Annotated in this window: 44 protein-coding genes and 1 tRNA gene (2 of these 45 cut by a window edge); 28 read left to right on the top strand and 17 right to left on the bottom strand. The window is 72.2% G+C overall.

Annotated features, from left to right (window positions below; translation table 11 throughout):
- Both WMF19_RS24430 and WMF19_RS24425 read left to right on the top strand, forming a co-directional pair.
- Positions 1-2,018: the 3' portion of a hypothetical protein gene (locus tag WMF19_RS24430; RefSeq protein ID WP_437901334.1), read on the top strand. 787 nt of this gene lie to the left of the window's left edge; 2,018 of the gene's 2,805 nt are visible here — the last part of the coding sequence; its start codon lies beyond the left edge, outside the window; it ends in the stop codon at positions 2,016-2,018.
- Between the two features lie 302 nt (positions 2,019-2,320).
- On the top strand, positions 2,321-4,666 hold the full coding sequence (locus tag WMF19_RS24425; protein WP_437901333.1) for a PEGA domain-containing protein: 2,346 nt from the start codon (positions 2,321-2,323) through the stop codon (positions 4,664-4,666).
- Positions 4,667-5,120: 454 nt separating this feature from the next.
- Here the strand turns inward: WMF19_RS24425 and WMF19_RS24420 are convergent, their stop codons facing one another.
- From WMF19_RS24420 to WMF19_RS24380, 9 genes are all read right to left on the bottom strand, one after another.
- Positions 5,121-6,110 (bottom strand): hypothetical protein, encoded by a 990-nt coding sequence (locus WMF19_RS24420; protein WP_437901332.1) that lies wholly within the window; start codon positions 6,108-6,110, stop codon positions 5,121-5,123.
- On the bottom strand, positions 6,107-6,604 hold the full coding sequence (locus WMF19_RS24415) for a hypothetical protein (protein WP_437901331.1): 498 nt from the start codon (positions 6,602-6,604) through the stop codon (positions 6,107-6,109). Before WMF19_RS24415 ends, WMF19_RS24420 begins: the two co-directional genes overlap by 4 nt.
- Positions 6,605-6,664: 60 nt before the next feature.
- Entirely contained in the window at positions 6,665-7,267 is a 603-nt protein-coding gene (locus tag WMF19_RS24410) for a type IV pilin protein (RefSeq protein WP_437901330.1), read from the bottom strand.
- A 78-nt stretch (positions 7,268-7,345) separates the two neighbouring features.
- Positions 7,346-7,960 carry a type IV pilin protein gene (locus WMF19_RS24405; protein WP_437901329.1) on the bottom strand — a complete coding sequence of 205 codons (615 nt, stop codon included), beginning with the start codon at positions 7,958-7,960 and terminating at the stop codon, positions 7,346-7,348.
- A 156-nt stretch (positions 7,961-8,116) separates the two neighbouring features.
- Positions 8,117-8,701: a type IV pilin protein gene (locus WMF19_RS24400; RefSeq protein ID WP_437901328.1), complete on the bottom strand. Its 585-nt coding sequence runs from the start codon at positions 8,699-8,701 to the stop codon at positions 8,117-8,119.
- Between the two features lie 163 nt (positions 8,702-8,864).
- Positions 8,865-10,346 carry a sigma-54-dependent transcriptional regulator gene (locus WMF19_RS24395; RefSeq protein WP_437901669.1) on the bottom strand — a complete coding sequence of 494 codons (1,482 nt, stop codon included), beginning with the start codon at positions 10,344-10,346 and terminating at the stop codon, positions 8,865-8,867.
- A gap of 142 nt (positions 10,347-10,488) precedes the next feature.
- Positions 10,489-10,881, bottom strand: coding sequence for a hypothetical protein (locus tag WMF19_RS24390; RefSeq protein WP_437331159.1), 393 nt, complete (start codon positions 10,879-10,881; stop codon positions 10,489-10,491).
- Positions 10,882-10,990: 109 nt separating this feature from the next.
- Positions 10,991-12,457, bottom strand: a complete 1,467-nt coding sequence (gene rimO, locus WMF19_RS24385; RefSeq protein ID WP_437803933.1) for a 30S ribosomal protein S12 methylthiotransferase RimO — start codon at positions 12,455-12,457, stop codon at positions 10,991-10,993.
- On the bottom strand, positions 12,454-13,785 hold the full coding sequence (locus WMF19_RS24380) for a dihydroorotase (protein WP_437901668.1): 1,332 nt from the start codon (positions 13,783-13,785) through the stop codon (positions 12,454-12,456). Before WMF19_RS24380 ends, rimO begins: the two co-directional genes overlap by 4 nt.
- A gap of 334 nt (positions 13,786-14,119) precedes the next feature.
- Between WMF19_RS24380 and WMF19_RS24375 the strand changes: the two genes are divergently transcribed.
- The 9 genes from WMF19_RS24375 (at position 14,120) to WMF19_RS24335 (ending at position 27,494) form a co-directional block, all read left to right on the top strand.
- Positions 14,120-14,206, top strand: a tRNA-Leu gene (locus WMF19_RS24375).
- Positions 14,207-14,406: 200 nt separating this feature from the next.
- Positions 14,407-15,585: a hypothetical protein gene (locus WMF19_RS24370; RefSeq protein ID WP_437803931.1), complete on the top strand. Its 1,179-nt coding sequence runs from the start codon at positions 14,407-14,409 to the stop codon at positions 15,583-15,585.
- Between the two features lie 66 nt (positions 15,586-15,651).
- A complete protein-coding gene (locus WMF19_RS24365; protein ID WP_437901327.1) occupies positions 15,652-16,722 on the top strand; it encodes a DUF4190 domain-containing protein in 1,071 nt (356 codons plus the stop codon).
- Positions 16,723-16,778: 56 nt separating this feature from the next.
- Entirely contained in the window at positions 16,779-17,087 is a 309-nt protein-coding gene (locus WMF19_RS24360) for a hypothetical protein (RefSeq protein ID WP_437901326.1), read from the top strand.
- 78 nt (positions 17,088-17,165) lie between these two features.
- On the top strand, positions 17,166-18,227 hold the full coding sequence (locus tag WMF19_RS24355; RefSeq protein ID WP_437901325.1) for a tetratricopeptide repeat protein: 1,062 nt from the start codon (positions 17,166-17,168) through the stop codon (positions 18,225-18,227).
- Positions 18,227-19,243, top strand: a complete 1,017-nt coding sequence (locus WMF19_RS24350) for a hypothetical protein (protein ID WP_437901324.1) — start codon at positions 18,227-18,229, stop codon at positions 19,241-19,243. Before WMF19_RS24355 ends, WMF19_RS24350 begins: the two co-directional genes overlap by 1 nt.
- A 92-nt stretch (positions 19,244-19,335) precedes the next feature.
- Positions 19,336-21,048 (top strand): serine/threonine-protein kinase, encoded by a 1,713-nt coding sequence (locus WMF19_RS24345; protein ID WP_437901323.1) that lies wholly within the window; start codon positions 19,336-19,338, stop codon positions 21,046-21,048.
- A 178-nt stretch (positions 21,049-21,226) separates the two neighbouring features.
- Entirely contained in the window at positions 21,227-26,518 is a 5,292-nt protein-coding gene (locus tag WMF19_RS24340) for a hypothetical protein (protein WP_437901322.1), read from the top strand.
- Positions 26,508-27,494 carry a S66 peptidase family protein gene (locus WMF19_RS24335; RefSeq protein ID WP_437901321.1) on the top strand — a complete coding sequence of 329 codons (987 nt, stop codon included), beginning with the start codon at positions 26,508-26,510 and terminating at the stop codon, positions 27,492-27,494. The genes WMF19_RS24340 and WMF19_RS24335 overlap by 11 nt, the downstream gene beginning before the upstream one ends.
- Positions 27,495-27,570: 76 nt before the next feature.
- Here WMF19_RS24335 and WMF19_RS24330 read toward each other — a convergent pair whose 3' ends face one another.
- The gene (locus WMF19_RS24330; RefSeq protein WP_437901320.1) at positions 27,571-28,497 is read right to left on the bottom strand and encodes a lysophospholipid acyltransferase family protein; all 927 of its coding nucleotides are present in this window, start codon (positions 28,495-28,497) and stop codon (positions 27,571-27,573) included.
- Positions 28,498-28,596: 99 nt separating this feature from the next.
- Here WMF19_RS24330 and WMF19_RS24325 point away from each other — a divergent pair, with 99 nt between their 5' ends.
- The 3 genes from WMF19_RS24325 (at position 28,597) to WMF19_RS24315 (ending at position 31,615) form a co-directional block, all read left to right on the top strand.
- Positions 28,597-29,562 carry an NAD-dependent epimerase/dehydratase family protein gene (locus tag WMF19_RS24325; RefSeq protein WP_272093067.1) on the top strand — a complete coding sequence of 322 codons (966 nt, stop codon included), beginning with the start codon at positions 28,597-28,599 and terminating at the stop codon, positions 29,560-29,562.
- An 8-nt stretch (positions 29,563-29,570) separates the two neighbouring features.
- Positions 29,571-30,236 (top strand): class I SAM-dependent methyltransferase, encoded by a 666-nt coding sequence (locus tag WMF19_RS24320; RefSeq protein WP_272093065.1) that lies wholly within the window; start codon positions 29,571-29,573, stop codon positions 30,234-30,236.
- 77 nt (positions 30,237-30,313) lie between these two features.
- Positions 30,314-31,615: a hypothetical protein gene (locus WMF19_RS24315; protein ID WP_437901319.1), complete on the top strand. Its 1,302-nt coding sequence runs from the start codon at positions 30,314-30,316 to the stop codon at positions 31,613-31,615.
- A 160-nt stretch (positions 31,616-31,775) separates the two neighbouring features.
- Here WMF19_RS24315 and WMF19_RS24310 read toward each other — a convergent pair whose 3' ends face one another.
- Complete coding sequence (locus WMF19_RS24310) at positions 31,776-32,744, bottom strand: hypothetical protein (protein ID WP_437901318.1); 969 nt, start codon at positions 32,742-32,744, stop codon at positions 31,776-31,778.
- A gap of 30 nt (positions 32,745-32,774) precedes the next feature.
- The gene (locus WMF19_RS24305) at positions 32,775-35,945 is read right to left on the bottom strand and encodes a TonB-dependent receptor (protein WP_437901317.1); all 3,171 of its coding nucleotides are present in this window, start codon (positions 35,943-35,945) and stop codon (positions 32,775-32,777) included.
- Between the two features lie 266 nt (positions 35,946-36,211).
- On the opposite strand from WMF19_RS24305, the gene WMF19_RS24300 reads away from it, so the two are divergent.
- The 8 genes from WMF19_RS24300 to bioB all read left to right on the top strand — a co-directional run bounded on the left by WMF19_RS24300 (position 36,212) and on the right by bioB (position 43,535).
- Complete coding sequence (locus tag WMF19_RS24300) at positions 36,212-37,000, top strand: energy transducer TonB (RefSeq protein ID WP_437901316.1); 789 nt, start codon at positions 36,212-36,214, stop codon at positions 36,998-37,000.
- A gap of 251 nt (positions 37,001-37,251) precedes the next feature.
- Positions 37,252-37,968: a MotA/TolQ/ExbB proton channel family protein gene (locus WMF19_RS24295; protein WP_437901315.1), complete on the top strand. Its 717-nt coding sequence runs from the start codon at positions 37,252-37,254 to the stop codon at positions 37,966-37,968.
- Between the two features lie 111 nt (positions 37,969-38,079).
- Positions 38,080-38,496 (top strand): ExbD/TolR family protein, encoded by a 417-nt coding sequence (locus WMF19_RS24290; protein WP_437330912.1) that lies wholly within the window; start codon positions 38,080-38,082, stop codon positions 38,494-38,496.
- Between the two features lie 5 nt (positions 38,497-38,501).
- Positions 38,502-38,948: an ExbD/TolR family protein gene (locus tag WMF19_RS24285; RefSeq protein ID WP_437803910.1), complete on the top strand. Its 447-nt coding sequence runs from the start codon at positions 38,502-38,504 to the stop codon at positions 38,946-38,948.
- Positions 38,949-39,098: 150 nt separating this feature from the next.
- Positions 39,099-40,484, top strand: a complete 1,386-nt coding sequence (thiC, locus tag WMF19_RS24280) for a phosphomethylpyrimidine synthase ThiC (protein WP_437331157.1) — start codon at positions 39,099-39,101, stop codon at positions 40,482-40,484.
- Entirely contained in the window at positions 40,481-41,179 is a 699-nt protein-coding gene (locus WMF19_RS24275) for a thiamine biosynthesis protein (protein ID WP_437901314.1), read from the top strand. The genes thiC and WMF19_RS24275 overlap by 4 nt, the downstream gene beginning before the upstream one ends.
- A 123-nt stretch (positions 41,180-41,302) precedes the next feature.
- On the top strand, positions 41,303-42,355 hold the full coding sequence (locus WMF19_RS24270) for a type IV pilus twitching motility protein PilT (protein ID WP_437901313.1): 1,053 nt from the start codon (positions 41,303-41,305) through the stop codon (positions 42,353-42,355).
- Between the two features lie 130 nt (positions 42,356-42,485).
- Positions 42,486-43,535, top strand: coding sequence for a biotin synthase BioB (gene bioB, locus WMF19_RS24265; RefSeq protein WP_437901312.1), 1,050 nt, complete (start codon positions 42,486-42,488; stop codon positions 43,533-43,535).
- On the opposite strand, the gene WMF19_RS24260 is transcribed toward bioB, so the two are convergent.
- From WMF19_RS24260 to WMF19_RS24245, 4 genes are all read right to left on the bottom strand, one after another.
- On the bottom strand, positions 43,477-45,237 hold the full coding sequence (locus WMF19_RS24260) for a mechanosensitive ion channel family protein (protein WP_437901311.1): 1,761 nt from the start codon (positions 45,235-45,237) through the stop codon (positions 43,477-43,479). The genes bioB and WMF19_RS24260 overlap by 59 nt on opposite strands.
- 182 nt (positions 45,238-45,419) lie before the next feature.
- Positions 45,420-46,610 carry an HRDC domain-containing protein gene (locus WMF19_RS24255; RefSeq protein WP_437901667.1) on the bottom strand — a complete coding sequence of 397 codons (1,191 nt, stop codon included), beginning with the start codon at positions 46,608-46,610 and terminating at the stop codon, positions 45,420-45,422.
- Positions 46,611-46,627: 17 nt separating this feature from the next.
- Complete coding sequence (locus WMF19_RS24250; RefSeq protein ID WP_437901310.1) at positions 46,628-47,617, bottom strand: matrixin family metalloprotease; 990 nt, start codon at positions 47,615-47,617, stop codon at positions 46,628-46,630.
- Entirely contained in the window at positions 47,604-48,302 is a 699-nt protein-coding gene (locus WMF19_RS24245; RefSeq protein WP_437901309.1) for a hypothetical protein, read from the bottom strand. The genes WMF19_RS24250 and WMF19_RS24245 overlap by 14 nt, the downstream gene beginning before the upstream one ends.
- A gap of 123 nt (positions 48,303-48,425) precedes the next feature.
- Here WMF19_RS24245 and WMF19_RS24240 point away from each other — a divergent pair, with 123 nt between their 5' ends.
- From WMF19_RS24240 to WMF19_RS24220, 5 genes are all read left to right on the top strand, one after another.
- Positions 48,426-49,208 carry a thiazole synthase gene (locus WMF19_RS24240; RefSeq protein ID WP_437901308.1) on the top strand — a complete coding sequence of 261 codons (783 nt, stop codon included), beginning with the start codon at positions 48,426-48,428 and terminating at the stop codon, positions 49,206-49,208.
- A 299-nt stretch (positions 49,209-49,507) separates the two neighbouring features.
- Positions 49,508-50,773: a glycosyltransferase gene (locus tag WMF19_RS24235; protein WP_437901307.1), complete on the top strand. Its 1,266-nt coding sequence runs from the start codon at positions 49,508-49,510 to the stop codon at positions 50,771-50,773.
- A gap of 281 nt (positions 50,774-51,054) precedes the next feature.
- On the top strand, positions 51,055-52,326 hold the full coding sequence (locus WMF19_RS24230) for a glycosyltransferase family 4 protein (protein WP_437901306.1): 1,272 nt from the start codon (positions 51,055-51,057) through the stop codon (positions 52,324-52,326).
- Positions 52,327-52,432: 106 nt separating this feature from the next.
- Positions 52,433-52,750, top strand: a complete 318-nt coding sequence (locus tag WMF19_RS24225) for a tetratricopeptide repeat protein (RefSeq protein ID WP_437901305.1) — start codon at positions 52,433-52,435, stop codon at positions 52,748-52,750.
- 31 nt (positions 52,751-52,781) lie between these two features.
- On the top strand, positions 52,782-53,399 hold the full coding sequence (locus WMF19_RS24220) for a thiamine phosphate synthase (RefSeq protein ID WP_437901304.1): 618 nt from the start codon (positions 52,782-52,784) through the stop codon (positions 53,397-53,399).
- 37 nt (positions 53,400-53,436) lie between these two features.
- Here WMF19_RS24220 and WMF19_RS24215 read toward each other — a convergent pair whose 3' ends face one another.
- Positions 53,437-54,027: a Uma2 family endonuclease gene (locus tag WMF19_RS24215; protein ID WP_437901303.1), complete on the bottom strand. Its 591-nt coding sequence runs from the start codon at positions 54,025-54,027 to the stop codon at positions 53,437-53,439.
- Positions 54,028-54,125: 98 nt separating this feature from the next.
- Here WMF19_RS24215 and WMF19_RS24210 point away from each other — a divergent pair, with 98 nt between their 5' ends.
- Positions 54,126-57,671, top strand: partial view of a class I tRNA ligase family protein gene (locus WMF19_RS24210; RefSeq protein ID WP_437901302.1) — the 5' portion only. Its footprint extends 366 nt past the window's final position; the window shows 3,546 of its 3,912 coding nt (coding positions 1-3,546); the start codon lies at positions 54,126-54,128; its stop codon lies off the right edge, out of view.

Raw genomic sequence — 57,671 nt, 5'->3', positions numbered from 1 at the left:
CCGCCTGGATCCGCGCCGAGGCGTCCGAGGTCGCGCGGCCGGGGAACCTCGTCACCTGGGCGGTCGACCGGGTGCGCCTCGTGATCGGCGACGCCGCGATGCAGACGGTCAAGGCCGTGGCGTTCACGGCGCTCGATTTCGTCCTCCGCAACAAGGAGGCGGTGACGGGCGACACCGGCGCGGAGGACATCGCCTCGGACCTCGGCCAGAGCGAGCTGGATCCGCCTGTCCGCCAGATCCCGATCGATCCCGAGATCGGCTGGCCGCCGGCGCCGCTCGAGCCCTGGGTGACGCCGCCGCTGCCGGGCGAGGGGCAGTGGAACCCGCAGGGCGGCGACGCCTTCGTGCGCCAGCTCGACGGGCTCCCGCCGGCGTTCATGACCACGTTCCTCCGGACGGATCGCTCGCGCAAGGCGACGCGCGTCTACATCGCGCTCTGGGACCCGCGCCAGGTGGAGCTCCACATGATGGCGGGCACGGTGGAGCCCAAGGGCGCGACGGGCGAGGCCGGGCCGGGGCTCATCCCGCGCACGCCCGAGGTCATGAAGCGCGTGGTCGCCGCGTCGAACGCCGGCTTCCAGGCGATGCACGGCGAGTTCGGCATGATGGCCGACGGGGTGATGTACCTGCCGCCGAAGCCCTACGCCGCGACGGTGGCCGTCCGGCGCGACGGCAGCACCGTCTTCGGGAGCTGGTCGGAGGACGAGACCGTCCCCGAATGGATGCTGTCGTTCCGCCAGAACATGACGGTCATGGTCGAGGACGAGAAATTCAATCCCTTCGGCCGGACGTGGTGGGGCGGCACGCCGCCCGGGTGGGCCGACAAGACGCACACGGTCAGGACCGGCATCTGCCTGACCCGCGAGCGCTTCGTCGCCTATTTCTACGGCGCCGACGTCAGCCCCGAGGCCCTGGCCCAGGCGATGATCCAGGCCCGTTGCTCCTACGGGATCGCGCTCGACATGAACGCTGGCCACAGCGGGCTCGAGTTCTATCGTGTGGCGCCGAACGGCGAGCTGCCGCCGCTCGGGCGCCCTCTCCAGGGGGAATGGGAGACCGAGGGCGACGTCTCGGGGCTCTCGGGTTACCGGTTCCGCGGCCGCCGGCTCATCCGCGGCATGGGCCTGATGAACTTTCCCCGCTATATCCGGCGGGAGGCGCGCGACTTCTTCTACATGACCCTGCGCCACCTGTTGCCGGGGCCGCCCTTGGCACCCCGCGCGACACCGGCCGTGGCGGGGGAGGGCGCCTGGCGCACCCAGGGGCTCCCGCAGCACGGCTTCCCCTACGCGCTCGCGCTCACCGAGATCCGCCCCGATCCCGCGCGGCCCGACGTCCGGTTGCGGGTGCTCAAGGTGGATCCGCGGACCGTCACGGCCGCGCCGGTGGGCGAGCCCGGGGCGCCCGCGCCGGCCGGGGCGGGCGCGACCGTGGCGGTCTTCAGCGACGGCGCCGCGACGCACGGCGCGGGGCAGGGCGAGGGATCGAGCATCTGGCACTCGGCCGGGTCCTTCTCCGCCTCGCCGACAGCCCCGGTGCGCGGCGCGGTCCGGGTCGCGACGGGGGCGCTCGGCAGCGCGAGGGCCGTGGCCGCGCTGGGCGTCAACGACGAGGACGGGATGCTGATCTACGTCGAGCGGGCCGCGGCCGGGCCGTCCAGCGCGCCGGACGCCGCGTTGGCGCCGGACGCATCGGCGCCGCCCCCGGCGCTCGTCGACCCACGCGACGCCAAGCTGCTCCAGGATTTCCTGGCGGGGCTCGGCTGCTCCTCGCGCATCTACCTTCCCCGGCCGCTCTCGGTGGCCCTCGGCGGCGATACCGATCTCTCCGGCGCCGCCGTCCACCCGCCGTCAGGCCCGCGCGCCGTCCGGCTCACGCGCGCCGAGGCGCCTGGCGCTGGCCGGATGTTCGAATCCACACCGATCGTTCCGCACAGCGTCTGGTACCCGCTGCAGCAGAAGCGCGTGCGGTACTTCAAAAAGCCGAAGAAAGAGGAAACGCCAGACGGCGATCACTGAGCGTGGCGGCGCCCCGGCCCTTCCCTGACGTGCAGTAGGCGCTTGTGCGCTGACGGCCCGACGGACTAATACACGGCGGTCGGTGCATCGATTGCGATCCTTCGGAGCTTGCGACATCTCGGCGCGGATCTGCGTGGGCTCGCCGGGCGGGGGCGCGCGCGCGATTCGCGGGTGGTGGATCGCGCGCAGCGTCGCATTGCGGCGCGCAGCGGACGTCGCGCGCCGCATCGCCGGCGGTGGAGCGCTGGATCCGCGCGAGATCGCGGCGCGCGCGGCGCCTCGCAGCCGCCGAGCTCCTCCCGATGGCGCTCGCGAAGTCACCGGACCGGCGGTACGCTGCAGCGGATCAGGCGATTGCAGCGCGCTCCGAGCTCGCCCGCGACGAGCGCTTGTACATCGGGTTCACGCTCGTCGCGCGGAGCAGGCGCGATCGTTTCCGGGACGCCGTGGCGAACGGCGCCGCATATCCTGAGGAGTTCTCGAACATGGCGGACAACAAGGGCGGCAGCGATCTGGACGTATTCGAGGGGCTCGCGAAGAAGAAGTCGCCCGCCACGAGCCCCGCCCTCGTGCCTCCCTCGCCGCCTGCGCGGTCGCGCACCCTCGTCGGCGCGGCGGTGCCGCCGCCTCCGAACCATGCGGCCACGCTCCCGAGCGGCGTGCCGTCTCCGCTTCCTCCGCCCGTGACGCAGAAGGGGGCCGGCCCGTCGTCGCTCCCGCCGCCCGTGCCGTCGAAGGGGTCGCTCCCGCCGCCCGTGCCGCCGAAGGGGACCGGTCCGGCGTCGCTCCCTCCGCCCCTGTCGGCGAAGGGGGCCGGTCCGGCGTCGCTCCCGCCGGCGTCGCTCCCGCCGCCGTCGCTCCCGCCGCCGGCCGTGACGCAGAAGGGGGCCGGTCCGGCGTCGCTTCCGCCGCCCGTGACGACGAAGGGGACGAGCCCGGGGTCGCTTCCGCCGCCGATGCCTCCGTCGGTCAAGACGGGCTCCCTGCCGCCCGTGGTGGCGCCTCGGTCGCGCCAGCCGTCCCTGCCCGCGATCAGCGCCCCGGCCCTGCCGTCGAAGAGCCCGCTGCCGCCGGCGCCCGTCAGCGGGGCTCCGAGCTCGCTGCCTCCGGTGGTCCCTCCGCCCGTGCGCCTTCCGTCGGTGAAGCCGCCGCAGAAGGCGGGTGACGACGCGAAGCCTCGCTCGGCCAAGGGCACCGCGGTCGACATGAACTGGGACGACGACGAGGAGTCGACCCACGTCTACGACAAGCAGGGGAACGACTACAATCATGGGCGCTCGAGCGCGCTGCCCGCGGCGGGCTCACCGTCGATCCCGAAGGCGGCCGCGGCGCTGGTCGCGAGCTCCGGCGGCGCGGCGTCGGCCTCGCGGGTGCGCACCCCCGTCCCGGCGCCGCCGCCGATCCCGAGCGCCCCGCCCGCGCCGGCGATGCCGCCGGACCTCGGGCTCCGCGCGCTGTCGCGCAAGGACGAGCCGACGGAGATCCGCCCGCGCCACGTGGTGCAGCAGGGCGCCGGCAAGGCGGGCGTGCTCCTCGGCGGGCTCGCGCTTGTCGCCGTGCTCATCCTGGCGGTGGTCCTGCTGGTGCCGAAGAAGGGCGCGCTCACGATCGACCTGAAGACCCCGGGCGGCAGCTCCGTCGACCGGGCCGAGATCTTCCTCGACGGCCAGAAGCGCTGCGACACCGTGCCGTGCGTCGTGCGCGATCTCGAGCCCGGCTCGAAGGTGGTCAAGATCCTCGCCCCCGACTTCCCGCCGCGCGACGCCGTCGAGATCGTCGAGGGCGGCAAGGAGAAGGTCGTCGTGATCACGCTCGACGCGGCCAGCGCGGAGCGGTCGTCCACCAGCGCGTCGACAACGACCGGCGTGAAGGCGTCGGGCGCGCCCGGCGTGAAGGTCTCCATCGACGGCGAGGAGAAGGGCGCGCTGCCCGTCGAGGTCAGCGTCCCGCCGGGAGAGCACAAGATCCGCTTCGACGGCGGCGAGCGCTTCGAGCCCCTGGAGCAGACGGTGGACGTCGGCCAGGGTCAGATGAAGGACCTCGGCGCGGTCGCGCTCAAGGTGCTGAAGGGGCAGGTGACGCTGGAGCTCGCCACGTCGGGCGCCTCGGTCAAGCTGGTGAGCGCCAAGGGCACGGAGAAGAAGCTGCCCGATTCGGCCTGGAAGAAGCCGCCGGTCAAGGTGGATGTCGCCGCGTCCGAGCGCTGGAAGATCGTGGCGACGAAGAAGGGATACAACGACTTCTCTCAGCCGATCTCGTTCGAGGACGGGCAGGCCGAGAAGACGATCCGGATCGCGCTCGACGAGGCGCGCAAGTCCGAGCCGGCCGCCGCCTCGCCTGCGCCCGCGCCTGCACCGGAGCCGGCCGCGCCGAAGTCGGAGGCCGTGGCCGCGCCGAAGGCGGAAGCGCCGGCGGAAGCGCCGGAGCCCGCGGCTGCTGCCGGCGGTGCGACGCTGAACATCAACTCCATCCCGGTCTCGAAGGTGGTCCTCGACGGGCGGCCGCTGGGGAGCACGCCCAAGGTGGGCGTCAGCGTCCCTGCGGGGTCGCACACGGTGATGTTCATCCATCCGGATCTCGGGAAGAAGTCGGTCACCGTCACGCTGAAGGCAGGGGAGACGAAGACCGCGGCCGTCAAGTTCGAATGAACATCCAGCCACCAGGGACGCCTGGAGAGCCACCAGGGACGCCTGGAGAGCCGCCAAGTACCGCTGGAGGGTCGCCAGGGACGCCTGGAGAGCCGCCAAGTACCGCTGGAGGGTCGCCAAGGACGCCGGGAGAGCTGGCGGGACGCTCCGGAAGACCGCCAGGAGCGCCCAGGAAGGCGGCCAGGGACACCCAGGAAGGCCACAGGGGGCGTCAAGACAAGCCGCCAGGGACACCAGGAAAGCCGTCTGGAACGCCAAGGCCAGCTGCCAGGGGCGCCGGGAGAGCCGCCAGGGACGTCAGGAGAGCCGCCAGGGACACCCGGACGAGCTGTCAGCGAGTCCAGGCGCTGCAGGGCGCTGGCCGTCGCTGCCTCCAGCGCTTCATTCGGCCTGTTCCACGGACGCCCGGGCGCCGCGCCGGCGTCCGGCGCGCCGCTTCAGCGCCCGAGGCAGCTCACCGCTCGCCCTCGACCCGCTCCGCCCAGGCGCGCCAGGTGGTCGCGCAGCGCGGCTCGTCCGCGTGCGCGCCGCCGGCGCAGTACGCCGGGTCGCGCTGGGGGCCCAGCACGAGGATCGCGGTGTTGCTGACGAACGGCAGGTCGCGCCGCCAGACATCGCGGAACCCGTCGAGGCGCCGGCGGTACTTCTCTGCGTCGCGCGCGTCGAGGAGCTTGTCGAGCTGCGCGCGGATCTTCTGCTTGAGCTCCTCGTCGTCGGTGACGGCGAGCGTGCGCTGGAGGAACCGGATCTGCGCCTCTCGCTCGCCGGCGCGCCCCAGGATGCCCGCGCCGCCGAGCGCCTGCCAGCTGATGTTCGCGTCGCCGCCGCCGAGCTCCGCGGCGCGCGCGAGCATCCGGGCTCCATCGAGGCGCCACTGCGCCTTCTCCTCCGGATCGGTCAGGTACGCGGCCGGCGCGATGAAGCCGACGAACTGGCCGAGCGCGAGCCAGATCTCGCCGTCGAGGGGGCGGTTCTGGACCCCGCGCTCCATGATCTCACGCGCCTTGACGACCTCGCGGTGCGGCGTCTCGCTCGTCTGGAACGTGATGAGCGCGTCCGCGAACAGGTAGGGGTCGCGGAAGGTCGGGTCGAGCGCGTTGATGGCGTCGAGCAGCAGGGTGAGGTTCTCGAACCGGCGCCGCTCCATGGTGTGCATGCCCTGCGAGACGAGCACGTGCGACCAGAGCAGATCGGCCAGCGCGGAGCGGTAGCCGAGCGACAGACCGACCACTTCGTCCGTCGGCGGCAGGACGTACACATCGGAGGTCTCGGCGACCCGCTGCGCCAGGTCCGCGGCCGGCGCGCGCACGCTCCCGATGGCGACGGCGGCGGCGGCGGAGAGCGCGACAGCGACGAGCGCCTCGCGCGCGCCTGCGAGGCGGGCGAGGAGCGAGCGGGCTGCCGGAGGAGGCCCCGCCCCGGGCGCGGGAAGGTCCCCCATCATTCCACCTCGCGGTCCACGAACATGCCCGGCAGCACGCGGGCCGGCTCCCCGGGGATCCGCTCGCCGCGCACCTCGAACGTGGACAGCACGCCGTCGCCGTCGAGGTCGCCGTGCGCTGTCGCTGTGAAGCGCATGGCCTTCGACGCGTCGAGCTCGCTCGTGAACTGGAAGGAGAACGCGTGGGGCCCCTCGAAGCGGAAGTCGAGCGAGCGCCACGTGAGGTGCTCCCACGACTCCGGCGGATCGATCGCGCGCACGCCGCGCGGCACCTGGGCCGGGGTCAGCGGGGCGGACGGGGGGAAGCTGATCTCCTGCGGCCGCGACTCGGCGTAGGCGACCGCGCTCGTCACCAGCCGGTCGAGCCCCTCGATGGGCTCGCTCAGCTTGGACGCGCTGAGGTTTCGGAAGAACGCGGGGACGGCGACGGCGAGGACGCTGCCGCCGACCGCGAAGGCCGCGCTGAGCTCCAGCGCGCTCCAGGAGCGCCAGGTCATGGGCTCCTCTCTACCTCACCCCTCCACGATCGAACAAGCGCGCGGGAGGCACGGTTCACATCACTCGGAGTCGAAGATCATGGTGCTGGTCACGATCTCGCCGTCGCGCACCTCCCCGGTGCGGGCGATCGTGTACCTCTGCCCGTCGCCCTTCAGGTCGCCGACCGCGCCCACCTCGAAGCCGTCCGGTCCGGGGATGGGAGCGCCAAGCAGGCCCTGGCTGACGTAGCTTCCGCCGACCTGGTACGAGTACTGGAAGTAGATGGGCTGGCTGATCGAGAAGCCGAGGCACTGCCAGCCCGAGAGGGTCGAGCCCGAGTTGAAGTCGGCGCCCGGCGCGTCGTCCGGCTGGTACTTCTTCCCCTCGACGGACGCGAAGAGGAGCGGGACCGGCGTCGCCGAGGTGCAGAGGAGGTGAGTGTTCGCCGAGGCGACGCCCGTGGCCGCCAAGATCTGCGAGACGTCGCGCTCGCGCTCGTACTGGGCGATCGCGGTGCGGGTGATGGCGCCGACGGTCTGCTTCGCTTCAGCCGTCTTCGCCGTGACGAGGTAGCTGCGCACGCCGAAGATCGCCAGCGCGGCGAGCACGCCGGCGATCGCGACGACGATCATGACCTCGATGAGGGTGAAGGCTCGTCCACGGACCGATGTCGTGCTCGACATAACACGCCCTCTCCGCTCGCAGACGACGCCGATGGACCGGGGCAGCCCGGCTCATGTGAGCCGGGCTGCCGGGAGGTCTCATTCGAACTCGTTGTTGACGAAGACCTGCGTGGCCAGCGCCAGCTCGCCGTTGGTGATGGTGCCGCCGCGGGCGAAGCCGCTGAACGCACTGGCGTCGCCGTCGATGTCGCCGATGGCGCTCGCCTCGAAGCCGTTCAGCCCGGTGCCGACCGTGGGCGCGCCCGCGAGGGCGGCGTGGGGGTTGTTCGCACCCCGGAGATAGTGGTACTGATAGTAGATCGGCTGCGATATCGTGAACTTGAGGCACGTCCAGCCCTGGGTCGCGGTGCCCGCGTTGAAGTCTTGCAACGCGGCCGAGTTCGGCTGGTACTTCAGGCCCTGTGGGATGAACCCCGGAACCGCGGCGGCGGAGTCGCAGAGCTCGTGGCTCGCGGCCGCCGAGGTGTCACCGCCGCCCAGGATCTGCGAGGCGGCGGTCTCCCGCTCGTAGGCGGCGGCGGCACCGCGGGCGATCGCGCCGATCGTGTTCTTGGCCTCCGAGGTCTTCGCGGTCGCGAGGTACCGGCGCACGCCGTAGATCGCCAGCGCGGCGAGGACGCCGATGATGGCGACGACGATCATGAGCTCGACGAGCGTGAAGCCTCTCCTGTCATATCGCTTGATTGCACGCATGAGTGTCGATCCTCCGTGATGCTTTCTTTAATTGGATGCTTTGCCGAGACTGACCATGATGTCGCCTGGTGCGGGCTCGGCCGGCCCGCAGCGCGAAAACCTCTCCCACGGACAGGCGCTCTCTGCGCCTCACCGGAGCAAAACTCCTCTACTCCGTCACTCCGTCTCGTTCTCCCAGTAGATCCCTGACATCGTGGATGTCGTCAGGAGCAAGGCCAACGTCCCATCCGAGTCCCGATCACCGGCCGCCTGGACGACGTACCACGGACCGTTCGGCGCGAACTGCGGATCGAACAGCGGGTTGCCAGCGGGCAGCCCCGACCATGTGAAGCCTGAGTGTGGCGTCACGCTGAAGGGGGGGGCGTCGCCGGCCACGCTCGCGTATCCGAAGCGGACAGCGCCGTCCGTCGTCACGTTGAGCAGCTGCCAGTTCGTCGCGTGTGGGTGAGCGCCGCCCCACGCGCGCTTGCGATCGCTGAGCGTCCCCGCAGGGTACCAGGCATCGAGCGATCCCTGAGACACATTCAAGTACACGAGCATCTCGGCCTTGTAGGCCTCCTGTGCACCGCGGATGCCCTGCATGACCGCCTTCGGCTCGGCGATGCCCGCCGCGTCCATGTACCTGCGGTATCCGACCATGGCGATCGCCGCGAGGACACCCACCATCGCGACGACGACGAGGAGCTCGACGAGCGTGAACGCTCGCCTCGCTGCGCTTCGCTGTCGCCGCGTGCTCCGCATGCGCCCTGATGCTTCAGCAGGTGACGTGCCAAGGAGAGCGCGGCGCGGCGCCGTCTTCGAGTTGCGCGAGAAGCTCATGAGTTGCCTCGGTTTTCCTTGAGGTGAGGAGGGCAGGGTGCCGGAGGTGTGGGGTTGTGTTCTTTGGCGGCGGTGACGAAAACCGTCACTGCAGGGCGCCCGGCGGTGACGATTCTCGTCGGGATCCTCCCTCCGGGTCGTCGTCTCCCTCCCCATCGGCGGCAAGGGCGTGCTTGGCGAGGCGGTAGCGCAGCGACCGGAACGAGACGCCGAGCAGCTTCGCGGCCGCCTTGCGGACGCCGCCGGTGCGCTCGAGCGCCTGGAGGATGAGCCGGCGCTCGACCTCGCCGATCACCTCGTCGAGCGCGCACCCGTCGGGCGGGAGCTGCGCGAGCAGCGGCGCCGGGCTCGCGCTGAGGCCGGCGACGGCGCCCGGGAGGTCGCCGAGGCCGATCGTGGGCCCTCCGGCGAGCGCCACCGCGCGCTCCATCATGTTCTCGAGCTCGCGCACGTTGCCCGGGAAGCTGTAGGCGTCGAGCGCGCGCACCGCGTCCGTCGTGAGGCCGCGGACGTCCTTGCCGAGCTCGGCGGCGAAGCGGCGGAGGAAGCGCTCGGCCAGCCGCGAGATGTCCCCGGGGCGCTCGCGCAGCGGCGGCAGCTCGATGCGGATGACGTTCAGCCGATAGTAGAGATCCTGCCGGAACCGGCTCTGGCGGACCTCGGCCTCCACGTCCCTGTTGGTCGCGGCCAGGACCCGGACGTCCACCGAGATCTCCGCGGCGGCGCCGACAGGGCGGACCTTCCGCTCCTGGAGCACGCGGAGGAGCTTCACCTGGAGCGCGGCCGGCAGCTCCCCGATCTCGTCGAGGAGCAGCGTCCCGCCGTCCGCCTCTCGGAACAGCCCCATCGAGCGCGCGCCGGCGCCCGTGAACGAGCCCTTCTCGTGGCCGAACAGCTCGCTCTCCATGAGCGCCTCCGGGAGCGCCCCGCAGTTGACCACCAGGAACGGCTTGGCCGCGCGATCGCTCTGGTCGTGGATCGCGCGGGCGACCCGCTCCTTGCCGGTCCCGCTCTCGCCCGTGAGCAGCACGGTGGTGCGCGTCGGCGCGATCTTCGCGATCAGCTCGGCGATCCGCTGCATCGCGGCGCTCGTGCCGAGCGGCTCGCGCGACGGGAGATCGAGCCGCTCGAGCTGGGCGCGCAGCCGCTGGTTCTCCGCGACGATCGAGCTCTTCTCGAGCGCCTTCGCGGCGAGCGCTGTGAGCTCCGCCGGCGAGAACGGCTTGGTCACGAAGTCGTACGCGCCGTGGCGCATCGCGTCGAGCGCGCTCTCCACCGTGGAGTGCGCGGTCATCACGATCACCTCGGTCGCGCGGCTCCGCGCCTTCGCGGCCGTGAGCACCTCGATCCCCGAGCCGTCGGGCATCACGAGGTCGGTGAGGACGAGCGGGAACGGCTGCGGGTTCTGGCGGATGGCCTCGATGGCGGCGCGCGCTCCGGGCGCGACGACGACCTCGTAGCCCTGACGGTGGAAGGCGATGTGGAGCACCTGGCGGAGGCCCGGCTCGTCATCGACGACCAGCACCCGGGTGGCGTTCTGCGGGATGCTCGGCGGGATCGACGCCATCACGCCAACACCGTATCACGATGCTCCGCTCACGCGTCGATGGCGGCCATCGGGCGCGGCGCGCCGCGTCGTCACGTCACCGTGTCGTCACGTCGCCGCGTCGTCACTATCCCACGTCGGTGCATGGAGCTTCGTCGCGCCCTCAGGGGCAGGCGTCGCTCACGACGCCGAGCGGTGTGCGCTCCTCGACGACAAACGATTGCGCCTCGCTCTCGTCGCCTCCGTTGCCCTCCAGCTCCTGCCATACGAGCAGGGTGTCGCAGAGCTCGGCCTCGATCTCGAGGAGGTAACGGCCGTTCCTGTCGGTGTCGTCCTCGATCACGCCCCGCTGCGTCCGCTCGTTGAAGAGGCTGACGCGCGCGCCAGGGCTGCAGTTGCCCGAGATCTGCCACACCCCATCTCGGTCTGCGACGGGCCGCATCGTGTCGGCCGGCTCGGGCGGGGGGAGCGGCAGCGTCGGGCTCAGGCACGCCGCACCGGCGAGCAGCGAGATCGCGAGGGCAACGGCGAGGTGAAGCGCAGCGCGGCGGAGCATCGGCACGGCACGGCGTCATAGCACACCATGTGCCGCGCCCCCTCCGCCGCGGAGCGCCCTGATTCAGCCGGATTTTCAGCGATCGCGCCGCGACCCGATCGCCGGACCGTCAATTCTGTTGGCGCTCGCGTCCATCGGTTTGCAGCACGCGCAGGGCGACGCGCCGCTTCGCCGTGGCCGCGCCGAGATCCGCGGCCGGGGGGAGCCCGGCGCCGCGCCCGCTCTCCTCGTCGTCGAGCAGCTCGCCGACGAGATCGTAGTCGCTCGCCTGCGTGATCCGGACCCGGCACATCTGGCCGGGGCGGACCTCGCCGCCGGAGAGGTAGACCTGTCCGTCGATCTCGGGCGCCTGACCGGCGTGGCGGCCCATGAGCACGTACTCGTGCTCGTCGCTCGTCCCCTCGACGAGCACCTCGAGCTCGCGGCCGATCATGGCGGCGCTCTTCTTGTGCGAGATGCGGCGCTGCAGCGTCATGAGGCGGCGGTAGCGGCTCGCGGCCGTGCGCGCGGGGACCTTGCCCTCGAGCTCGTGGCTGCGGCTCGCCTCCTCGTCGGAGTAGCGGAACACGCCGACGCGCTCGAACTCGGCCCAGCGCACGAAGTCGCAGAGCTCCTCGAACTCGGCGTCCGTCTCGCCGGGGTGGCCGACGATGAACGCGGTGCGGAACGTGAGGTCGGGGACGCGCTCGCGCAGCGTGGAGACGACCCGGCGGAGGCGATCGCCGCCGTGGCCGCGCCGCATCCGCTTCAGCATCGCGTCGGCGGCGTGCTGGAGCGGCATGTCGACGTAGGGCACGACCCGCGGGTGGCCGGCGAGCAGCTCGACGAGGTCGTCGGTCATCTTCTCGGGGTACAGGTAGAAGAGCCGCACCCAGCGCACGCCGGGCACGTCGGCGACCCGCTCGACGAGCTGCGCGAGCGTCGCGCGCGCGCCGTCCTCGGCGCGGCCGGCCGCGTCGCGGCCGTAGGCGATCGTGTCCTGCGAGATGAGGTTGATCTCGCGGACGCCCGCCGCCGCGAGCTGCTCCACCTCGCGCACCACGTCCGGGATGGGCCGGGAGCGCTGCGCGCCGCGCAGGTCCGGGATCACGCAGAACGAGCAGGTGCGGTTGCAGCCCTCGGCGATCTTGACGTAAGCGCTGCCGCCGGGGGTCGAGAGGGTGCGCGGATCGCCGGCGTGGATCAGCCACTCGGCGGGGTTGCCGACGAGCATCCGCTCGGCGTCGCCCGCGAGCACCCGGCCGAGCTTGAGCATGTCGCTCGACCCGAGGAAGTGATCGACCTCGGGCATCTCACGGGCGAGCTCCTCGGGGTGGCGCTGCGACAGGCAGCCGGCCACGACCAGGCGCTTGCAGCTGCCGTGCTCCTTGTGCTGCGCCATCTCGAAGATGGCGTCGATCGACTCCTTCTTCGCGTCGCCGATGAAGCCGCAGGTGTTGACGACGATCACCTCGGCCTCGGCGGCGTCGTCGACGTGCGCGTAGCCGGCCGCGCGGGCGACGCCGAGCATCACCTCGGAGTCGACGCGGTTCTTGGGGCAGCCGAGGCTGACGAAATGGACCTTGCGCGAGCTCATGTCGCCGCTCCTTCGCCGTCGACGAAGACGACCCGCCCCGAGGCGAGCGTCATCTTGACGCGGCCCGTGAGCTGCCGGCCCAGGAACGGCGTGTTCTTGCTCTTCGAGCGCAGGCGCGCCGGGTCGAGCACGAAGCTCAGGTTCGGATCCACGAGGCAGAGCTCGGCGCGGGCGCCGGCCTTGATCGTGGGCGCCTCGAGCCGCGCGATGCGGGCGGGGGCGCGGGTGAGGGCGTCGACGAGCCGGCCGAGGGGGAGGGCGCCCTGCCGGACGAGGTCGAGCAGGACCGGGACGACGAGCTCGAGGCCGATGAGGCCGGGCGACGCCTCGGCGAACTCGCAGTCCTTCTCGAGCGTGGAGTGGGGCGCGTGGTCGGTGGCGACCGCGTCGATCGTGCCGTCCGCGAGCGCCTCGCGGAGCGCGTCGACGTCCGCCTGCTCACGCAGGGGCGGGTTGACCTTGCACGCCGTGTCGTAGCCGAGCACGGCGGCGTCGGTGAGCGTCAGGTGGTGCGGCGTCACCTCGGCGGTCACGGCGATGCCGCGGGCCTTCGCCTCGCGGAGGATGCGGACCGCCCCGAGCGACGAGATGTGCGCGACGTGGTAGCGCGCACCGGTGGCCTCGGCGAGCAGCACGTCGCGCGCGACGATGATGTCCTCCGCCACGCGCGGCCAGCCCCGGAGGCCGAGCCGCGTCGAGATCGCCCCCTCGTGCATCTGCGCCCCGTCGGTGAGCGCGTGGTCCTCTGCGTGCTGGATGATCGGGAGATCGAAGGTCTTCGCGTACTCGAGCGCGCGCCGCATGACGGAGCTCGACGTCACGCAGCGGCCGTCGTCGGAGACCGCCACGGCGCCGGCGTCCTTGAGATCGGCCATCTCGGTGAGCTCGGCGCCCTTCTGGCCCATCGTGATCGCGCCGATGGGGTGGAGCGCGGGCCCCCCGATCGCGCGGGCTCGCGCGATCATGGCCTCGGTGATGGAGCGGGTGTCGTTGACGGGCCGCGTGTTCGGCATCGCGCACACGTGGGCGAAGCCGCCGGCCGCCGCGGCGGCCAGCCCGGAGGCGATGTCTTCCTTGTACTCCTGCCCGGGCTCGCGGAGGTGGGCGTGGAGATCGACGAACGCGGGGAGGAGCAGGAGCCCATCGCCCTGGATGATCTCGGCCCGGTCGGCGCGGCGCAGCTCGTCGGTCGCTGCGCCGCGTCCCGCCCGGGTGATGACGCCGTCTTCCACGACGACGTCGATCACGTCGTCGAGCTGTTGGGCCGGGTCGACGGCGCGCACGCCGACGAAGAGAAGGAGGGGAGGAGGTGAGCCGATGGCCGCCATGGGAGCGCGCTCCCGTAGCACAGGCGCTCCTCGTCGTGCACCGGTGCGGCGTCAGCGGGGGAATCAATCCGGCAAGGAGACCGCGCGCCGGGGTCAGCTGGCAGCCGGAGGAAGCCAGGGAGGCCTGAGCAAGGCGAAGGACGGGAACGCGACGGATGCGACGAACGTGATGGACGTAACGGACCTGGCGAACGTGGCGGACGCAACCGACGCAACGGACGGGGCGAACGCAACAGGCACAACGGACGGAACGGTCGGCGAAGAAAAACGCTCGGGGCGTGATACAGCGCTTGACGAATCGCGAGGGGGTGAGGTAGTGATGCCGTCCCCGCTCGCGAAGCTGGCGGAATTGGCAGACGCGCTGGATTCAGGTTCCAGTGGGGTAACTCCCGTGGAGGTTCAAGTCCTCTGCTTCGCACCAAGCGCTCTTCTTGTCCTGCTTCTTTAGCCATGACTCTTGCCAAGGTCGTGGCTCTGTCCCTGCTTGCCGTCTTCGGCAGTTCCTGTGATCGCCGCTCCTCCCCCTCGGCGGGAGGAGCCGCGAGTGCAGCCCCTGGTCCGAGCGCCTCGGGGGCGGTCCTCGCAGCCGCCGCTGCGTCGAGCGCCCCGACCGAGCCCGCGGTGGCCACTGCGCCGGCCGAGCCCGAGGTGCCGCGCGGGACCGGCGTGCAGGAGTTCGTGCCCATCGGCTCCCTCGAGGGGTGCAAGACGAAGTCGGGTGATATCGCGACCTACATCCTGCGCGAGGGGATGGGGATCGCCGGGCGCGCCGACGGTTCGTTCGGGGCCGTGTGGCTCGTGGACCTGAAGGGAGGGGACGCGCAGATCGCGTTCGCCGGCTTCGATAGCGATGCCCGGCAGGTCGCTCGTGCGAGGGCGATCTCGAGCACGCGAGACGCAGGGCTCCGGATCTTCTCCTCGGGCGACGAGTGGGCGGTCACGTGGTTCGACGCGGAGGGGCTCGCGTACGCGAGGCCCCGCTGGGAGACGAACCCGCCGGTGGGGATCCAGCGCGTCGGCGCGATCGGGAGGGAGGTCAGCGACCATGTCGCCCTCGCGCCCGCTCCTGGTGGCGCCCTTGTCGCAGCGGCGCCCTTCGGGCCGGACCGCCATCGCCTGGGGGTGTTCCAGTTCGCGCCGGTGGATCCTGCGCAGCCGCAGCTCAAGGCGGTCGGGGTCACGCGAAGCGCCAAGATGCCGCGCTGGCCTGCGGTCGCTGCCGACGCGTCCGGCGGCTACCTCGTCGCCTGGCAGGACGAGGAGGACGGGAGCATCCGGGCCTCGCGGTTCGACGCCGCGGGCAGGGAAGGGAATGCCCACCTCGTCGCGAAGCGACAGGGCGGCGACCGACCGGCTGGCGCGGCTCAGGAGACCCCGGACAGGGATCAGCGGCTCGGGCTCGTGGCTACAGGCAGCGCCGGCGCGCTGCTGCTCTGGAGCGAGGGAGCCACCTTGATCGCCCGCGCTCTGGACGCCGAGGCGCAGCCGCGCGGGGCGCCCTGGGTCGTCGGTAAGGGCAAGTGGCGCGCGCTCGCGCCGAGCGGCGACGGGGCCCTCGTGGCGTGGGTCGGCCACGATGGCAAGGTGGAGGGGCAAACCCTGCTCGTGAAGCTGGCCGCCGACGGTGCGCCCTCTGCTCGAGGGATCCGGGTGTCGGATGGGGTGTTTCCCGTAAAGGATTCTCCGAGCGTCGCGCTCGCCGGTGAGCGGGTGGGCGTCGCATGGACGGAGCCCATGAGCACCGGTGTGAGCACGAAGCGCGCAGTCTTGCGGGTCATCGAGCGCACCTGCATCCCCTGAGCGCTCACGCGATGAGAGGCCCCGTGCGGCGGGCGTAGCGCGGCCTCCGGCGCTAGGATGAAGAGCGTGAGCCACGCATTCGGCCCGACTCAGCCACCGCCGAACCGCGATGCGAACGAGCCGCCTGCAGCGCTCAGGGACGTGCAGACGGCCGCCCTGCCCTTCGAAAACGAGCCGCCTGCCGGCGCGCCGCCCAGCGACCCAGTCGCGGCGCGCGTCGCGCTCGTGCCGGCTGCAGCCCAGCTGAGCCGCGCGCAGGCGGCGCGGCTGATCATCCAGGATCCCTACCTCACGCCGCCGCCCCCGCCGGAGCGACGGCAGCTCTCCACGCTGGCCGTGAGCTCGCTCGTCGCGGCGCTGTTCGGGCCGCTCGGGGCGATCGCGGCGATCGCCTTCGGCTGGGCGGCGCGCCGCGAGATCGAGCAGGCCCCGACCGTGCGCAGGGGGTACGCGCTCGCCAGCGTTGGGCTCGCGCTCGGCGTCCTGCTCGCCCTCTGCTGGAGCTCGGCGATCGGCTTCGGCGTGTGGATGTGGAGCACCCATCGCACCGGAGAGACGGCCTCCGCCGTCCCGGAGAGGGAGGCCTCGCCGGAGCCGGCGAGCACCGCGTCGCCGTCGATGCCGCTGCCGGAGGCGCCTCCTCCGGCGGCGCAGCCGAGCGGCAGCGTCCCTCAGCACACGACCCACCGGCGCGTCGGGGGGGTCTCCATCGTCGATATCGGCGTCGACGTCTCCGTGCTCAGCGAGGAGCTCGCCAAGCAGCGCGCGGAGGCATACGCCCAGGGCGAGAAGGTCCTCGTGATGACGACGAGCGATCCCTGCGAGCCGTGCCGCGGGGTCGACCGCGCGCTCGCCGATCCGCTGATGCAGACGGCCCTCCGGAGCGTGCGGCTCGTGCGCGTGGACATCGATCTCTTCAAGGAGGACCTCGACCAGATCAAGATGCCGCGGCGGCTCTACCCGGGCTTCTTCCTGCTCTCGCCGGATCTCTCCCCGCAGGACGGGATCAACGGCGGCGAGTGGGACGACGACATCGCGCGCAACATCGCGCCCGTGCTGGGGGCGTTCGTGCGGGGCCAGTACACGACCCGCCGGCAGCCGTGGAACCCGCTGCCCGGCTCGGGCATGCGGCTCTGAGCTGGGTCGCGCGCGGCGACGAGCCCCTCGCGCGCCGGACAGGGTAAGCTCGGGCTGTGAAGCGCTTCGGCCAGCTCGCCCTCTTCGCTCTCTGCGTCGCGTTCAGCGTCTCGGCGGTCTACAACGTCGTCTCCGACAACGCCGACGTCGAGCGGAGGGCGGCGCTCGTCGCGTGCGGCGAGGACGGCGCCGCGAGCGCGCCGGAGCCGCGCCGCCCCAGCGCGGGCTGCAGAGCGCAGATGACGCGGCTGGAACGGACGCCGTTCGGCCAGACCTTCGAGTTCACCACGGCGAAGCGCACCGTGGACGTCAGGTGCGAGCGGGCGCTCGTGTTCGCCGGCGAGTACAGCTGCAAGCTCAGGTGATCGCCGAGGCGGCGGCCTTCACCCCGCCCACCGCAAGAGGCCGTTATCCGCGCGGAAGTTACGCTATGGTGGGCGGCCGTGACGAGCCACACAGCGCGCCTTCCTCGCTCGATCGGCTCCGAGGCCGCGCGCATCGTCGTGTGCTTCGCCTCCGCGCTCGCAGCGGCCGCGGCGGTCGCCCACGGCGCGCCGTCGGCGCTGGCCGCGCAGGTGCCTTCGCCGGCGCCGCTCGGCGCGCCTGTGGTCGCGCCCGCCGCCCCGCCCGTACAGCCGCCGCAGGGCGGCGGGCCGAGCCCTCCCGCCCCGCCGCCGCTCTCGCGCGACGAGGAGGAGAAGCGGCTCCGCATCGAGCGAGCGACCGCGCTGCACGACGAGGCGCAGCGGCGCTACCAGCACGGCGAGTACCGCGCGGCCATCGCGAAGCTGGAGGCCGCGGTGGCGCTCGATCCCGAGGGCAAAGAGCTCATCTACAACCTGGCGATGATCCACGAGCGGCTGGGCGAGATCGACGAGGCCGAGCGCTACTACCGCCGCTACCTCGGAATGGAGGCGCTCCCGAAGGCGCGTGAGGAGGTCCACGCGGTCCTCAAGCGGCTCAAGGGCGCGAAGCGGGAGCTCGCCGGCGCGAAGCCGCCGCCCGCGCCCGCGAAAGCCGCCTCGGTCTCCACGGCGCTGCCGTATTTGCCGCGCCTGCCGCGCCATCCCGCGGCGGTCGGCGGCGCGAGGCCGCGCGCGACCTGGCTCGCCGTCAGCGGGGGCATCGCCGCGGGCTCGCTCGTGGTCGGCGGCGTCTTCGCCGCGCTCGCCGTGGCGCGGGATCCCGGCGCCGACGAGCGCACCGGGGCCGGCGTCTCCATCGCGGACCTGCAGGCCGACGCGAGCGCCGCTCACAGGTGCGCCGTCGCCGCGGACGTCGCCTTGCTGGTCGCCGGCCTCTCCGGGGCAGCGGCGCTCTACCTATACCTGTCTCCGGGGGCGCCCGCGGCGAGCCCAGCCTCTCGCGCGGCCTCGGCCGTCGGCTCGCGCGCGCTGCTCTCGGGTCAGGACCACCGGCCTTTCCCGCGCGGCGCCGGCGCAGGGGCGCAGGCGATCCGCCTGTCGCTGGGCGCCGATGGAGCCCGGCTCCGGGTGCAGTTCTGATGCGCCACGGCGCCGCGCTGCGGAGTCTGCTCCGCGGGCTCGCCGCGCTCGTGTCGCTCGGCGCCGGGTGCGAGGTCCTCGTCGACGGGACGCTGGGCCAGGTGCGCTGCGCGGACGAGGGCGCGATCGGGCCGCCGGCGTGCCCCGAGGGCGCCGTCTGCAGGGACGGCGCCTGCGTCGAGCAGCAGCTGGAGCGCGCGCTGGGCGCGCGCTGCGCGCGGCACGAGGACTGCGGCGCGCTCGATTTCTGCCTGGATCCAGCGCTGTTCGACGGCGAAGGGCCGCGCGTATGCTCGCGCGCCTGCTGCAGCTCGAGCGACTGCGATCCTGTCCGGGATGCGGTCTGCTGGATCCCCGACGGCGGAGGGAGCGGCCTCTGTCGCATCGGCCGGGAAGTCGGCCGGCCCGACGTGGGCACGCAGCTCTCCGGCGCGCCCTGCGCCGCGCCCGGCGACTGCCGATCTGGCATCTGCAGCGGCGGCGCCTGCGTCGACGCCTGCTGCTCCGACACCAGCTGCGCCGCGAACGGGGCGGCGTGCCGGCTCACGACGGATCTCGTCTCGGCCGGCCCGGCCCTGGCGTGCCGGGCCGCCGCCCTGGGCGACGGAGGCTACTTCGAGCCGTGCGCTCGGGACGATGACTGCGCGTCCGGGCTCTGCGCCGAGGTCGAAGGGAGCGGCCGCTGCACCATCCCGTGCTGCGGCTCGGAGATGTGCCCGGACACGCCCGGCGAGGTGAGGCAGCGCGTCGGCTGCGCCGAGCTCGCGATCGACGGACGCTCGACCGTCCGCGCGTGCATCAGGCTGCTGTCCGGGGACAGCCTTGCGGCCATCGGCGCTCCGTGCTCCACGCCCGAGGACTGTCGGAGTGGTATGTGCATCAAGGATCCTGAACAAACGCAGCGATTCTGTAGCGACGTCTGCTGCAGCGATGCGTCCTGCGGCGACGCCGCGTTCTTCGGCTGTCGCCCGCGAGCGACAGGCGAGTCGTGGGCCTTGCGATGCGAGCCCAAGTAACGGACGATCCCCCCATCGCGGTGGTAGTTCGTGCAGCTGACGGCCAGTTCCCAGCCAGCGCCCCCGGGTCGCCCGACGAGCCCAGCAGGGCCATGGCGCTGATTTGCCCGCGCTGTCACCACCTCGCGGCCGTCGCTGGGAGGACCTCGTCCAGCCAGCTCCCGTCCCCCGCCGGCGAGCGCGGTTCCCAGGGCGGCCAGAGCGCGAGGCTACCTCGTTGCCCCCACGACGGGCTGGCCCTCGTGAGCCGCGAGGTGCTCGCCGAGACCGACGGAGATCCGCTCCTGGGGATCACGATCGCGGATCGGTTCGTGATCGTGGGCAAGCTCGGCGCCGGCTCGATGGGCACGGTGTACCGCGCGCGCCAGGAGGCGATGGGCCGCGACGTGGCCATCAAGATCCTGCGGTCGGACAGGGCCTTCGACGCGCAGGCGAAGGCGCGCTTCACCCGCGAGGCGCGCGCGATGAGCCTCCTCCGGTCGCCGCACACGGTCACCGTGTTCGATTTCGGCGAGGTCGTGGACGACGCGACGGACGCGGCCTTCGGCCGCGGTCGCTCCGCGGAGCAGAGCTCGCCCATGGAGGGGACGGCGTCGAGCAGCGGCTCGCTCTACCTCGCGATGGAGCTGCTCGAGGGCGAGTCGCTCGGTCAGCGGCTCAAGCGCCTGCGGCGGCTGCGAATGGGCGACGCCGCCCGCTTCGCGCGGCACGCGCTCCTGTCGCTGGCCGAGGCGCATGACAAGGGGATCATCCACAGGGACCTCAAGCCGGACAACCTGTTCCTGGCGAGGCCCCCCGCGGGCGAGCACGAGGAGATCTGCAAGGTGCTCGACTTCGGCATCGCGAAGGTGATGACCGGGACAGAGCGGCCGGTCGACGCCCTCGAGACCCAGGCAGGCACCGTCTTCGGGACGCCGCGGTACATGTCGCCGGAGCAGGCGCAGGGCAGGCCGCTCGATGCGCGGAGCGACCTGTATTCGCTCGGCGTCCTGCTCTATCAGATGCTGGTCGGGAGGCCGCCGTTCATCGACGACGATGCGGTCGTCGTGATGGCGAGGCACATCAAGTCGTCGCCCGTGCCGGCGAGCGAGGCCGCGCCGGACGCCAGGATACCGCCGTCGCTCTCGCAGCTCCTGCAGCGCGCCCTGGCCAAGCGGCCCGAGGATCGGCCGCGGAGCGCCCAGGAGTTCATCGCCGAGCTCGATCGCGCGATGGACGAGGCCAGGCCGAGCCTCGACCGCGAGCGCCTCGGCCCGGCTCAGCCCGCCGAGGTCGGCGCCACGAGCGAGCTGCTCGCGGTCGTGGGCGATGACGCCGCGCAGGCGCCGAGCACGCTGCGTTCCGCGCCACGGAGGCGCACCTCGCGCGTGGCCGTCGGCGCCGGCGCGCTGTCCCTGATCGTGATGGCGCTCGCCGTGCGCGAGCTCCGCCGGCCCGCGGACGGCGGCGCGCGCAGTCTTCAGAAAGGGGTAGCGCTGGAGGCGAGGGTACTCGCGGGCGCGATAGCGCGCGCCAACCCGCCGCCCGCCGCCACGACGACCCCGCCGGCGGCGCCGTCGCCGCCCGCCGCGACGACCGCGCTGTCGCCGCCGCCGCCCGCCGCGATGACCGCGCCGGCGCCGTCACCCGTCGCCTCGACGACCGCTCTGGCGCCGCCGCCCGCCGCCACGACGACCGCGCCGGCGCCGCCTCCGTCGCCCGCGGGTGTCGCCAGCGCGGCGCCCGCGCCGACGGGCGTCCCATCGGCTTCGATACCGAAGCGAAAGACAGCGCAGCCGCGCAAGCCGTATGTGAAATTCGACTGATGACGGCACGCGCGCGGCACCGCTGCGCGAGGCCGACGTCGGCCCCCGAAGGCCCGCTCTTCCATGGAGTCCCGTCGCGCGAGAGACAGCGGCGTCCGATCGCGAAGGACGCCGAGAGTCGCTGTACGAGCCGGAGGCTAACGTGTAACTTCGCCGCGCACCGATGGATCCCCGGGAGATGGAAACGCTCGTCCAGCGGCTCGTCACGAATCCGCATGACGGGGAAGCCCTGGCGTATGCTCACCGAGCCGGGGAGCAGGACCCACGCTCGTACGCCATGCTGCTCGAGCGCGTCGGCAGCTCCACCGCAGATCCATCGTACGCGGCGCACTGGCTGAGCGAGGCCGCGAACGTGTGGTCGACCACCATCGGCGACGCGCACCACGCCGCGCGGACGCTCATGATCGCCATCGACAAGGATCCGACGCAGCGGACCGCGGCGGAGCGGCTGGCGCAGCTCTACCGCGACAAGGGCGATCAGAAGGCGCTCGTCGCGCTCCTGGAGCGGCTCGTCAAGGCGCTCACGCCGCTGCTCTTCGAGCGACCCGAGGTGCGCGCGCAGGTCTCGACCCTGCACGAGGAGCTCGGCCGGCTGTGGAGCGAGCCGCCGCTCTCGCGGCCGGAGCGCGCCCTCGAGAACTGGCGCCGCCTGGCGGAGCTCGATCCGCACAACGTCTACGCCATCTACGCCGCCCGCGAGATGCTGAAGGCCCAGCAGCAGTACGCCGAGGCGATCCCGTACTTCGCGATGGAGCAGGCGCTCGTCGACGACCCGGAGCGGCGGCTCGCCCTGCTGCGCGACGAGGCCGACATCCGGCGCCGCGCCGGCGACCTCGCGGGCTCCACGGTGGCGCTGCGGAACGCGCGCGCGTTCGTGCCGCACGACGTGGGGCTCATCCAGGCGCTCGGCGTCGCCATCGTCGACCGCATCGAGGCGGGCGAGCCGGTGCCGCAGCCAGAGCGCGACGAGGCCGCGGAGCTCTTCGTGGCGCTCGCGGAGACGTACGACGGGGAGTACGGCTACTCGTACTCGGTCTACGCCCTCCGCGCGGCGCCGGGGCACGATCGCGCCATGCAGCTCGCCGACCATTACGGGAAGCAGCTGGGCCGCATCGCGGAGCTCCGCCCGCGCTACCTCGCCTACCTCCAGGTCAACCCGAACGGGTTCATGGCCCCCGAGGCGCGCAAGCGGGCGTCCGTGGCGCCCCCCCCGCGGCTGCCGTCGGCGCCCCCGCCGCCCATGGGCGTGGCTGCCGCGCCTGCGCACCGGTCGTCGGTGCCGCCCAGCGCGGGAGCCGCCCATGCGCACGCGCCCGTGCCCCCGTCGGGCCTCCTCTCGTCGCCGGCCGTCGCTGGGCTGGTCGATCCGGCGGTGGCCGCGTTCGCGCCGGCGTCTTCGTTCGCTCCCGCGCCGGGGTCGACGGCGCCGGACACGCTGGCTTCGCCTGCGGACGCCGCGGCGCCGGACCCCGCGGGGGCGTACGGCCTGGCCGGCGCCGCGCCGGCGCCCGGCGCCTTCGGCGGCTCGGCTCCCTCGGATGCGCTGCAGCCTCCGAGAGAGGAGCCGGCCGAGGTTCGCAAGCCGATGACGCTCGCCAGGCTCCGCGAGGTGCTCAAGGGCGAGCCGGCCAACCCGGACGTGCTCGCGCAGGTCGAGGAGCAGCTGCGCCAGAAGCGGATGTTCGTCGAGCTGCGGGACGTCCTGCTCGCGGCGGCGCGCGTCCCCGAGGCGCCCATCGAGCGCAGGAAGGCGCAGCTGCGCGACGTCGCCGGGCTGTGCGAGGCGCAGCTGCGCGACGTCGACACGGCGGTCCAGGCCTGGAAGCTGCTCTCCGAGCTCGATCCCGGCGACGCGCAGGCGCAGGCCGAGCTGAGGCGGCTGCTCGAGCGGAGCTCGCGGTGGGACGACCTCGCCGCGCTGCTCGAGCACGACGCCGCCGCGACGCCCGACGTCGCGCAGCGGGTCGAGCTCGAGAGGGCGCTCGTCGCGCTCCACGAGCAGAAGCGCCGCGACCCCATCGCGGCCGCGGAGGCGTGGGTGCGGATCGCGGGCCTCATGCCTGACGACGGCGCGGCGCTCCTGTCCGCCGTCAAGCTCTTCGAGCGCGGCGAGCGCTTCGATCTCGCGGCGCGGGTCCTCGCCGACGCGACGACCTGGTTCCAGGGGAAGCTGACCCACGGGCCGCTCCTTCAGAAGCTCGGCGAGCTCCGGATGCGGCTCGACGAGCCGGGCGCCGCGGGCGACGCCTACGGCCAGGCCGCCGAGCTCCTGCGCCAACCGAGGCTGTGGGAGCTCGCGCAGAAGGCCTACGTCGCGGCGGGGCGGCTCGCCGAGGCGGCGAGGGCGCTCTGCGAGCGCGCGCTGCTCGCGGACCGCAAGGCGCGTCCGGCGCTCCTCGTCGAGGCCGCCGAGCTGCTCCTCAGCGCCGGAGACGTCGACGGCGCGCTCGACCGCGTCGAGCGCGCCATCGAGATCGATCCGGCGACGGACGCCGGCCCCGCGATCGAGGACCTCTACCGGCGCGCCCACCGGCGGCCCGAGCTCGTGCGGTTCCTCCTGAGCCGGGCCGAGGTGCTCGGCGACAGGGCGGAGCGCGTCGCGGCGCGACGGGCCGCGGCGGCCCTGCAGCGCGAGCTCGGTGACCGCGACGGGGAGCGCGCGACGCTCACGCTCCTGCTCGCCGACGGCGACGACGCCGAGGCCATCGAGCGGCTGGCCCAGGACGCCGGCGAGCGCGGCGATCACCAGCAGGGCGCGGAGCTCCTCCGCAAGCTCGGCGATCTGACGGACAGCGAGCCCGGCAAGATCTCGCTCGCCCTGCGCGAGGCGCGCATGCTCGCGGAGGGCCCCGGCGACCTCGAGGCCGCGATCGCGCGCTACGAGGCGGTCGTGGCGACGCTGGATCCGCAGAACCGGATCGCGCTGCGGGGGATCGCCGATCTGGAGGAGCAGCGCGGCAACCCGAGGGGGGTCGCGGGCGCGCTCGAGCGTGAGCTCGCGCTCGTGTACGGCCACGACCAGGTCGACATCGCGCAGCGGCTCGCGGCGCTTTACGAGGGCCCGCTCGACGATCCGCGCGGCGCCGTCCGGGCGCTCGAGATCGTCCACGCCGTCGAGCCGGACGACCTCGACGCGGTCGCCCGGCTCCTGCGGCTCGCCGAGCGCCTGAACGATTGGCCGAAGGTCGCGCGCCTGATGGCGATCCTGATCGAGGTGGAGGGCGACGACGACGAGGCGTCGCAGATGACCCGGCGCCTCGCCGACATCCTGGACCAGCAGCTGGGCAAGAGCGACGAGGCGCTGGCGCTCCTGGAGCGGCTCGCGGATCAGGGCGACGAGCCGTGCCGAGAGGCGTACGTCGCGCTCGGCGATCGGGTCGGGTGGAAGGGGATCGTCGCGACCAAGCTGGTCGCCTGGAACGAGTCGATCGCGCGCGCGGGGCGCGAGCTCGCCCTGCGCGGGGCCTTCGAGCGCTTCGTGGAGGTCGGTCGCCAGAAGGACGCCGCGCGCGTGGCGATGGAGCTCGCGCGCTCGCGCACCGCCGACGCCGGCCTCGCGGAGAAGCTCGAGGCGATCGCGGTGGAGCTCCAGGATCGCGAGGCCCTCACCGTCGCGCACGAGCTCCTCGCCAGGGATCTCTCGGGCACGGCCCGGGCGGTGGAGCTCGTGCGGCAGGCCGAGGTCCGGGTCTCCGTGGGCGCCGATCCGCTGGAGTCGATCCACCACGGCGAGGGCGCGCTCGCGAGCGTGCCGACCGCCGAGGTCGAGCCGCTGCTCCAGCGGCTCGCGGCGCTGGCCGAGGCCCCCGGCCTCATCATCGACCTCTTCGAGCGCCAGGTGAGCCGGTGCCGCACGCCGGCCGATCGCCTCGCGGCGCTCGTCCGCGCCGCCCAGATCGCCTGCGAGCGCGGCGCCATCGACCGGGCGAGGAGCTTCTTCGAGCTGGCCCTCGGCGGCGGCGTCCAGGAGGAGACGATCGCCATGCTCGAGCAGGTGGCGCGGGACGACGACGAGCGGTCGGGGTCGACGGCGCTGCGCACGATCCTCGTCGAGGCGCTCGCGGCAGGCGGCCAGGGCTCGCGCGACGGCGGCCGCACCCGGGCGGCGCTCCTGCGGCGCGCGGCCACGATCGCGCACCAGGACCTCCGCGACGTCGACCGCGCCTTCGGCTGGCTGCGCGACGCCGTGCTCGCGCAGGTCGACGACGCTTCGCTCGACGCGCTCGAGGCCCTCGGGCGCGAGGTGGGCGATCTGCCCCGCGTCAGCGCGACGCTGGACCGCGCGCTCGACGAGGTGTTCGACGGCCCGCTCGTGCGCAAGCTCCTGCAGCGTCGCGCCAGGCTGCGGCGCGACGTGCTCGGCGACAGGCAGGGCGCCGCGGCGGACCTGAAGAAGCTTCATGACCTGTCGCCCTCGGATCAGGACGTGATGAACGACCTGTCGGGTCTCCTGCTGGAGCTCGGCGATCACCGCGGCATGATCCAGCTGTACGAGGACCAGATCCTCCGCGGCCGCGATCCGGCGCAGCGAGCGGAGCTCGCGCGCAAGGTGGCGCGCCTCTGGGAGGAGGAGCTCGGCGAGGCGCGCGAGGCGGCGGACGCCTGGCGCCGCGTCCTCCGCATGAAGGCGGGCGATCCGGACGCGACCGCGGGCCTCGAGCGGGCCAAGACCGGCAAGCTCAAGCGCACCCCGCCGCCTCCTTCGCTCCCGACCCGGGCGCCGGGCCCGCCGCTGACCGAGCCGCCGCTCGCGCCCCGGGCGCCGGCGCTCGAGACGCTCGGCCTCGAGGCCGGCGCGGTGGCGGCGGTGAGCAACGGCTACGCGGGCTCCGAGGCGCACGAGGGCGCCGAGGCGCAGCCGGCCGCGGAGGCGCTGTCGGCTCCCGAGGCACAGCCGGCTGCGGAAGCGTACCCGGTTGCGGAGGCGTACCCGGTTGCGGAGGCGTACCCGGCTGCGGAGGCGTACCCGGCTGCGGAAGCGTACCCGGCTGCGGAGGCGTACCCGGCTGCGGAGGCGTACCCGGCGGATGCCGCCGCCTCGCAAGCGCTGCCTGTCGAGCCGGAGCAGCAGGTCTGGACCCACGGCGTCGCTTCGCACGCCGACGCGGCCGACGCGAGCGGCGGCGCTGCCCATGTCGATGTGGCCCTGCGCGAGGGGCAGAGGCTCCCTCTGGATAGCGCCACCCAGGTCATCCACGTTGCTCCGGCTGCGTATGCCGATGCGCCGGCCGCTCCCGCGCAATGGTCGGAGTTCGACGCTCATGCAGCGCCGCCGGCGCTCGGCGACATCGACAACGGCGAGGTCCATCGAGCGCACGAGGAGGCATCCCTCTCGGCCCCCGCGCTCCCCGTGGTGCCCGCTGCTCCCGTGGCGCCCGCCCTGCCGCCCCTGCCTGGCTCCGACGCGATCGACGTCGACACGGATGCGGAAGACGTGGAGTTGCTCGACGACGATCCTGGTGCTCGCTAGCTCGCCCCCGCCGATCCTGCCGCCGGCGCTCCGGCCGGGCGATACCGTCGCGGTGATCGCCCCTTCCAGCCCGTTCGAGCACGTCCTCGCGCGGGTCGGCATCGGCTGGCTCGCCCAGCGCTACCGCGTCCTCTTCGACGCGGGCGAGGGGCCTCCGTTCGACGACGACGGCCGGCGGGGCGGGCCGCCGTCGCTGTCGGCGCCCTCCCATCACGGGCTGTTCGCGCGGGCCGGTTACCTGGCCGGCAGCGACGCCCGACGCAGCGACGAGCTCGCCCGCGCGCTCTCTCACCCCGACGTCAGGGCCATCTTCGCGGCCCGCGGCGGCTACGGCGCGAACCGGTTCGTCCACCGGCTCGACTGGAGCGTCCTCGCAGCGCACCCCCGCTGGATCGTCGGCTTCTCCGACGTCACGGCCCTCCACGTCGAGGCTGCGCGCGCGGGCGTGGCGTCGCTCCACGGCGTCCACGTCACCGCGCTCGGGCGCGGCGACGCCCGCGCCCGCGCCGCGCTGATCCGCGCCCTCGAAGATCCGCTGGGGGAGCGCCGCTTCGACGGCCTCACCACGCTGCGCGCCGGCGTGGCCGAGGGGCCGCTCTTCGGCGGCAACCTGGCCCTGCTCCACGCCTGCGCCGCCGCGGGACGGCTCCGGGTCCCGGAGGGGTGCATCCTCCTGCTCGAGGACGTCACCGAGCGGCCCTACCGCATCGATCGCATGCTGGCGACGCTGGATGTCGGCGGCCACCTCGCCCCCGCCGCGGCGGTGGTCCTCGGCGACTTCGAGCAATGCGCGCCAGGCACCGACGGCATCACGGTGGACGAGGTCCTCCGCGACAGGCTGCTCCCGCTGGGCATCCCCGTCGTCGCCGGGCTGCCGATCGGCCACGGCCATCGCAACGAGCCCGCCATCCTCGGCGGCCACGCGCGCGTCCTCGCTCACGGCCCCGACGCCGCGGTCACGCTGGCGGGCGCCTGAACGCCCGCGCGCGCACGCGATCGCGACGTCACGCGATCGCGACGTCACGCGATCGCGACGTCACGCGATCGCGACGTCACCAGAAAATGCTCTTCCGCTCCTTCAGGCCGCGGTTCAGCATCGACTGGATCCGACCCTTCACGAGCGCCACCTTCTCCTGGATCACCGCGTCGTCGTCGTCGGGGTCGCCGTGGAACGTCATCGGCTCGCCGAAGTGGATCCGGTATCGGGTCGGCAGCGGCAGCTGGCCGCCGGGGAGCAGGAGCTGTGGGATGATCGGGAACGTCGGCATGCCGAGCGCCTTCGAGACCGACTCGAGGTTGCCGAGCGAGATGTACTGTTCCTCGCCCCCGATGACCGCGATGGGCACGATCGGCGTGTCGGTCTCGAGCGCGAGCCGCATGAAGCCGAGCCCGAAATCGAGCAGCTGATAGCGGCTGGAGAACCCCTTCGAGATCCCCTTCGTCCCCTCCGGGAACACCAGGATCGCCGCGCCCATGTCGAGCAGCCGGCGCGCGTTCTCGGGGACGCCGACCACCTGGCCCACGCGCGAGAAGAAGGTCGCGACGAACGGCAGCGTCTGCGTCCACTTCTCGACCATGCTCCGCATCACGCGCGGCGGCTCCGCGTCCAGGAACATCGAGGCCGCGATGAGCATGCCGTCGAACGGGAGCTGGCCCGAGTGGTTCGCGATGAGGAGCACACGGCCGGCCGGGACGCGCTCGATGCCGAACACCTCGGTCCGGAAGTAGAAGCGATGAAAGAACGCGGCGACCCCGACCGCGTACTTCGCCCACTCCCGGTCGAGCCCGAACGGGTCGACCCCGTCCGCCGCGTGCGGCAGCGTGACCCGGCGGAGCCGGTCCTCGAAGTCCTGGCCGAGCAGCCGGATGGTCGCGTCGTCGATCGTGCCGCGCAGGCTGTCGACCCCGACGCGCGCGAGCGGCAGCGCGCTGTGGGTGACGAAGTGGCTCAGCCTGGCGAGCGTCGTTGTGCTGGCCATGGGCGGCGGACGATAGCAAAACTCGCGTGGCCCTGCACCGGCACGAAGGGCTTGACCATCGGCCTCCTCGAAGCGACCGTCGCTCCGATGAGCGAACGAATGCTCGGTCGAGGTCGCCGTCCCGCCGCGGACACCGATCCGTCCCTCCGGTCCATCCTCATCACCGGCATCTGTGGTCGCCTCGGGCGGCGCCTGGCGCGGCGCCTCCACCGCGAGCGGCACGTGATCGGCGTCGACCGGCGCAGCTTCGAGGGGCGCCCCAAGGACATCGAGCATCACCAGATCGACATCCGCCGCAAGAAGACGCAGGACATCTTCCGCCAGGAGCAGCTCGCCGCGGTGGTCCACCTCGGGGTCATGCACGATCCGCGGGTGAGCCAGATGGAGCACCACAGCTGGAACCTCGCTGGGTTCCAGCGGCTGCTCGAGTTCGTCGCGCAGTACGACGTGCCCAAGCTCATCGTGCTGTCGAGCGCGAACGCCTACGGGCCGCGCCCCGACAACCCGCAGTTCATCACCGAGGACGCCCCGCTGCTCGGCGGCGCCTCGTTCAGCGAGATCCGCGACCTCATCGAGGTCGACATGCTGGCGCAGTCGTTCTTCTGGAAGCACCCCCAGACCGAGACGGTCATCCTCAGGCCGGTCCACATCCTCGGCTCCGTGCGGAACGCGCCGTCGAACTACCTCCGGCTCAACGTGATTCCGACCCTCCTCGGCTTCGACCCGATGGTGCAGGTCATTCACCAGGACGACGTGGTCTCCGCGATCCTCGCGGCGCTGCGCCCCGGCGTGCGCGGGATCTTCAACCTCGCGGGGCCCGCGCCGCTGCCGCTCTCGCGCGTCATCGAGATGACCGGCCGGGCCCGCGCGGCGATTCCCCACTTCGTCATGCAGACGATCATCCCGCGGCTCTGGCGGTTCAGGGCGACCTCGTTCCCGGCCCCCGAGCTCGATCACATCCGCTACGTGTGCATGGTCGACGACCGGCGGGCGCGCGACATCCTCGGCTACACGCACGAGCACGACATCCAGGAGACCGTCCAGGCGGTCGACGACATCACCTGAAAGGCGTCATGAAGCGAGCGACCCGGATCGAGCGGCTCGTCGACTACTACGAGGACTTCGCGCCCGACTACGTCTCCACCTGGAAAGACATCCAGCACTACGAGAAGCCCGTGCGCGCGTTCCTGCGCGAGGTGGTCACAGACGGCGCCCGCGTGCTCGACGCGGGCTGCGGTCCGGGCCACCTCACGCGCGATCTCCCGCAATCCGTCGAGGTCGTGGGCTTCGACATCGCCGAGGGGATGCTCGAGATCGCGCGCAAGAAGCGGCCCCACGGCGCCTATCACCGGCACGACTACCACCTCCCGATCCCCCGCTCCTGGGGGCGGTTCGACGTCGCCCTCGCGCTCGGCACCCTCGAGTTCTGCGACGATCTCTCGCTCGTGCTCAAGAACCTCGCCGGCGCGATGCGCCCCGGCGGCCGCCTGCTGGTGAGCATCGTCGAGCGGAGGCCGAACGTCCGGCTCCACGAGCGCCACGCGCGCCCGCTCTCCGACGCCGAGCTGACCGGCGTGAAGATGTATCTTTACACCTTCGCCGAGCAGACGGACGCCATCCTGGGCTCTGGCCTGCTCCCGCGCAGCTACCGGCTCCACCCGGGCTGGCGACACACCGAGTACGACGTCGACGTGCTCTACGCGCTCTGGGACCTCGAGGTCTCACGCAGCGGCCGGTGATGCACGCTCGACAGCGCGGCGAGCCTTTCCGCGCCGCGCTGTCCAGGGTATCTCGTGGAGAGGAGAGCCACGGTTCGATGGAAGTGAAGCTCGGCGGCACCTTCCTGACCTGCGCCATGGGGCCGCTGCACCACGCCGGCGCGTGCATGCAGGCGAGCCGGGTGCCGGAGGGGCTCCGCGAGCTGGCGCCGGAGGGGCTCCTCGGCGGCTTTCAGCGCGGCGTCGATCAGGCCGCGAAGCTCGCGGGCGTGCGCCGGGAGGACGTCGAGCGCCTCCTCCCGATGGCCGACGTGCGCGAGGCCATCGAGCGGCTCGGCGACAGCCAGTCCGAGGCCATCGTCGCGTGGGACGTCTACGCCGGGCGCATCGGCGGGCTGCTCGAGGGCGTCGCCGAGGTGACCGACCACGGTCGGGCCCCCGACGCCGGCATGTGGCTCGAGCGGCTGGCGAACAAGGTCCGGCGCGATCGCCCGTTCGCGGAGCCGCTCCAGGTGCTCGCCGAGGACATCGCGCAATGGCAGGCGATGATCGGCCGCTGCCGCAAGCTGCTCGACGAGAGCGGCGGCGGCGCGCTCGCCAAGGCGTATCGCCGGCGGCGGAACCGGAGGATCGCGTCGATCGTCGTGTCGGCCCTCGTGATCGTCGCGGCGCTGTCGGTGATCCTGCGGCTCCGCGCCGCCCGCGCGCGCGTCGATGCGGTCCTGGAGCGCCCGGAGGTGTGCGCGGTCCGCGACATCGCGGAGGACGATCTCGGCCGCGCGGCGAGCGAGCAGCAGCGGCGCGTCGCCGCGCGGCTCGAGCAGTGCGCCGCGGTGGAGGCCCGCGAGGCGCGCGAGCGCGAAGAGCGGCTGCGCGCCGAGGAGAGGGCCCGCGAGGAGCAGCGGCTGCGCGCGGAGCGCGACGAGAAGTGCGCCGCGCTCGCCGTGCGGTTCAAGGCGGGGGCGTTCTCGGACGACGACGGCAAGATCGCCGGCGTGGAGAACGATCTGCTCCGGCGCATCGCGGGGCGGAGGCTCCTCGCCACCGATGTCGGGCCGACCGGTCCCGCGCTGCCGTGCGACGGCGCGCGCGGCGGCGACGAGCTGCGCGCGGCCTTCGCGGACGCGCTGATCGCATCGGTCTGGACGTGGGCGCCGGCCGCCGATCCTGGCCCGAAGCTCGGCGATTTGATCGCGGCGCGGCGCGCGGAGCTGCCCCCGCGCGCGCAGACGATGCTCGCGGTCCGGACCGGATACGAGTCCAAGCGGGCCATCGTATCGGGCGATCCGGCGGCGCTCGGGCGGGCATCGCGCCTGTGCGCGCTCACGGCGAAGCTCGAGATCGCGAGCGGGGCCGGCTGCGCGGCGCTGGCGAGGCTGGCCGTCAAACCCGCGCCGTGAGCCGGCGATCCGAGGGATCGCGACGGGAGCTGCGCTGACGTCGGGGCCGTCGGTCCTCGCACGACCAGGGATGCGCCTGGGCGATGAGGTTCCGGGGAGGTGAGGGGAGAGGGGCCGGAGGAGCGCAGGCGGGACGATGGCGCCCCGCCCGCCGGGCTGCCTATCTAAAGGCGGGAATGCTGTCCGCGTCGAGCACGCACAGGCCCACGGTGGTGTCGCACTTCACCTTGAGATCCGGGGAGATGCCAGAGTTAGGATTCGTGCACTTGTCATTATCGAACTTGCCTGAGGGGATCGGATCGCCCTCGGGGTCGGGGTTCGGGGTGTAGATCTGGCAGTCTCTCATCGGCCAGAGCCCGACGACCTTGTACGTCGTCGAGCAGCTCTCTTCGGAGTACGTGACTTCAGCCTCGAATTGATTCGCGAGGTTGGCGGGCGTCACGTACACGCGGAGGTTGCGCCACTCGAGCTTGTGCGATCCCAGCGCCGGCGGCGGTGCCTCGCCTTCGCCTGCTCCGCCGTCGCCAGCACCACCAGCGCCGCCGTCGCCAGCACCACCAGCGCCGCCGTCGCCAGCACCACCAGCGCCGCCGTCGCCAGCACCACCGGCGCCACCCTCGCCAGCGCCACCGGCGCCGCCCTCGCCAGCGCCACCGGCGCCGCCCTCGCCAGCGCCACCGGCGCCGCCCTCGCCAGGCAGCAACACCACCTCGGCCGGATCGAGCGTTGGAACCGTGCAGATATCGTTGGCATCCGGTCCGATCGACGCGAAGGCACCGATCGCGAACGCGTTCAGGTCAGGGTTCGGGTCGATCGTTGCGCCGTCGCGATACCAGTCGCCGAACTCCGCCGTCTGGATCGCGACGAGCTTCGTCTCCACGTCGGGGAGCTGGTCGCCGTTCTCGTCCGGATTGTACATCTGCATCCCGACCGCCTCGACAGCCCCATCCTTCCGAGCACAGGGGCCCTCGGCATCCCCGCTGACCCGGGTGAACTTCGCCGCGTACGGGGATACGATTGCGGTGCCGACCGTGCACTCGGGCTTGGGCTGCGAGCAGCCCGGAGACATCGCCGCGAGCGGTGAGACCGCCGCGAGCCCTGCCATCCAAACAAGCCATCGCCTCTTCATCGCTTGCATCCTTTCCCGCGCGCGCCGCGCCTAGAACGTCACCCGCGCGCCGAACCGGAACTGCCGCGGCGTCTGGAACTGCGTCGGCTCGCCGTAGTTCGGGTTCACCGCCTTGGGATCGAGCGGCTCGCCCGTGTTGTGGTCCTTCACGCACGTCGGGCCGCTGCTCGGATTCAGATCTTCCTTCGTTCCACCGACGCAGGGGTCGACGTACGCGGTCGTGTAGCGCTGGTCCACCTGGACGGTCTCCTGGAAGTTGAAGATGTTGAAGACATCCATGGTGACGGTGAGCTCGCTGTCCTTCGCGAGCTTGACCGAATAGCCGATGTGACCGTCGACGTTGTGGATCCAGGGGAGGCGGCCGCCCTCGCCTCGAGGCAGGATGAACGTCTCGTCGGATCCGTACAGGTAGTGCGCTCCCCAGTAGTCGATGGGGGCGCCGGAGCGGGACCTGTACGTGAGGCCGAGGTCGAGGACCATGCCCTTCGGGAGCTCGATCGCCTTCGCGCCGTAGACCTTGATCTCGTGCGTGTTGTCGCCGGGCAGCGCCCCGTCGCGGTTGACGAGGAGCGACGCCAGATCGAACTCCGTGTTGATGTTCGGATCGAGCTGGTCGGTCTCGGGCTTGAAGAGGCCCGGATAGTTGCCTCGCAGGTACGACAGCGTATAGCTCACCTGGGCGAGCCACAGGTCGGAGAAGGCCTTCTGAAAATAGAGGGTCAGCGCGTCGTAATCGCGCGTCGCCTCGGGGAAGTCCTTGGCGATCCCCTTCCCGGGGTTGCCGATGAAGTAGGTGTTCGCCTCGTCCCGGCTCATGTCCTCGATGACGTTGTTCATCCAGCGCTTCGTGTACGTCGCGCCGACCCGCCCGTTCGGGAGGACCTCGTACTCGCCGCCGATCACGATCTCGTCCGACGATTGCGGCGCGAGATCTGGATCCACCGGGGACTTGCCGCCGCCGAGCGTGAACCAGTTCTTGTTCGGATCGTACGGCCCGGTGACCGGGACCCGGCTGTCGTCGTTCCGGCACTGCCCTTCGCCATAACCCGTCGCGTCCACGGGATCCCCAGGGTTGCAGCCGCTGGCGCCCCCCATGTGGTAGGAGCGGATGTTCCGCTCGTCGCCGAACGCGCGATCCAGCATGTCGAGGGGGACGCTCTCGTAATACCGCGCGTAGTTCGCGAACACCTTCGACCGGCCCTCCTGCGTGATGTCGTAGACGACGCCCACGCGCGGAGACCACTGGTTCGCGAGCGCCAGCCCGAGCTTGCCGTCGTTGGCATACAGGTACTGCGCGTCGTAGCGAACGCCGATGTTCAACGTCACCCGGTCGAGGATGCTCCAGCTGTCCTGCGCGAACGCGCCGATCGTCGCGCCGAGCGACTCCACCGTGATCTTGTCCTGAATCACGTAGTCCCTGGCGCCGGGGCCGGTTGCCAGGCCGTCCGGGCCGGTCAGGAAGCCGAGCTGTCGCTCGTCATGGGAGGCATTCCAGTCTCCCTCCTCCACGTAGGTGGTGCCGCCCGCGTACGCCTTGATGTGCTTGTACGTCGTGATCTCGCCGTCGATGCCGGCCTTGACCACGTGGTGCCCGAGCCCCTGGAAGATGCTCGTCACCTTCGCGTTCAGCTGGAAGCGGTTGAGCGAGGCGTCGTCGATGTAGTCGGGGCCGCCTTGCCAGTACTGGCGCACCGCGCAGGGCAGCGCGGCGATCTCGCCGTTCTCCGCGCGCAGCGGCTTGCACATGGCCCGGGCCTCGGGCGAGAGCTCCTCGAAATCGTCGATCGAGTACCGGTTCGGGGAGTACCGCTGCCAGACCATGAGGGGCACGCCCGCCAGGCCATTGCGCGTCCCGAGCTCCGAGCCGTCCGGGGGCAGCCGCGCGCTCCGCTGGCCGTGCCAGCCGAGCGTCGCGTCGAGGAGCAGGGTCTTGTTCTTGAACGCAGACGACCACTTCAGCGCGACGTCCGTGGACGACGCCACGTACTCGTGCGCCATCGCGCCGTACTCGCCGATGATGTTCGAGAGCTCGGTCAGGCCCTGCTGCGGGTCGAACCCGAACGTGCCGTTGCCGCCCGACGTGGAGGGCGAGCCGTAGACGGAGAGCGCGACGCTGTGGTCCGGATCGATCTGGTAGGTCAGCTTCCCGAGGTACTGCAGCGTCTGCTCCTCGGCGCGGTAGAAGCGCTGCGTTCCCGGCAGCCGGTCGACGACGTTGAGCCCGGTCCTGGGGTCCGTCACCGGCTCGAACGTGGTGGGGTCGTAGCGCGTGGCGAACAGGTTGCGCTCCATCGAGTTGCTCTTGAACGCGAGATCGGCGCCCGCGTAGAACCAGAGCTTGTCCTTCAGGATGGGGCCGCCGACCTCGAACCCGTAGTCGCGGATGGACGACAGGGTCTCGTCCGTCTGGATGGTCTCGCCCTGGCGACGGACCGCCTTGGGCGCGCCCTCGAGGACGCCTGGCGTGATGTTGAAGAAGACCGAGCCCTGGAAGGCGTTGCCGCCGCTCTTCGTGACGACATCGAGGACACCCCCGGTCGCGCGGCCGTACTCGGGCATGTACCCGCCGGCCACCACGTTGACCTCCTTGATGAACTCCATCGTGAGCGGCGTGCCGACGATCCCGTAGGCCGGGTCGTTCACCGACAGGCCGTCGATCACGTACTGGTTCTCGGGGGAGGAGGTGCCGGCGATGGACGTGCCGAACTCGTCGGCCTGCGCTCCGGGCGTGGTCGCGGCGACCGACTCGAAGGAGCGCGTCGTGGCGCCCTTCCCCGTGGGGGGCGAGATGGCGATGCGCCGGGTGAAGTCCTGGGTGATGCTCTGGCTCACGCTGCTCGAGCCGACGTCGACCGTCGGCGCGCGGCCGACAACGACGATCTCGTCCGCCTTCAGCGCCTCCGGGAGCAGCTCGACGTTGACGCGGATGGTCGTCGCGGCGCGGACCGCGATCCCGCCGCGCGCGTACGGCTTGAACGCGTCCTTTTCGAAGCGCAGTGTGTAGTCGCCCGGCGGCAGGTTCGGGATACGGTACTGGCCAGTGCCGTCCGTGACGACCAGCTGCTCCCCTTGCAGCGCCGGCGATGTCGCCGTCACGACCACATCGGCGGCCGGCGCCCTGTTCGACGCGTCGACGACCCGCCCGAGGAGCACGCCGCTGCCCGTCTGCGCGAACGCAGGGTACGCGGTCAACAAAGTCATCGCGAGCAGCAGCAACGCCGCCCACGGCCCCAACGGCGCACGTGAGCGCCCTCCGTGTTCCAGCCTCTTTTCGAGAAACTTCACGGAATTCCCTCCAGAAGTGTATGCCCCTCGAGTCCTTCCTTACCCTAGACAGGAATCGCGCCAGACAATAGACTTTTTTGTAGGACTCGCTCGCTTGTACACTCCGGGTAGGCGCCGCACGCTTCCATACGTCGCGGCTTCTCTACCTCGATCGGCTCGAGTCCTAGGAGTTACGACCCCTCATGTTCGACTCGGTACTAGGTCGCGCTACCGCCACCCAGGGGCGGCTAGGGACGGGGACAGCGCTCTCCATCGTCGCCCACGTGGCGATCGCGGGAGCGATCCTCTGGCAGGCCACACGCCCTCGAACCGAGAAGCCGAAGGACGTCGAGGTCACATTTTTCGCCCCGGCGCCGCCGCCACCTCCGCCGCCACCGCCGCCACCTCCGGGCGGCGGCGCGAAGCGCCCGCCGAAGGTGGAGCGCATCGAGCAGCCGAAGCCCGTCAAGACGCCTGACACCATCTACGACATGCCGGAGAAGCCCAAGGCCAAGGCGCCTGAGCCAGAGCCGAAGCCGGAGCCGGTCAAGGAGGACGCGCCGGAGCAGCCGGGCGGCGTCGAGGGGGGAGTGCAGGGCGGCGTTCAGGGGGGCACCGTCGGCGGCGAGGTCGGCGGGCAGATAGGCGGTCAGCTGGGCGGCAAGGTCGGCGGCCAGCTGGGCAGCACGGCGCCTCCGCAGAACGTGGTGCTGGCGTTCGGCGCCGGAATGACCCGCCCTTCGAAGATCGCGGGGCGCGACCCGCAGTACACGCGCGAGGCGCTCGCCGCGCGCGTCGAGGGGCTCGCGATTGTCAAGTGCATTATCAAGCTGGACGGCTCGCTGACCGGCTGCCGGATGGCCAAGTCGCTTCCTCACATGGACCGGGCGATCCTCGATGCGCTCGCGACGCATCGCTACACCCCCGTCATGTACCAGGGGCGCCCGGTCTCGGTGGACTACGTGTTCCCCATCCGGCTCAAGCTCCCTTGACGTCCGGACGCGCAGGAGTGTTATTGAACCGCTGGAGCATGTAAGGGTACGGGTGGGTCCGCGCTGCGGTGCTGCCGAGTCCGCTCCGCATCCACAGAGCTGCTGCTCCAGCATCACCAGAGCTGCTGCTCCAGCATCACGGGAGTTGCTGCTCCAGCATCACCGGAGCTGCTGCTCCAGCACCACCAGAGTTGCTGCTCCAGCATCACCAGAACCATCACGCGACATGGGGCGCCAGGAGGCGCGAGACGATGCAATTCACGTTGATCGAGCTGTGGGGCCACATGGGGGTCTTCGCGAAGCTGATTGTCTTCGCGCTGGCCATCATGTCCGTTGCGTCGCTGATCGTCTTGGGCGAGCGCCTCGTCGTGTCGTTCCTGTCGCGCGCGGCCTCCCGCGCGTTCGCGGCGCGGGTCGGGCCGATGCTCGCCCGGGGCGAGCTCGAGGGGGCCTGGACCGCCGCCAGGCCGGGCGGCGAGCTCGGCTATCTCGGGCGCGTCATCGGCGCCGGGCTCGCCGCTTATGCCTCGAACGCGCCCTCGCGGCTGCCGGCGCAGGGGCACGAGCGCGAGGGAGTGTTCGAGTCGGTCTCGCGGGCGCTCGAGCGGCAGGCGCAGCGCGAGGTGCTCAGCCTGAAGCGAGGTTATGGACTGCTCGCCACGGTCGGATCCACGGCGCCGTTCGTCGGCCTCCTCGGGACGGTCATGGGCATCGTGACGGCGTTCCAGCAGATGGCGGCCTCCGGCTCCGGCGGCCTCGGCACCGTCTCGGCGGGTATCGCGGAGGCGCTCATCACGACCGCCTTCGGGCTGATCGTCGCGATCCCGGCCGTCATGGGGTACAACTATCTCCAGGGCTGGGTCGAAGCCCGGTCGATCGACATCTCGGAGTCGTCGAACGAGCTCCTCGACGTCGTGGCGAAGCGGCTCGACGGGCGCCTCGCGCCGGCCGCCGAAGAGGCTGCTTGACAGGGGACCCGCGCGACACCCCGCGCGCCTCTCCGCGGAGCGCGGCGCCCGGCGCCTCGCGCCCGCGGCGCGGCGCGCGGTGACGCGCCCAGAAGGGAAGCGAGCGTTCCAATGGGGATGGGTGTCGGCCCGCAGAGGGGCCCCAAGAGCGAGATCAACGTCACGCCGCTCGTCGACGTCGTCCTCGTCCTGCTCATCATCTTCATGGTCGTCACGCCGATGCTCCAGCGCGGCAAGGACGTGAAGCTGCCGCAGGCCGCGAAGGTGGACGAGGAGAAGAAGGAGGTGGACCCGCTGATCCTCTCCGTGACGCTGGAGAAGACGGTGTGGGTCGAGAACGACAGGTACGATGACGCCGGGCTCGCCGAGCGGCTCGCGCGCGAGTTCGCGGCGCAGCCGGGGCGCAAGGTGCTGGTCAAGGGGGACCAGCGCCTCTCGTTCGGCGACGTCCGCAGGGTGATGGAGACGGCGCGCAAGTCGGGCGCGAAGAGCGTCTCGCTGGCGGTCGAGGAGCTGAAGGGGAGATAGCGGCGATGCGCGCGAAGAGGAAGTTCGTCATCAAGCCGGTGGTGCCCCTGAACTCCGACATCAACGTGACGCCGCTCGTCGACGTCGTGCTGGTGCTGCTCATCATCTTCATGGTCGTGACGCCGCTCCTCGAGAAGGACATCGGCGTGCGCGTGCCGGACACCGAGCAGGTCAAGCAGGACACCCCGCCGCCGCCCGACCAGCTCGTCGTCCGGGTGAGCGCGCAAGGCGAGCTGCGGGTGAACGACGAGCCGGTCGAGCGCGCCGAGCTCGTGGGCAAGCTCAGGCCGCTGCTCGAGCGCTACAGCAGGCCGCAGGACAGGATCGTCTTCGTCGTCGCCGACGACGGCGCCGTCTATGGCACCGTCGTGGAGGTGCTCGACGGCGCGAAGGCCGCCGGCGCCCAGACGCTCGGCATGATGACCGAGCTCCCGGAAGCGCCGCCTCCCTGACCGCCGCGCGCCCGCGGCGAGCGCTGGGCGAGCGCCGGCAGAGGCGCGCATTCTCGCGGGCTCGTGGCCGGGCGGCCAGGCGCGACGCGGCGCTTGCGTCGCGCGCCGCCGCGACCTAAACCGGCCACCTCGAAAGCGAGGTCGTCGATGTTGCGGTCCGAATGGGTGAGCAAGCGCGCCGGGAGCCCGAACCAGAGCCAGATGCACTTCGCGAGGAAGGGCATCATCACGGAGGAGATGGAGTACGTCGCCCGCCGTGAGAAGCTCGCGCCCGAGCTCATCCGCAGCGAGGTCGCGCGCGGCCGGATGATCATCCCCGCGAACAAGAACCACCTGAACCTCGAGCCGATGTGCATCGGCATCGCGTCGCTCTGCAAGGTGAACGCGAACATCGGCAACAGCCAGACGACGAGCGACGTGAGCGGCGAGCTCGAGAAGCTGCGCTACGCCATCAAGTACGGCGCGGACACCGTGATGGACCTGTCGACCGGGGGCGACATCGACGGCATCCGCCGCGCGATCATCGCCGACTCCCCGGTGCCGATCGGGACGGTGCCGATCTATCAGGCGCTCGAGGCGTGCAAGGGGACGGCCAAGATGACGGCCGCGGACCTCATCGACATGCTCGAGCACCAGGCGAAGCAGGGGGTCGATTACTTCACCATCCACGCGGGCGTGCTGCTCGAGCACCTGCCGCTCGTGAAGGGCCGGCTCACCGGCATCGTCTCGCGCGGCGGCTCGATCATGGCGCAGTGGATGATCGAGCACCACCAGCAGAACCCGTTCTACACCCACTGGGACAAGGTGCTCGAGGTCTGCGCCAAGTACGACGTCACGATCTCGGCGGGCGACGGCCTCCGCCCCGGCTGCCTCCACGACGCCAGCGACGCGGCCCAGTTCGCCGAGCTGAAGACGCTCGGCGAGCTCACGAAGCGCGCCTGGGAGAAGGACGTGCAGGTGATGATCGAGGGCCCCGGGCACGTGCCGTTCGATCAGATCGCGATGAACGTGCAGAAGGAGATGGAGCTCTGCCACGAGGCGCCGTTCTACGTGCTCGGCCCGCTCGTCACCGACTTCGCGCCTGGCTATGACCACATCACGAGCTGCATCGGCGCCACGATGGCCGGCTTCGCGGGCGCCGCGATGCTCTGCTACGTGACCCCGAAGGAGCACCTCGGCCTCCCGGACCCCGAGGACGTCAAGCAGGGCCTCATCGCCTACAAGATCGCGGCCCACGCCGCGGACGTGGCGCGGAAGCGCCCGGGCGCGCGGGATCGCGACGACGCGCTGAGCCGCGCCCGCTACGCCTTCGACTGGAAGCAGCAGTTCGCGCTCTCGCTCGACCCGGAGACGGCCCAGGCGATGCACGACGAGACGCTCCCTCAGGAGTACTTCAAGACCTCGGAGTTCTGCTCGATGTGCGGGCCGAAGTTCTGCTCGATGCACATCAACCGGGTGGTCGACGAGTACAACGCGCGGCAGGAGCCCGAGAACGCGCCCACGAAGCGGTCGCTCTCGATCCTCGATCAGCCGTGAGGCAGGGGAGGGGCCGCGACGGCATCCGCCGCGCGCGGCGGAGGGCGCCTGTCGCGGCGCGCCTCGCCTTCGTCGTACCCTTCGCGCTCTTCCTGCTCGCGCCCCTCGGCTGTCGCCGCGAGCAGGGGAGCGCCCCTCGCGCCGCCGAGGCGCCCGCCTCGGCCGCCGCGTCGCCCTCCCTGGCGCCGCGCCCGCCGAGCCCTCGCCTCACCGATCCGCGCTGGCGCCTCGCCGCGGGCGACGACCCGCTGGAGTGCGCCCGGCTGGCCGAGGCCGAGGGCGCCGCCGGCCTCCTCGCCGCGCTCGACGACGGCGGCGACATCGTGCTCACGGCCCTGCGCGCGCTGCCGTACGCCGATGACGCCGATCTGGCGCTCGGGCCGCTCGTCGAGCGCGCCCGCGCGGCGTCCGGGCCGACGCTCCCGCCCCTGCTCGAATCGCTCCTCGGGATCGCCGGGCGGCCGGCGCGCCCGCGCGAGCCGCTCGACCCGGACGGGGCGCGCGCCGCGGCCGCGGCCCTTGTCGAGCTGTCGGGCCGGCGCGACCTCCCTTCGGACCAGCGCGCGCTCGCCATCTCGGCGGCGCGCGCGCTCGCCGAGCGGGGGCTCGTCGATCCTCTCCGTATTCCGGCAGATCTGGATCCCGAGGGCTCCGTCGCGGGCGCCGCGGGAGGCCCTGCGGCGCCGCGGCCCTGACGTCCAGCGCGGCGGTCCCGGCGCGCGCGGCCGTCCCGCGCGGCGGCGCGGCGCCCTCTGCGCTTTCGTTTCGTGCAGCCGCCCTTTGGGCCGGTCGGGTTCCAATTTGGTACCTTGCCCCCCGTGACGACGCCGTACACCTCCGAGGCCTTCCTCCATCAGCTCCTCGGCAAGGCGCTTGCCGCCCACGCCAGCGACATCCACCTCAAGGTCGGTCAGCCGCCGGGCGCGCGGGTGCGCGGCGACATGGTCTACTTCCGCGTCGACAGGATCCGGCCCGAGGACAGCGAGGCCGCCGCGCGGGTGCTGCTCGCAGGGCGCCCGTCGCGCGAGCTGCTCGCCACGCTCCAGGAGCTCGACACCTCGTACGTCGTCCCGGGCCTCGGCCGGTTCCGGGTGAACATCTATCGCCAGCGCGGCTCGCTCGCGATCATCCTGCGGAGCATCCCGCTCAAGATCCCGACGTTCGAGGAGCTGGGCGTGCCCTCGGCGGTCCGGGCGATGGTGGAGCACGATCACGGCCTCGTCCTCGTCGCGGGCACGGCCGGCAGCGGCAAGAGCACGACCCTCGCCGCGTTCGTCGGGCACATCAACGCGACCGTGCCGCGCCACATCATCACCCTGGAGGATCCCGTCGAGCACGTGCACGAGGACAACCGCTCCAGCGTGAGCCAGCGCGAGATCGGCGTCGACACCGCGGATTTCCCGACCGCGCTGCGCTCCGCGCTGCGGCAGGACCCGGACGTCGTGCTGATCAGCGCGCTCCGCGACGGCGAGTCGCTCGATCTCGCGCTCCACGCCGCGGAGACCGGGCACCTCGTGCTCGCGGCGGTCAGCGCGGCGGACGTCACGCGCGCGCTCGGGCGGCTGATCGCGCTCGGCAAGAGCCCGAGCGAGGCGCGCGAGCGGCTGGCCGACTGTCTCCACGGCGTCGTCGCGCAGCGCCTGCTCCCTCGCCGCGACGGCGCGGGGGAGGTCCTCGCCGCCGAGGTGCTCGTCGGCACGGCCGCTGTGCGCGAGGCGATCCGCCGGCCGGAGGGGAGCCCCTCGCTGCGCGAGCTGATGGAGAAGGGGGTCACGCCGTACGGCATGCAGACCTTCGACGCGCACCTCAGGCAGCTCGTCGCCCAGGGGACGATCGCCAAGGAGACGGCGAAGGCGGTGACCGCGCTCTAGAGCGACGAGCGGGCCAAGCCGCCACGAAAGAGCAGAATTTCGGGCCGCCGAGCCGCCGAGGACGCCAGGAAATCCCTCCCTTTCGCGCCTCGCTTGCGGCGGCGCCTCAAGCCCGGCTATGAGCGAGCCCATGCTCGAAGGGATCGAACGAGAAGGGGCGGAGCACAGGAATGGATGCGGCGGCCCGGCTGGGCACGCCCCGTCGGCGGGCGCGCCCCGCCACGACTGGACCGTCGAGCAGGCGGTCGCCCTGCACGACCTCCCGCTCTTCGAGCTGATCGACCGCGCCCGCGCGGTCCACCGCGCGTTCCACGGCGAGCACGAGGTCCAGCTCTGCACCCTGCTCAGCGTGAAGACGGGCGGCTGCCCCGAGGACTGCGCCTACTGCCCGCAGTCGAGCCACTACGAGACCGAGGTCGGGCCGGAGCGCATGCTCGACGTCGGCGCGGTCCTCGCCGCCGCGGGGCGCGCCCGCGACGGCGGCTCGACGCGGTTCTGCATGGGCGCCGCGTGGCGCGAGGTGAAGGACGGCCCCGCCTTCGAGCGCGTCCTCGACATGGTGCGCGGCGTGAAAGCGCTCGGCCTCGAGGCGTGCTGCACGCTCGGCATGCTCACCGACGACCAGGCGCGCCGCCTCAAGGAGGCCGGCCTCGACGCCTACAACCACAACCTCGACACCTCGCGGAAGGCCTACAAATCGATCATCTCGACGCGCACGTACGACGAGCGGCTCGTCACCCTGCGCAACGTCCGGCGGGCGGGCATCACCGTCTGCTCGGGCGGCATCATCGGCATGGGCGAGTCGATCGCCGACCGCTGCGAGATGCTCGTCGAGCTCGCGCGCCTCGATCCCCACCCGGAGAGCGTGCCGATCAACGCCCTCGTGCGCTCGCCGGGGACGCCCCTCGAGAGCCTCCCCCCTGTCGATCCGATCGAGTTCGTCCGGATGATCGCGGTCGCGCGGGTCATGATGCCGCGCGCGATGGTGCGCCTGTCCGCCGGGCGGACGGAGCTCTCGCGCGAGACGCAGCTGCTCTGCATGTACGCGGGGGCGAACTCGATCTTCTACGGAGACAGGCTGCTCACCACGCCGAACCCCGGCGAGGACGAGGACCGCGCGCTCATCGAGAAGGCGGGGCTTCAGCCGATGGCGCCCGCCGCGGCGCGCGCCGCCCGTTAGCCGAGCCCCCCGCCGCGGCCGCCTCCGGCTGCGGGCGCTCCCCTCCGCGCGGCGCGACGTGCAGCGTCTGCGTCGGGTAGGCGAGCTTCGATCCGGCCATGTCGATGATCTGCAGGAAGGTGATCAGCATCGCCTGCCGGATGTCCCGGAACTCCGCGAAGTCGGTCGTATGGAACCAGGCCACCACCTCGACGTCGAGCGAGGACGGGCCGACGCCGATGAAGCGCACAACGACGTCATCGGGCCAGATCTTCGGGTGCTCCCGCAGCGCCCGCTCGCACTCTTCCACGATGGCGCGGAGCTGCTCGGGCGACGTGTCGCGCTCGATCCCCAGCACGCAGGCGAGGCGTATCCGGTCGCGGGCCGTGTACGACTCGATCTGGAGATCGGCCAGCTTGCCGTTCGGGATCGTGACGATGGTCCGGTCGAGCGTGCGGATCCGGGTCGACCGGAGCCCGATGCTCTCGACCGTGCCGAGGAGCGCGTCGACCTTCACGAAGTCGCCGACCTGGAACGGCCGGTCGATGCCGATCGCGACCGAGCCGAAGAGGTTCTCCACCGTCTTCTGCGCGGCGAGGGCCAGCGCGACGCCGCCGATGCCGAGGCCGGCGATGAGGCTCGCCACGGGGTAGCCGAGCTCCGAGAGCACGGCGATCACGCCGATGATCACGATCGAGACCTTCGCGATCCGCCCCATGAGCGGCACGAGCGAGCGCGCCGCCGGGTTGTCGCGCGTCGCCGGGGCGGCGAGCAGGCGGCCGCCGAAGGCGTCGATCGCGCGCAGGGCGAACCAGAAGACCGCGACGAAGACGCCGGCGCGCAGCACCTGGCCGAGGAACTCCTCGGCCGGCAGGTACAGCCCGAGCCACGGGAGCGCGGCCGTGATCACAAGGAGCGCCGCCGCGAACGTGAACGGACCGCGCGCCCCCCCGAGGAGCACGTCGTCGAGCGTGGACTCCGTCCGGGCGATGACGCGGCGGAGCGCGGCGCGGACGAGGTAGCTCACCACCGCGCCGACGAGCCAGCCGGCCAGCGCGAGGACCGGCAGCGCGAGCCACTGCCACCAGAGCAGCTCGCGCGGGCCGGGGCGCAGGAGCGCCGGCGGCAGGTGATCGCGGAGCCAGCGATCTTCGAGCCGCGCGTACCACTCGTCGACGCGCTCCACCGTGGCGCGCGAGAAGATCCAGCGCACGCCGTCGGGCGTCGTGCGCCGCACGAGGCGCACCGGCTGGGACCCCGTCCGCGTCGGGATCTTGCCGAGCTGCTCCACGCCGGCCCCGAGGTTGTCCTGCGTGTCCCCCTGCGGGTTCGGCGAGAGCGTCTCCACCTCCAGCCAGAGGTGCCGATCGAGCACCGCCTTGAGCTTCTGCGCGAGCTCCGCGCCGTTCGCCCTCGGCGGCACGTCCAGGTAGCGCGCGGCCTCGGCGTAATCGCCCGCGCGGCACAGCTCGACGAAGCTGCGCATGGAGGCCCGAGGCGAGTCGGGCGCGACGGGGGTCGCCTCCGGCTCAGGGCCGGCCTCGGCGCCCGCCGCGGGCGGCGGCGGCGACGGCGGGGGCGGCGGAGGGGACAGCTCTCCGGCGCTCGCTCCCAGAAGGGCGCACCCGAACACGAGCGCGAAGGCGAACGCAGCGCGGAGCCACCTCGCCGGCGGCCAGAGGCGGAGCCGCCTCGGCCCCTCGGGATGATCGGTCGACGGCATGGGCCCTGCTATTCCATCGCCCGGCGGCTCTGTCGACCGGGCGGCGCGCGCCACGTGCGCTCGCTCGCAGCGGGCTCCACGTGTCTGAGATCCCGCCGAGGATCGCGGATGCGCGGAACCGACATGCGGAACCGACATGCGGACCGACATGCGGAACCGACAGGCGGAACCGACGCGCGGAGCTACATCGCGGCTGCAGGCGGCTCGCCCGGCTGCGCCGCGGCCACGAGCGCCGCGAGCGCGCGGCCGTAGCGCGCGAGCCGTCCCGCGCCGAGCCCCGGGATGCGCGCGATCGCGGCGGCGATCGCCTCGTCCCCGGCGTGGGCCGTCGCCAGCGCGATCTCCGCGAGATCCTGCGCGCAGTGACCGGGCAGCACGACCTGCTCGTCCACCTTCCGCGCCCTCGCCTCCGCCCTGCGCCACGCCGCGATCCGGGTCTCCACCGCGCGCCGCGCGGCGAGCTCCTTCCGGGGCGGGCGGGTTTGCTGGAAGAGGGCGCGCTCGTCCTCGGGCACGTCGCCGTCGCTGCACCCTTGCTCGATCGCGCGGAGCCACGCCGCGACGCACGCGGCCGCGCGGCCCGCCGCGGCCCCGCGGATCGCGCGCACGTCGTCTGCGCTGGCGGGCCTCCGCTGCGCGAGCTCGAGCAGCACCTCGCTGGCGACGATCTTGAAGGAGGGCACGTCGGCCCCCTCGGCGGCCGCCTCGCGCGCCGCCACGAGCCGCCGCAGGATCGCCCGGCCCTGCGGATCGAGCGCCTGGGCCCCCTTGATGCGCGCGTGAGCGGGCCGCGGATCGCGCGGCGGCCCGAGGGCGCTCGCGAGCTTGTAGGCGCACTCCTCCTCGATCTCCTCGTCGATCCCGAGGGCGCGGCTGCGCTCCGCGAGCCGCGCGCGGAGCGAGAGCAGGTGGCGCACGTCGTCGGCCAGGTAGCGCAGCTCGGCGTCCTCGATCGGCCTGCGCCCCCAGTCGTGCTGCTGGAGCTGCTTGTCGACCTTCACGTCGAGCTCCGACAGGAGCAGCGCGGCGAGCCCCGTCGCCGCGCACCCCAGCATGCGCGCGGCGACCGAGGTGTCGTGCGCGCCCGCGAGCGGCGCGCCCGCCTCGGCGAGCAAGCGCGCGTCGAAGGTGAGGTCGTGCAGCACCTTGGGCGGACCAGCGGCCCCGAGGAGCGGCGCGAGCGGCGCGACAGGCACCCGGAGCGCGTCGACCACCCCGATCGCGATCTCGTCCCCCTCGCGAAAGGCGAGCTGGACCGTGCAGAGCCGCGCCCGGTACGCGAACAGCCCGTTGGCCTCCACGTCGACCGCGAGCGCGTCGGCGCGGGCGGCGCGCTCGACCAGCCGGGCGAGCTCGCCTTCGCGCTCGACCAGAACGGGAGGGCTCTGGCTCAGCAGGCCTCCTCGCGGCCCGCCCGCGGGGCCGCGCCGCGCCGCGCCCGTACGGCCACGCCGACCAGCGCGAGCGCGGCGAGGACGAGCCCTCCACCGCGCCCGCCCTCGCCACCGTTGCCGAGCGGGGCCGCGGCGCAGCCGCCCGGCTCCTTCACCGCGGGCTGATCCGCGGCGCACAGCGAAGAGAAGCCGTGGCGCGGCGTGGGGTCGCAGCCCTCGATCGGCTCCCCGGGCGGGTACACAGCGCAGATCCCGTCGCGGTCGTCCTGGGAGAGGTCGCGGAGCGAAGAGCGGTAGTTGGCGAACATGGTCGCGTCGTGCTCGATCGAGTGCGAGAGCCCGAGGAAATGGCCGGCCTCGTGGGTGGCGATGCTCAGGAGGTCGAACGCGAGGCCGTCGGCTCCCTGGGAGAGCGCCAACGAGTTGATCTCCATGTCCGCGTCGTAGATCTCGCCGGTCTTGAGGTGGTAGGTGACGGTCGTGAGCGCGAGGGTGTTCCCGCTGTCGGCGTACGGCCACCCGTCGTCCCGGAACATGATGATGTTCGCGTTCGCCTTGGCCTTGTTGTACTCGTGCGCGGCGCACGCGACAGGGCCCAGGTAGGTGACCTCCATGCGCGGGGTCTCCCCGTCGCCGCAGTCGGCCTCCGTCCACGCCGCGAACGCCTGCTCGAAGATCGCCTCCGCCTCCTGGAGCGACACCTGGGCGGAGGCGTCCTCCTGGAGGGAGTAGCTCACGCACGGCGCAGGCCAGGCGAGCGGGGTGCCGCAGTCGGAGCCCTGCGGCGGCGTGCAGACCGCCGCGGTCTCCGCCTTGCCCGACGCCGTCTTCTCCGGCGGACAGACGCTCGTGCGGCAGTAGGCCAGGGCGTCCCCGGGATAGGCGAGCGCCGCGGCGACGAGCGCGCTGCAGGCTGCGGCGATGGCGTTGGTCCGCGCGGGGTGGCGCGCGCCCGCGGGGCGGGGCGCGAGGTCACTTCTGCGCATGCTTCGCCTTCCATGCCTGGTTCACCGCGTCGATCGCCGTGTCGAGCGTCGCGCCGACGAGCCGCTCGCTGGCCGAGATCGCGGGGCCCGGCCGGGGCAGGACGGTCCCGCTGTCGGGGCTCGCGGCGAGCCGCCGCACGGCGACGCGCCGCGCGCCGGTGCCGCCGGCGACGCTCGGCTTCTCCTCGCCGTCGACGACGGGGTAGTGGCCCTGGGCCATCCCGGAGACGACCAGGGCAGATCCCACCCTGGAGACGAAGACCATCGCCTGCGCGCCGATCGCGATCTGCGCGTCGCCCGACACGTGCTGTCCGACGTCCCCGACCACGCCCCCGAGCGTCCTGACCCAGACCTCGCCGTCGGGCTGTCCGGCCACGGTCCGGTCGATCGACAGGCGGGTATAGGTGACGATCCTCCTGGCCCCGCCGAGCTCTTCCCACTGGCTGCGCTGCTCGATCGCGGTCGCGACCACGACGTACGAGGCCGCGGCGACGAGCTCGTCCAGCGAGAGCTGAACGGCCACGGCCGCCTGCGCCGCGCGCGGACCGGACAGCAGCGCGCCGCGGCTCACCCCGGCGCCTCCCTGGTCGGCCTGCCCGCGGCTGTCCGCTGTCGGGAGGGGCGTGAGCGTGAGCGCTGGAGGCAACGCGACGAGGAGGGCTATGCCAAAAGCTCTGGGAGACATGGGCGCAAAGATACCATGCTGGCGAGCGAGGCGCGCCGGAAGCGCCGGTTTTCGTCGACGCGCTGGACCCTGTGTCCCGGTCCGACTAGCAGATCGTCTGGGTCGAGACCCGAGGAGCCTGCGATGACGAGCGACGCGTTGACGATCGGCAGATACACGTTCACTTCCCGCCTCTTCGTGGGGACGGGCAAGTACAAGGACCTGGATGAGACCCGTCGCGCGCTCGAAGCGTCCGGCGCGGAGGTGGTCACGGTGGCCCTCCGCCGCGTCAATCTGAAGGAGCGGGGCGAGGGGTCGATGATGTCGCTGCTCCAGCAGGGGCGCGTCACGATCCTGCCGAACACGGCCGGTTGCTATACCGTCGAGGACGCGGTCCGCACCTGCCGGCTCGCGCGCGAGCTCGGTCTGTCCGATCTCGTGAAGCTCGAAGTCATCGGCGACGAACGGACGCTGTTCCCCGACAACGAGGCGACGCTCGAGGCGGCGCGGATCCTGGTGAAGGAGGGGTTCACCGTGCTGCCCTACTGCATGGATGACCCGATTGTCTGTCGTAAGCTGGAAGACATCGGGTGCGCGGCCGTGATGCCCCTGGCGGCGCCGATCGGCAGCGGGCTCGGCATCCGCAACCCGTACAACCTGATGATCATCCGAGAGACAGCGAAGGTGCCGGTGATCGTGGACGCGGGAGTCGGGACAGCGAGCGACGCCGCGGTGGCGATGGAGCTCGGGTGTGATGGGGTATTGATGAACACGGCCATCGCGGGCGCGCGGGACCCGATCCTGATGGCGCACGCGATGAAGGACGCGGTGAGGGCCGGTCGGATGGCGTATCTCGCGGGGCGGATGCCGAAGAAGCTCTATGCGACGGCCTCGTCGCCGGAGCAGGGCAAGATCGCCGCGCTGTAGCGGGGCGCTGCGGGTGTGGCCCCGCACCTCGAGCCCCGCGCGCTCGCATTCCCGGCGTATTCCCACAAGATGCGGGAGCCCTCGCGGGCGCGATGAGGGATGATGAACGAGCAACTCCGACGTCCAGCACGGCGCTGCTGCGACGCCAAGTCAAGCGAACAGCATCCGCATGTCATGATACGCTCACCTACCTGAGCCAAATTGACACGGAACGCTCATCGCACGGTCGACACGCTGTCGTGGCGCGTCACGGCGCTCCGACGACGACCGCGGCGACCTGACGGTCCGCTCAGGAGACTATGAGCAAGCCCAACGTCTGCATGGTCGTGAACAACCTCGAGGTCGGCGGGCTCGAGAAGGTGGTGCTGAGCCTCCTCGATCGCCTCGGCGATCACGGCTTCGACCTCTCGCTGATCTGCCTCGACGGCGAGGGGCGGCTCTTCTCGGAGGTCAAGCTCCCCCGCTCGAAGTGCCTCGTGATCACGAAGGATCTCCGGCCGGTGCTGCCGGGCCTCAAGAGCGATCCGGAGGCGCTGCTCTGGATCCGGCGCTTCTTTCACCAGCGCTCGGTCGATATCGTCCACGTCCACAACCGTGCTCCGCTCATCTTCGCTGGCTTCGCCGCGCGCCTGCTCCGGAATCGGCCGGCGGTCCTTTACTCGGAGCACAACCAGATCAACCGGGCGAAGGGCTTCGATCGGCGCAAGTTCGGCTACTACGCCTACCTCGCCGACGAGATGGTCGCTGTGTCGCACGACCTCAGGCGCATCCTTGTCGACGACGTGAAGGTCCGCGCGCCCGTCCGGGTCATCCACAACGGCATTGACGGGGCGCGCTTCGCCCGCGCCCGCGAGAGCGGCGCGGGCGCGCGCATCCGCGCGGAGCTCGGCATCGGCGAGCGGGAGTTCGTGTTCGGGTGCGCCGTCGTGCACATCGAGCAGAAGGGGCTCCGCTACCTCCTTGAGGCGGCGCCCGAGGTGCTGCGGCGCGCGCCGGAGGCGCGCTTCGTCATCGCCGGCGACGGCCCGCTCCGGGCGGAGCTGGAGCAGCGCGCCAGGGACGCGGGGCTCGGCGACCGGGTGATCTTCCCCGGATATCGCTCGGACGTGCCGGAGCTGGTCTCCGCGTTCGACGCCTACGTGCTCCCGTCGCTCTGGGAGGGGCTGCCGCTCGCGCTGCTCGAGGCGCTCGCGCTCGGCAAGCCGATCGTGGCGAGCCGCGTCGGCGGCGTCCCCGAGATCGTCGAGCACGGCGTCGACGGGTTCCTCGTCCCGTCGAAGGACCCTGGCGCGCTGGCCGAGCACCTCTCGCGCGTCGCCCGCGACGGAGAGCTCCGCGAGCGCGCGCGCTCGCGCGGCCCCGCGAAGTTCACCGAGCAGTTCAGCCTGGAAGCGATGGTCGACGCGCACGTCCGCCTGTTCGACGAGCTCATCGCCAGGCGGCGCGGGGGCGACGCCCCGTCCCGGGCGCGCGCGTGGTCGACGCCCGCGGGGGCCTCCGGGCCGGCCGCTGGACGGGACGACGGCAACCAGCGGGTCGGTCATCGAGCCGGTCTGGACGTGTAACGACATACGGTACCAGGTGAGACCGAATCGGTGGTGACCAGGCCGAATACGATGGTGAGCGAGGCAAAATGGGACACCTGGCGATGCTGAGCGAGGCAAAATGGGACGCTGAACGTGGCTGAGCGAGATGGGCGAGACTGAGTGTGACTGGCGGGATTGACGAGACTGAGCGAGACTGAGCGAGACTGGTTAGACCGAATGCGAGACCGAGCGCGAACGACGTACTTTTTAGAGGTGCCCGCCGACTCGGCTCGCTCGGAGAGGAGGTGCTCTTGCGGCGGATGCGCGTTTTGCTGATCACGAAGATCTTCCCGAACGCGGTTCACCCGGACGAGGCGCCGTACAATCGGCGGCAGTTCGCCGCGCTGTCGCGCTACTGCGACGTCCGGGTGCTCGCGACGATCCCGTGGTTCCCCGGCATCGAGCGCCTCTCGAAGTGGCCTATCGGCGCCAGCGCGCCGCGCGAAGAGGTGATCGAGGGGCTGCCGGTCCGGCATCCGCGGTACCTCTATGTGCCGAGGGTCGCGCCCGCCCTGAACGGCCCGCTGTATGCGGCGTCGATGCTCCCGGAGCTCATCGGGCGCGGTCCGTTGCCCGACGTCATCGTCGGGGCTTTCGCCTATCCGGACGGCTTTGCCGCGGTCTGTCTGGGGCGATTGCTCGGGGTGCCGGCCGTGATCAAGACGCACGGCTCGGACATCGACGTGATCCCGCGCGACCCGCGGATGCGACGGCCGCTCGGCTGGGGGCTCACGCGCGCCGCCCGGGTGGTCACGGTCAGCCGCAAGCTCGCGGACGGGGTCGCGGCGCTCGGCGTGCCGCGCGATCGCATCGACATCGTCATGAACGGCGTCGATGTGAAGACGTTCCAGCCTCGCAACCGCGCCGAGGCGCGCGCCGCGCTCGGCAAGTCGCCGAGCTCGCGGCTGATCGTCTTCGTCGGCCACCTGAGCCGCGACAAGGGCGTGCTCGATCTGATCGAGGCGTTCGAGCGGCTCGCGCCTGTCCACCCGGACATCGAGCTGGCGCTCGTCGGCAGCGGCGCCGAGGAGCAGGCGTGCAGGGCCGCCGCCGCCCGGCTGGGCGGGCGGCTGACGGTGACCGGCTACTTGCCGCACGACCAGGTGTCGCTGTGGCTCGGCGCGTGCGACGCTCTGGCGCTCCCGAGCAAGCACGAGGGGACGCCCAACGTCCTGCTCGAGGCGCTCGCCTCGGGGCGCCGCGTGGTCGCGACGAGCGTGGGAGGCATCCCCGACGTCCTGTGCAGCCCCGAGCTCGGCGAGCTCATCCCGCCGGGGAACCGGGGCGTGCTGATGGATGCGCTGCTCCGCGCCGCCCGGGCCGACTACGACCCGGCGCGGATCGCGGAGCTCGCCGGCAGGCGCGACTGGGATGAAAGCGCGCGCGCCCTCCACGAGTCGCTCCTGCGCGCCCGCGGCGAGCCCCTGTCGAGCACCGGCGGTCAGGAAGCGGGCGACGCGTCCTTCGGCGCCCCGGCCTCGAAGGGCGGGTTCGGGAACGGCGCCGCCCGGACGGGCGTCTCCCTGAACTAGCCTCCTTTCCGGCCGCCGGGACGAGCGGGCCCGCGCGGCTCGGCCGGAGGAGCGGCGTCGCCGCGACCGCGGCGTCCTCTTGACGCTCGCGCTCGTTCATCGGCGAATGCCGCTCGTGTTCACCGGCTTCCGCGCGGCCTTCGGCTCCATCGCGATCTTCGCCGCCGTCGCGCAGGCTCCTTACCAGTGCGCGAGCGAGGTCGACCCGGATCGCCGCGTGTACGAGGACCCGAGCGAGGCCCTGTACGCGCTGGCCGAGCGCTTCGAGGCGAGCGGTGATCGCCGTGCCCGGGTCGACACGCTGCGTTTCCTCGTCGATCGGTATCCTGCGAGCCGGTTCGCCCGGATGGCCCGGCAGGATCTCGAGGCGCTCGGCGAGGCGGTCGCCCCGGCAGAGCGCCCTCCGGGCGGCGGAGCGCGATGAGGCGCCGCCGCCGGCGCGCTGGAGGACGGCCATGCTCACCCCGAGGTTGACCCTGATCACCCAGGCGGCGGACGTCCCGGAGCCGGTCCTGCTCGCGCGGCTCTCGGCCTTCGGCGCCCTGCCCCCCGAGGCCCGCGCCCGCGTGGCGGTGCAGCTCCGCGATCCCGAGCTCTCCGGCGCGGCGCTCCACGCGCTCGGCAGGCGGCTGCGCGACGCCACCGCCGCGCTCGGCGCCTCGTTCCTCGTCAACGATCGCGTGGATCTGGCGCTCCTCCTCGGCGCGGACGGCGTTCACCTGGGCCGCCGCTCGGTCGCGGTGGCCGACGCGCGCGCCCTGCTCGGGGCCGGCGCGTTCGTCTCCGTCGCGTGCCACAGCGTCGACGAGGTGCTCCGGGCGGCCGAGGCCGGCGCGGACGCCGCGGTGCTCTCGCCGATCTTCGCGACGCCAGGCAAGGGCCCGCCGCTTGGCCTCGCGGCGCTGCGCGAGGCGCGGACCCGCCTGGCCGCGGCCTCGCGCGGCGTCGCGCTCCTCGCCCTGGGCGGCATCGACGCGGCCTCGGCGCCGGCCTGCCTCGCGGCGGGCGCGGACGGGGTGGCCGCCATCCGCGCCGACTTCGGCGGCGCGGTGCCGGCGCCGCTCACGGGGTGAGGCGCGCGCGGCCGCGCTGCGGGTGCCGCGCGGCGCGCTACCGCGCCCAGAGCGAGGCGAGCGGCAGCTCGACCGCCTCGAACGGCTCGGGACGTACGATCTCGTCGCCTTCGTACGTGTCGAGCAAGGACCACCGGCCGTCGTCGAGCCGGTAGACCTCGAGCGTCTGCGCGACCGGGTTGATCAGCCAGGCGTGGCGGACCCCTTCGCGCCGGTAGATCCGCATCTTCTTGCCCCGGTCTACGCGCTCGGTGCGCGGGGAGATCACCTCGCAGACCCAGTCGGGCGCGACGTTGTAATGCGCGGGCGCGTCCTCGGGCCCGAGGGCGTCGGGCATGCGCTCGCGGCGCCAGCCGGCGAGATCGGGCACGACCTTGTCGGGCCGTGGTCCCAGGTGGAGCTCGGGTTCGTCGAGGATCACCCATCCGCCAGGCTCGCCCGGATCGTCATCGAACGGCCCGAGGCGACGGCCCAGCCGCGACGCCGCGCGCGTATGCGGCCGTGCCGGCCGCGGGAACGTGTGCAGCTCCCCGTCGAGGATCTCGGCGACCATCTCGTCAGGCACGGCCTGGAACGCGGCCTCGACCTCGGGCGCATTGCCTGGAAATAGCGGGTGCTGCGCGCTCATCGTCAGATCTTAGCACCCCCGCCGTTCGTCGCGCGCGCTCCGCGCCGGCCCAGCGCTTCCCTCGACGCTGGCAATGGGCCTTGCTACTAGGCCGGGCCATGTCCGAAGCGTCCTCGAAGAAACCGACCGACGGCCCGCACGAGCCCCTGTTCGACAGGGTGGCGACCGAGCTGAACTTCCCCGCCGACGAGGCGAAGATCCTCGCCTTCTGGAAGCAGCGCCGCATCTTCGAGAAGACGCTCCGCGCCGAGACCCGCGCCACCGGCCCCTCGCGGGGCACGTTCGTCTTCTACGAGGGCCCGCCGACCGCCAACGGCATGCCGCACAACGGCCACGTGCTCACGCGCGCCGTGAAGGACGTCTTTCCCCGGTACAAGACCATGCGCGGCTACGACGTGCCGCGGAAGGCCGGCTGGGACACGCACGGGCTGCCGGTCGAGGTCGAGGTCGAGAAGGAGCTGCGCATCCACGGCAAGGCCGACATCGAGCGGTACGGCGTCGAGCCGTTCATCTCGCGCTGCGTCGACTCCGTCTTCCGGTACACCGAGGCGTGGGAGAACCTGACCGACAAGATCGGCTTCTGGGTCGATCTCGACAGCGCCTACGTCACGTACCACCGGAGCTACGTCGAGAGCGTCTGGTGGGCGCTCTCCCAGCTGCACCGGAAGGGGCTCCTCTACCGCGGCCACCGCGTCTGCTGGTGGTGGCCCCAGGGCGGGACGGCGCTCAGCGCGGCCGAGGTCGGCTCGAACTACAAGACGGTCGACGACCCCAGCGTGTTCGTCGCGTTCCCGCTGGTCGACGAGCCGGACACAGCGCTCTGCGCCTGGACGACGACCCCGTGGACCTTGCCCTCGAACGGCTACGCCGCGGTCCGGCCCGAGTTCGACTACGTCGTCGTGGACGCGGGCGCGCCCGCGGGCGGCGCGGCGCCCGTGGCCGGCAAGCTCATCGTGGCGGCGGCGCTGCGCGAGGAGCTCGCCAAGAAGTTCAAGCGGGACCTGCCCGTCCTCCGCGAGCTCAAGGGGAGCGAGCTCGTCGGCAAGCGCTACCGCCCGCCGTTCGACGCCTTCGCGAGGTCGCTGTTCGACGCCCCCCTGCGCAGGAAGGACGGCAAGGCAGAGCCGCTCTACTGGGTCGTCCTCGGCGCGGATTTCGTCACGCTCGACTCAGGCACCGGCATCGTCCACGTCGCGCCCGCGTTCGGCGAGGACGACTTCAACGCGCACAGGCGGCGGATCGCGGAGCTCGCCGAGCCGGGCGCCGACGTCCCGATGCTCTGCGCGGTGCGGCCGGACGGCACGTTCGAGCCGGGGCTCACGCCGTTCTCGGGCCTCTGGGTGAAGGACGCCGATCCGCTGATCATCAAGGATCTCGCGGCCCGCGGGCTGCTCGTCCACGAGGAGAAGTACCGCCACGACTACCCGTTCTGCTGGCGCGCGGACGACGACCCGCTGATCCAGCTCGCTCGGCCGGCCTGGTACATCCGGACCCGGGACAACATCGACAAGGCGATCGCCAACAACCGCGCGGTCCACTGGCACCCGTCCCACATCCAGGAGGGCCGCTTCGGCGACTTCCTCGCCAACAACGTGGACTGGGCGCTCTCGCGCGAGCGGTACTGGGGGACGCCGCTCAACGTCTGGGTCTGCGCGAACGACGAGGAGCACCAGCTCGCCCCGGCCTCGGTCGCCGAGATCGAGGCGCTGAACCCGCGCGCCTTCGACCACTTCCGCGAGGCCAAGAAGGCCGACCCCGGCCTGAACGATCACCTCATCGTCCACAAGCCGTGGATCGACAAGGTGACGTTCCCCTGTCCGTTTGCGGCTGGGGGCCCGCCCGGCGAGCCGGGCTCCGCCCCCAGGCCCCCATGCAGCGGCGAGATGCGCCGCGTGACCGAGGTGATCGACGCCTGGTTCGACAGCGGGAGCATGCCGTTCGCGCAGTGGGGCTACCCGCACGCGGAGGGCTCGAAGGAGCTGTTCGATCGCGCGTTCCCGGCGGACTTCATCAGCGAGGCGATCGATCAGACGCGGGGCTGGTTCTACTCGCTGCTGATGGTCTCGACGCTGGTCTTCGACGAGGCCACGCAGGAGAAGCTCGGGCTGTCGCGGATCCGGAGCTACCCGCACCCGTACCAGACGTGCGTCGTGCTCGGGCACGTCTGCGACCGCGAGGGCAAGAAGGAGAGCAAGTCGAAGGGCAACTACACGCCGCCCGAGGTCATCCTCGAGCGCGTCCGGATGGAGTTCGCGGCGGCCGACGGCGGAGGCGCCGGGCTCGGCGCGGCCAAGGACGGCGTCGCCGTCATCGCGCGCGAGGACTACGAGGGGCTCGATCTCACGGGCGACTCGGCGAAGGTGCGGGTCTACCGCGCCGACCGCGAGGGCGCGGCGCTGACGCTGGAGCTCAGGCCGGCGACGGGCAACAAGCGCCTCCCGCGCCGCATCGTCGCGCTCTCCCGCGGGGACCTCGACCGCCTGGGCCTCTCGCCGGCCGACAAGGCGCTCTCGGTGATGCCCAACGACGTGCCCAGGCTGCCGCAGGACCAGCGCGTCTTCATCGAGGACCCGGCGACGCCCGCGCCCGGGGCCGACGCGTTCCGCTGGTTCTTCTACGCGTCCTCCCCGCCGTGGACGAACACGCGCCACTCGCTCACGAACGTGCGCGCGTACCAGAAGGAGTTCGCGGTCAAGCTCCGGAACGTCTACTCGTTCTTCACCATCTACGCGAACATCGACGGCTTCTCGCCCGCGGAGGGGAACCCGGGCGCGGCGGACACGTCGCCCGCGGCGCTCGCGGCGAGCGCCGGCTACCGGCCGGCGCGGGAGCGGTCGCTCCTCGACCGGTGGATCCTGTCGGAGCTCGCGCTCTCGACGCGGGAGGTGACGGCGCACCTCGACGAGTACCGGCTGTACGAGGCGGCGCAGCGCCTGGTCGATCTCGTGGACGCGCTCTCGAACTGGTACGTCCGCCGGAGCCGCGCGCGCTTCTGGGCCCCTTCGATCGTCGATACTTTGGAGGTCGCGCCGGGGACCGTGCGGGCGGCCCAGGACAAGCGCGACGCGTACTTCACGCTGTACGAGGTGCTCGTCGCGATCGCCAAGCTGAGCGCGCCGTTCACGCCGTTCCTCGCCGAGGCGATGTACCAGAACCTGGTGCGGCGGCCGTGGCCCGCGTCGCAGCCGGAGAGCGTGCACCTCGTGGCGTTCCCCGAGGCGGACGCCGCCGCGGTGGACGAGCCGCTCGCGATCGAGATGCGCGCCGTGCGCGAGCTCGTCTCGCTCGGCCTGCAGGTGCGCACGGCGAACAAGCTCAAGGTGCGGCAGCCGCTCTCGCGGGCCGACGTCGTGCTGTCGCAGCAGGGGCTCGCGGCGGCGCTCGCCGAGCACGTGCCGCTCATCGCCGAGGAGCTCAACGTCCACGAGGTGCGCTTCCTGAAGCCCGGCGAGGAGGGGAGCGCGGTCCGCTACGTGCTCAAGCCGAACTTCCGCGCGCTCGGGCCGAAGCTCGGCAAGAAGGTGCAGCTCGCGAAGCAGGTCCTGGCGAAGGCCGACGCGGCGGCGCTCCGCGCGGCGCTCGCGACCGAGGGCAAGATCGCGATCGCGCTCGACGGCGAGCAGGTCGAGCTCGGCCCCGAGGAG

Source organism: Sorangium sp. So ce124, from assembly GCF_051525235.1.
Taxonomy (GTDB): Bacteria; Myxococcota_A; Polyangia; order Polyangiales; family Polyangiaceae; genus Sorangium; species Sorangium atrum.
Note: the sequence above shows the minus strand (reverse complement) of the source record. Positions and strands in the feature narration are given on the sequence as shown.

Excerpts from the sequence above, each read along its gene's own strand:
- WMF19_RS24425 (WP_437901333.1), top strand. The coding sequence starts at position 2,321 with ATGGCGCTCGCGAAGTCACCGGACCGGCGGTACGCTGCAGCGGATCAG.
- WMF19_RS24420 (WP_437901332.1), bottom strand. The coding sequence starts at position 6,110 with ATGATGGGGGACCTTCCCGCGCCCGGGGCGGGGCCTCCTCCGGCAGCC.
- WMF19_RS24415 (WP_437901331.1), bottom strand. The coding sequence starts at position 6,604 with ATGACCTGGCGCTCCTGGAGCGCGCTGGAGCTCAGCGCGGCCTTCGCG.
- WMF19_RS24410 (WP_437901330.1), bottom strand. The coding sequence starts at position 7,267 with ATGTCGAGCACGACATCGGTCCGTGGACGAGCCTTCACCCTCATCGAG.
- WMF19_RS24405 (WP_437901329.1), bottom strand. The coding sequence starts at position 7,960 with ATGCGTGCAATCAAGCGATATGACAGGAGAGGCTTCACGCTCGTCGAG.
- WMF19_RS24400 (WP_437901328.1), bottom strand. The coding sequence starts at position 8,701 with ATGCGGAGCACGCGGCGACAGCGAAGCGCAGCGAGGCGAGCGTTCACG.
- WMF19_RS24395 (WP_437901669.1), bottom strand. The coding sequence starts at position 10,346 with ATGGCGTCGATCCCGCCGAGCATCCCGCAGAACGCCACCCGGGTGCTG.
- WMF19_RS24390 (WP_437331159.1), bottom strand. The coding sequence starts at position 10,881 with ATGCTCCGCCGCGCTGCGCTTCACCTCGCCGTTGCCCTCGCGATCTCG.
- rimO (WP_437803933.1), bottom strand. The coding sequence starts at position 12,457 with ATGAGCTCGCGCAAGGTCCATTTCGTCAGCCTCGGCTGCCCCAAGAAC.
- WMF19_RS24380 (WP_437901668.1), bottom strand. The coding sequence starts at position 13,785 with ATGGCGGCCATCGGCTCACCTCCTCCCCTCCTTCTCTTCGTCGGCGTG.
- WMF19_RS24350 (WP_437901324.1), top strand. The coding sequence starts at position 18,227 with ATGCGCCACGGCGCCGCGCTGCGGAGTCTGCTCCGCGGGCTCGCCGCG.
- WMF19_RS24345 (WP_437901323.1), top strand. The coding sequence starts at position 19,336 with ATGGCGCTGATTTGCCCGCGCTGTCACCACCTCGCGGCCGTCGCTGGG.
- WMF19_RS24340 (WP_437901322.1), top strand. The coding sequence starts at position 21,227 with ATGGAAACGCTCGTCCAGCGGCTCGTCACGAATCCGCATGACGGGGAA.
- WMF19_RS24330 (WP_437901320.1), bottom strand. The coding sequence starts at position 28,497 with ATGGCCAGCACAACGACGCTCGCCAGGCTGAGCCACTTCGTCACCCAC.
- WMF19_RS24325 (WP_272093067.1), top strand. The coding sequence starts at position 28,597 with ATGCTCGGTCGAGGTCGCCGTCCCGCCGCGGACACCGATCCGTCCCTC.
- WMF19_RS24320 (WP_272093065.1), top strand. The coding sequence starts at position 29,571 with ATGAAGCGAGCGACCCGGATCGAGCGGCTCGTCGACTACTACGAGGAC.
- WMF19_RS24315 (WP_437901319.1), top strand. The coding sequence starts at position 30,314 with ATGGAAGTGAAGCTCGGCGGCACCTTCCTGACCTGCGCCATGGGGCCG.
- WMF19_RS24310 (WP_437901318.1), bottom strand. The coding sequence starts at position 32,744 with ATGAAGAGGCGATGGCTTGTTTGGATGGCAGGGCTCGCGGCGGTCTCA.
- WMF19_RS24305 (WP_437901317.1), bottom strand. The coding sequence starts at position 35,945 with ATGACTTTGTTGACCGCGTACCCTGCGTTCGCGCAGACGGGCAGCGGC.
- WMF19_RS24300 (WP_437901316.1), top strand. The coding sequence starts at position 36,212 with ATGTTCGACTCGGTACTAGGTCGCGCTACCGCCACCCAGGGGCGGCTA.
- WMF19_RS24295 (WP_437901315.1), top strand. The coding sequence starts at position 37,252 with ATGCAATTCACGTTGATCGAGCTGTGGGGCCACATGGGGGTCTTCGCG.
- WMF19_RS24290 (WP_437330912.1), top strand. The coding sequence starts at position 38,080 with ATGGGGATGGGTGTCGGCCCGCAGAGGGGCCCCAAGAGCGAGATCAAC.
- WMF19_RS24285 (WP_437803910.1), top strand. The coding sequence starts at position 38,502 with ATGCGCGCGAAGAGGAAGTTCGTCATCAAGCCGGTGGTGCCCCTGAAC.
- bioB (WP_437901312.1), top strand. The coding sequence starts at position 42,486 with ATGCTCGAAGGGATCGAACGAGAAGGGGCGGAGCACAGGAATGGATGC.
- WMF19_RS24260 (WP_437901311.1), bottom strand. The coding sequence starts at position 45,237 with ATGCCGTCGACCGATCATCCCGAGGGGCCGAGGCGGCTCCGCCTCTGG.
- WMF19_RS24250 (WP_437901310.1), bottom strand. The coding sequence starts at position 47,617 with ATGCGCAGAAGTGACCTCGCGCCCCGCCCCGCGGGCGCGCGCCACCCC.
- WMF19_RS24245 (WP_437901309.1), bottom strand. The coding sequence starts at position 48,302 with ATGTCTCCCAGAGCTTTTGGCATAGCCCTCCTCGTCGCGTTGCCTCCA.
- WMF19_RS24240 (WP_437901308.1), top strand. The coding sequence starts at position 48,426 with ATGACGAGCGACGCGTTGACGATCGGCAGATACACGTTCACTTCCCGC.
- WMF19_RS24235 (WP_437901307.1), top strand. The coding sequence starts at position 49,508 with ATGAGCAAGCCCAACGTCTGCATGGTCGTGAACAACCTCGAGGTCGGC.
- WMF19_RS24230 (WP_437901306.1), top strand. The coding sequence starts at position 51,055 with ATGCGCGTTTTGCTGATCACGAAGATCTTCCCGAACGCGGTTCACCCG.
- WMF19_RS24225 (WP_437901305.1), top strand. The coding sequence starts at position 52,433 with ATGCCGCTCGTGTTCACCGGCTTCCGCGCGGCCTTCGGCTCCATCGCG.
- WMF19_RS24220 (WP_437901304.1), top strand. The coding sequence starts at position 52,782 with ATGCTCACCCCGAGGTTGACCCTGATCACCCAGGCGGCGGACGTCCCG.
- WMF19_RS24215 (WP_437901303.1), bottom strand. The coding sequence starts at position 54,027 with ATGAGCGCGCAGCACCCGCTATTTCCAGGCAATGCGCCCGAGGTCGAG.